General features: G+C 71.9%; 50 protein-coding genes and 2 tRNA genes (1 of these 52 cut by a window edge). 32 read left to right on the top strand and 20 right to left on the bottom strand.

Features of this window, described 5'->3' with window-relative positions; all coding sequences use genetic code 11:
- The 8 genes from MKK53_RS09970 to holA form a co-directional block, all read left to right on the top strand.
- Positions 1-670 carry the 3' portion of a response regulator transcription factor gene (locus tag MKK53_RS09970; RefSeq protein ID WP_243928557.1) on the top strand. Its footprint begins 17 nt before the window's first position, so only the last 670 of its 687 coding nucleotides appear in the window; its start codon lies beyond the left edge, outside the window; it ends in the stop codon at positions 668-670.
- Positions 671-735: 65 nt separating this feature from the next.
- The gene (locus MKK53_RS09965) at positions 736-1,182 is read left to right on the top strand and encodes a cyclic nucleotide-binding domain-containing protein (RefSeq protein WP_243928540.1); all 447 of its coding nucleotides are present in this window, start codon (positions 736-738) and stop codon (positions 1,180-1,182) included.
- Between the two features lie 82 nt (positions 1,183-1,264).
- The gene (dapD, locus tag MKK53_RS09960) at positions 1,265-2,131 is read left to right on the top strand and encodes a 2,3,4,5-tetrahydropyridine-2,6-dicarboxylate N-succinyltransferase (protein ID WP_243928539.1); all 867 of its coding nucleotides are present in this window, start codon (positions 1,265-1,267) and stop codon (positions 2,129-2,131) included.
- Positions 2,132-2,145: 14 nt separating this feature from the next.
- Positions 2,146-3,000 (top strand): alpha/beta fold hydrolase, encoded by an 855-nt coding sequence (locus MKK53_RS09955; protein WP_409564301.1) that lies wholly within the window; start codon positions 2,146-2,148, stop codon positions 2,998-3,000.
- A gap of 161 nt (positions 3,001-3,161) precedes the next feature.
- Entirely contained in the window at positions 3,162-4,025 is an 864-nt protein-coding gene (locus MKK53_RS09950) for an acid phosphatase (RefSeq protein ID WP_243928537.1), read from the top strand.
- Positions 4,026-4,155: 130 nt separating this feature from the next.
- Complete coding sequence (locus tag MKK53_RS09945; RefSeq protein WP_243928536.1) at positions 4,156-6,369, top strand: TonB-dependent siderophore receptor; 2,214 nt, start codon at positions 4,156-4,158, stop codon at positions 6,367-6,369.
- A gap of 126 nt (positions 6,370-6,495) precedes the next feature.
- Positions 6,496-7,041 carry an LPS assembly lipoprotein LptE gene (gene lptE, locus MKK53_RS09940; RefSeq protein ID WP_243928535.1) on the top strand — a complete coding sequence of 182 codons (546 nt, stop codon included), beginning with the start codon at positions 6,496-6,498 and terminating at the stop codon, positions 7,039-7,041.
- 7 nt (positions 7,042-7,048) lie between these two features.
- Positions 7,049-8,074, top strand: a complete 1,026-nt coding sequence (holA, locus tag MKK53_RS09935) for a DNA polymerase III subunit delta (RefSeq protein WP_243928534.1) — start codon at positions 7,049-7,051, stop codon at positions 8,072-8,074.
- A gap of 27 nt (positions 8,075-8,101) precedes the next feature.
- On the opposite strand, the gene MKK53_RS09930 is transcribed toward holA, so the two are convergent.
- From MKK53_RS09930 to mnmG, 4 genes are all read right to left on the bottom strand, one after another.
- Positions 8,102-8,998 carry a ParB/RepB/Spo0J family partition protein gene (locus tag MKK53_RS09930; protein WP_243928533.1) on the bottom strand — a complete coding sequence of 299 codons (897 nt, stop codon included), beginning with the start codon at positions 8,996-8,998 and terminating at the stop codon, positions 8,102-8,104.
- Positions 8,999-9,106: 108 nt separating this feature from the next.
- Positions 9,107-9,964, bottom strand: a complete 858-nt coding sequence (locus MKK53_RS09925) for a ParA family protein (RefSeq protein ID WP_243928532.1) — start codon at positions 9,962-9,964, stop codon at positions 9,107-9,109.
- Positions 9,961-10,596, bottom strand: a complete 636-nt coding sequence (gene rsmG, locus MKK53_RS09920) for a 16S rRNA (guanine(527)-N(7))-methyltransferase RsmG (RefSeq protein ID WP_243928531.1) — start codon at positions 10,594-10,596, stop codon at positions 9,961-9,963. Before rsmG ends, MKK53_RS09925 begins: the two co-directional genes overlap by 4 nt.
- Positions 10,593-12,479, bottom strand: a complete 1,887-nt coding sequence (mnmG, locus tag MKK53_RS09915; RefSeq protein ID WP_243928530.1) for a tRNA uridine-5-carboxymethylaminomethyl(34) synthesis enzyme MnmG — start codon at positions 12,477-12,479, stop codon at positions 10,593-10,595. The genes rsmG and mnmG overlap by 4 nt, the downstream gene beginning before the upstream one ends.
- A 448-nt stretch (positions 12,480-12,927) precedes the next feature.
- Here mnmG and MKK53_RS09910 point away from each other — a divergent pair, with 448 nt between their 5' ends.
- Both MKK53_RS09910 and MKK53_RS09905 read left to right on the top strand, forming a co-directional pair.
- Positions 12,928-13,077 carry a hypothetical protein gene (locus tag MKK53_RS09910; RefSeq protein WP_243928529.1) on the top strand — a complete coding sequence of 50 codons (150 nt, stop codon included), beginning with the start codon at positions 12,928-12,930 and terminating at the stop codon, positions 13,075-13,077.
- A 193-nt stretch (positions 13,078-13,270) separates the two neighbouring features.
- Positions 13,271-14,713, top strand: a complete 1,443-nt coding sequence (locus tag MKK53_RS09905) for an EAL domain-containing protein (RefSeq protein ID WP_243928528.1) — start codon at positions 13,271-13,273, stop codon at positions 14,711-14,713.
- 8 nt (positions 14,714-14,721) lie between these two features.
- Here the strand turns inward: MKK53_RS09905 and panC are convergent, their stop codons facing one another.
- The 4 genes from panC to bla form a co-directional block, all read right to left on the bottom strand.
- On the bottom strand, positions 14,722-15,570 hold the full coding sequence (gene panC / locus MKK53_RS09900; protein ID WP_243928527.1) for a pantoate--beta-alanine ligase: 849 nt from the start codon (positions 15,568-15,570) through the stop codon (positions 14,722-14,724).
- Positions 15,571-15,637: 67 nt separating this feature from the next.
- The gene (locus MKK53_RS09895) at positions 15,638-15,997 is read right to left on the bottom strand and encodes a hypothetical protein (RefSeq protein WP_243928556.1); all 360 of its coding nucleotides are present in this window, start codon (positions 15,995-15,997) and stop codon (positions 15,638-15,640) included.
- 390 nt (positions 15,998-16,387) lie between these two features.
- Positions 16,388-16,867 (bottom strand): aminoacyl-tRNA deacylase, encoded by a 480-nt coding sequence (locus tag MKK53_RS09890; protein WP_243928526.1) that lies wholly within the window; start codon positions 16,865-16,867, stop codon positions 16,388-16,390.
- A 173-nt stretch (positions 16,868-17,040) separates the two neighbouring features.
- Positions 17,041-17,919 carry a class A beta-lactamase gene (gene bla, locus MKK53_RS09885; protein WP_243928525.1) on the bottom strand — a complete coding sequence of 293 codons (879 nt, stop codon included), beginning with the start codon at positions 17,917-17,919 and terminating at the stop codon, positions 17,041-17,043.
- 89 nt (positions 17,920-18,008) lie between these two features.
- Between bla and mnmE the strand changes: the two genes are divergently transcribed.
- A complete protein-coding gene (gene mnmE / locus MKK53_RS09880; RefSeq protein ID WP_409564300.1) occupies positions 18,009-19,340 on the top strand; it encodes a tRNA uridine-5-carboxymethylaminomethyl(34) synthesis GTPase MnmE in 1,332 nt (443 codons plus the stop codon).
- A 317-nt stretch (positions 19,341-19,657) separates the two neighbouring features.
- Here mnmE and MKK53_RS09875 read toward each other — a convergent pair whose 3' ends face one another.
- Both MKK53_RS09875 and MKK53_RS09870 read right to left on the bottom strand, forming a co-directional pair.
- A complete protein-coding gene (locus MKK53_RS09875) occupies positions 19,658-20,155 on the bottom strand; it encodes a cupin domain-containing protein (protein WP_243928524.1) in 498 nt (165 codons plus the stop codon).
- A 147-nt stretch (positions 20,156-20,302) separates the two neighbouring features.
- On the bottom strand, positions 20,303-21,925 hold the full coding sequence (locus MKK53_RS09870; protein ID WP_243928523.1) for an ABC-F family ATP-binding cassette domain-containing protein: 1,623 nt from the start codon (positions 21,923-21,925) through the stop codon (positions 20,303-20,305).
- Between the two features lie 157 nt (positions 21,926-22,082).
- Between MKK53_RS09870 and MKK53_RS09865 the strand changes: the two genes are divergently transcribed.
- Entirely contained in the window at positions 22,083-22,343 is a 261-nt protein-coding gene (locus MKK53_RS09865; RefSeq protein ID WP_243928522.1) for a hypothetical protein, read from the top strand.
- Positions 22,344-22,449: 106 nt separating this feature from the next.
- On the opposite strand, the gene MKK53_RS09860 is transcribed toward MKK53_RS09865, so the two are convergent.
- Both MKK53_RS09860 and MKK53_RS09855 read right to left on the bottom strand, forming a co-directional pair.
- Entirely contained in the window at positions 22,450-23,367 is a 918-nt protein-coding gene (locus MKK53_RS09860) for a neutral zinc metallopeptidase (protein ID WP_243928521.1), read from the bottom strand.
- A gap of 80 nt (positions 23,368-23,447) precedes the next feature.
- The gene (locus tag MKK53_RS09855; protein WP_243928520.1) at positions 23,448-24,323 is read right to left on the bottom strand and encodes a uracil-DNA glycosylase family protein; all 876 of its coding nucleotides are present in this window, start codon (positions 24,321-24,323) and stop codon (positions 23,448-23,450) included.
- 242 nt (positions 24,324-24,565) lie between these two features.
- Here MKK53_RS09855 and MKK53_RS09850 point away from each other — a divergent pair, with 242 nt between their 5' ends.
- The 4 genes from MKK53_RS09850 (at position 24,566) to MKK53_RS09835 (ending at position 30,739) form a co-directional block, all read left to right on the top strand.
- Positions 24,566-26,239, top strand: coding sequence for an electron transfer flavoprotein-ubiquinone oxidoreductase (locus MKK53_RS09850; protein ID WP_243928519.1), 1,674 nt, complete (start codon positions 24,566-24,568; stop codon positions 26,237-26,239).
- A 177-nt stretch (positions 26,240-26,416) separates the two neighbouring features.
- Positions 26,417-26,689, top strand: coding sequence for a flagellar protein (locus MKK53_RS09845; protein WP_243928518.1), 273 nt, complete (start codon positions 26,417-26,419; stop codon positions 26,687-26,689).
- Positions 26,690-26,849: 160 nt separating this feature from the next.
- Complete coding sequence (locus tag MKK53_RS09840; protein ID WP_243928517.1) at positions 26,850-28,727, top strand: tetratricopeptide repeat protein; 1,878 nt, start codon at positions 26,850-26,852, stop codon at positions 28,725-28,727.
- Positions 28,728-29,065: 338 nt separating this feature from the next.
- Positions 29,066-30,739: a formate--tetrahydrofolate ligase gene (locus tag MKK53_RS09835; RefSeq protein ID WP_243928516.1), complete on the top strand. Its 1,674-nt coding sequence runs from the start codon at positions 29,066-29,068 to the stop codon at positions 30,737-30,739.
- A gap of 82 nt (positions 30,740-30,821) precedes the next feature.
- On the opposite strand, the gene MKK53_RS09830 is transcribed toward MKK53_RS09835, so the two are convergent.
- Positions 30,822-32,189 carry an 8-oxoguanine deaminase gene (locus tag MKK53_RS09830; protein ID WP_243928515.1) on the bottom strand — a complete coding sequence of 456 codons (1,368 nt, stop codon included), beginning with the start codon at positions 32,187-32,189 and terminating at the stop codon, positions 30,822-30,824.
- Between the two features lie 207 nt (positions 32,190-32,396).
- On the opposite strand from MKK53_RS09830, the gene MKK53_RS09825 reads away from it, so the two are divergent.
- Positions 32,397-32,897, top strand: a complete 501-nt coding sequence (locus tag MKK53_RS09825) for a MarR family winged helix-turn-helix transcriptional regulator (protein WP_243928554.1) — start codon at positions 32,397-32,399, stop codon at positions 32,895-32,897.
- Positions 32,897-33,616, top strand: a complete 720-nt coding sequence (locus MKK53_RS09820) for a response regulator (RefSeq protein ID WP_243928514.1) — start codon at positions 32,897-32,899, stop codon at positions 33,614-33,616. Before MKK53_RS09825 ends, MKK53_RS09820 begins: the two co-directional genes overlap by 1 nt.
- Positions 33,617-34,095: 479 nt before the next feature.
- Here MKK53_RS09820 and MKK53_RS09815 read toward each other — a convergent pair whose 3' ends face one another.
- Entirely contained in the window at positions 34,096-34,842 is a 747-nt protein-coding gene (locus MKK53_RS09815; RefSeq protein ID WP_243928513.1) for a YggS family pyridoxal phosphate-dependent enzyme, read from the bottom strand.
- A 133-nt stretch (positions 34,843-34,975) separates the two neighbouring features.
- On the opposite strand from MKK53_RS09815, the gene leuS reads away from it, so the two are divergent.
- The 4 genes from leuS (at position 34,976) to MKK53_RS09795 (ending at position 39,992) form a co-directional block, all read left to right on the top strand.
- The gene (leuS, locus tag MKK53_RS09810; RefSeq protein WP_243928512.1) at positions 34,976-37,555 is read left to right on the top strand and encodes a leucine--tRNA ligase; all 2,580 of its coding nucleotides are present in this window, start codon (positions 34,976-34,978) and stop codon (positions 37,553-37,555) included.
- A 169-nt stretch (positions 37,556-37,724) separates the two neighbouring features.
- Positions 37,725-38,345, top strand: a complete 621-nt coding sequence (locus tag MKK53_RS09805) for a hypothetical protein (RefSeq protein WP_243928511.1) — start codon at positions 37,725-37,727, stop codon at positions 38,343-38,345.
- 103 nt (positions 38,346-38,448) lie between these two features.
- Positions 38,449-39,450, top strand: coding sequence for an asparaginase (locus MKK53_RS09800; protein ID WP_243928510.1), 1,002 nt, complete (start codon positions 38,449-38,451; stop codon positions 39,448-39,450).
- 14 nt (positions 39,451-39,464) lie between these two features.
- Positions 39,465-39,992 carry an isochorismatase family protein gene (locus MKK53_RS09795; RefSeq protein ID WP_243928553.1) on the top strand — a complete coding sequence of 176 codons (528 nt, stop codon included), beginning with the start codon at positions 39,465-39,467 and terminating at the stop codon, positions 39,990-39,992.
- Between the two features lie 9 nt (positions 39,993-40,001).
- On the opposite strand, the gene MKK53_RS09790 is transcribed toward MKK53_RS09795, so the two are convergent.
- Both MKK53_RS09790 and MKK53_RS09785 read right to left on the bottom strand, forming a co-directional pair.
- Positions 40,002-40,589, bottom strand: a complete 588-nt coding sequence (locus MKK53_RS09790) for a sigma-70 family RNA polymerase sigma factor (RefSeq protein ID WP_243928509.1) — start codon at positions 40,587-40,589, stop codon at positions 40,002-40,004.
- On the bottom strand, positions 40,586-40,831 hold the full coding sequence (locus MKK53_RS09785; protein ID WP_243928508.1) for a NepR family anti-sigma factor: 246 nt from the start codon (positions 40,829-40,831) through the stop codon (positions 40,586-40,588). Before MKK53_RS09785 ends, MKK53_RS09790 begins: the two co-directional genes overlap by 4 nt.
- Before the next feature lie 516 nt (positions 40,832-41,347).
- On the opposite strand from MKK53_RS09785, the gene MKK53_RS09780 reads away from it, so the two are divergent.
- From MKK53_RS09780 to MKK53_RS09760, 5 genes are all read left to right on the top strand, one after another.
- Complete coding sequence (locus tag MKK53_RS09780; protein ID WP_243928507.1) at positions 41,348-42,751, top strand: ethanolamine ammonia-lyase subunit EutB; 1,404 nt, start codon at positions 41,348-41,350, stop codon at positions 42,749-42,751.
- On the top strand, positions 42,748-43,503 hold the full coding sequence (eutC, locus tag MKK53_RS09775) for an ethanolamine ammonia-lyase subunit EutC (protein ID WP_243928506.1): 756 nt from the start codon (positions 42,748-42,750) through the stop codon (positions 43,501-43,503). Before MKK53_RS09780 ends, eutC begins: the two co-directional genes overlap by 4 nt.
- Positions 43,504-43,874: 371 nt before the next feature.
- Entirely contained in the window at positions 43,875-44,108 is a 234-nt protein-coding gene (locus MKK53_RS09770) for a hypothetical protein (protein WP_243928505.1), read from the top strand.
- Between the two features lie 84 nt (positions 44,109-44,192).
- Positions 44,193-44,387, top strand: a complete 195-nt coding sequence (locus MKK53_RS09765; protein ID WP_243928504.1) for a hypothetical protein — start codon at positions 44,193-44,195, stop codon at positions 44,385-44,387.
- Between the two features lie 44 nt (positions 44,388-44,431).
- Positions 44,432-45,244, top strand: coding sequence for a universal stress protein (locus MKK53_RS09760; protein WP_243928503.1), 813 nt, complete (start codon positions 44,432-44,434; stop codon positions 45,242-45,244).
- A 72-nt stretch (positions 45,245-45,316) separates the two neighbouring features.
- On the opposite strand, the gene MKK53_RS09755 is transcribed toward MKK53_RS09760, so the two are convergent.
- Together MKK53_RS09755 and MKK53_RS09750 are read right to left on the bottom strand one after the other, a co-directional pair.
- Positions 45,317-46,057 carry a Crp/Fnr family transcriptional regulator gene (locus tag MKK53_RS09755; protein WP_243928502.1) on the bottom strand — a complete coding sequence of 247 codons (741 nt, stop codon included), beginning with the start codon at positions 46,055-46,057 and terminating at the stop codon, positions 45,317-45,319.
- A gap of 461 nt (positions 46,058-46,518) precedes the next feature.
- Positions 46,519-47,334, bottom strand: a complete 816-nt coding sequence (locus MKK53_RS09750) for a universal stress protein (protein WP_243928501.1) — start codon at positions 47,332-47,334, stop codon at positions 46,519-46,521.
- A 336-nt stretch (positions 47,335-47,670) separates the two neighbouring features.
- Between MKK53_RS09750 and MKK53_RS09745 the strand changes: the two genes are divergently transcribed.
- Positions 47,671-49,113: a mannose-1-phosphate guanylyltransferase/mannose-6-phosphate isomerase gene (locus MKK53_RS09745; protein ID WP_243928500.1), complete on the top strand. Its 1,443-nt coding sequence runs from the start codon at positions 47,671-47,673 to the stop codon at positions 49,111-49,113.
- A 296-nt stretch (positions 49,114-49,409) separates the two neighbouring features.
- On the opposite strand, the gene MKK53_RS09740 is transcribed toward MKK53_RS09745, so the two are convergent.
- Positions 49,410-49,484 (bottom strand) — tRNA-Thr (locus MKK53_RS09740).
- Positions 49,485-50,087: 603 nt separating this feature from the next.
- On the opposite strand from MKK53_RS09740, the gene MKK53_RS09735 reads away from it, so the two are divergent.
- Positions 50,088-50,771, top strand: a complete 684-nt coding sequence (locus tag MKK53_RS09735; RefSeq protein ID WP_243928499.1) for a class I SAM-dependent methyltransferase — start codon at positions 50,088-50,090, stop codon at positions 50,769-50,771.
- Positions 50,768-52,111 carry a hypothetical protein gene (locus tag MKK53_RS09730; RefSeq protein WP_243928498.1) on the top strand — a complete coding sequence of 448 codons (1,344 nt, stop codon included), beginning with the start codon at positions 50,768-50,770 and terminating at the stop codon, positions 52,109-52,111. Before MKK53_RS09735 ends, MKK53_RS09730 begins: the two co-directional genes overlap by 4 nt.
- Positions 52,112-52,297: 186 nt before the next feature.
- Here MKK53_RS09730 and MKK53_RS09725 read toward each other — a convergent pair whose 3' ends face one another.
- Entirely contained in the window at positions 52,298-54,421 is a 2,124-nt protein-coding gene (locus MKK53_RS09725) for an FUSC family protein (RefSeq protein ID WP_243928497.1), read from the bottom strand.
- A 199-nt stretch (positions 54,422-54,620) separates the two neighbouring features.
- On the opposite strand from MKK53_RS09725, the gene MKK53_RS09720 reads away from it, so the two are divergent.
- Both MKK53_RS09720 and MKK53_RS09715 read left to right on the top strand, forming a co-directional pair.
- Positions 54,621-54,697, top strand: a tRNA-Arg gene (locus tag MKK53_RS09720).
- 175 nt (positions 54,698-54,872) lie between these two features.
- Positions 54,873-55,247, top strand: a complete 375-nt coding sequence (locus MKK53_RS09715; RefSeq protein ID WP_243928496.1) for a response regulator — start codon at positions 54,873-54,875, stop codon at positions 55,245-55,247.
- Positions 55,248-55,396: the final 149 nt, after the last annotated feature.

The following is a 55,396-nucleotide window of genomic DNA, read 5'->3' as shown; positions in this document are numbered from 1 at the left end:
CCTCCTCATCTGTGACGACGATGAGATCCTGCGCGACACGCTGATCGAGCAGCTCGCCCTGTCCGAGGAGTTCAGGGTCGTCGGGGAAGCCTGCGCCGCGGATGCGATGCGCCGGGTCGTGGACGATCGGATCGACCTCGCCGTGATGGATGTCGGCCTGCCCGACCTGGACGGGCGCGAGGCCGTGCGCCGGATGCGGCAGGGGGGCTTCCGCAGCCCGGTCATCATGCTGACCGCGCAGGATTCGGAGGCCGACCACGTCGAGGGGCTGGAGGCGGGGGCGAACGACTACGTCACCAAGCCGTTCAAGTTCGGCATCCTGCTGGCGCGCATCCGCGCCCACCTGCGCAGCCACGAGGCGTCCGAGGACGCGGTGTTCCAGATCGGCCCCTACACGTTCCGGCCGAGCGCCAAGCTGCTGGTGGGCGAGCGCGGCTCGAAGCTGAAGCTCACGGAGAAGGAGACCGCGATCCTGCGTTTCCTCTACCGGGCGGGCCGGGCGGTGGTGAACCGGGACACCCTGCTCGCGGAGGTGTGGGGCTACAACGCCCACGTGACCACCCACACCCTGGAGACGCACATCTACCGGCTGCGGCAGAAGATCGAGCCCAATCCGGCGGTGGCGGCGATCCTCGTGACCGAGGGTGGCGGTTACAAGTTGCTTCCCTGATTTATTAGGCTTTTTCGTATAGGCCATCCTGCCGGGGTTGCCGGAGACGGAGCGGCAGGGGCAGCGTGGGTCTCGACGACGACATCGCGATCCTCGCGGCGGCGCCCGTCTTCGGTTTTCTCGACCGGGACGCCTTGCGCCTGCTCTCCTTCGCCGCCGAGCGCCGGGAGCTGCGCGACGGGGACCGCCTGTTCGGCCGCGGCGAGCCGGCCGACGGGGGCTTCGTCGTGATGTCCGGCACCGTCCGCCTGGAGCCGTCCTCCGGCGCGCCGGTCCGGGCCGGGCGCTCGGCGCTGATCGGCCACCTCGCCCTGTTCGTCCGGGGCGAGCGCCCCTGCGACGCCTTCGCGGAGGGGGGCTGCGAGCTGGTGCGCATCACGCCGACCCTGATGCGTCGGGTCCTCGAGGAGTTTCCCGCCGCGGCCCAGGCGATCCACGACGCCATGGCCCTCGACCTCGTGACCTTCACGGACGATCTCGACCGCGTCCGCGCCCTCCTCGGGGAGGCGTGAGCGGCGCGCCGCGCCCCCGGTGACAGCCCCGGCGGGCGGCTGTAAGCACGGGGCTTCCCCGTCCCGGAACCCGCTGCCGCCCATGTCCCACGCCGCGTCCCACGCCGACCTCGCCCGGACCATCGAGACCGCCTGGGAGGAGCGCGCCACCATCTCGGCCGCCACGACGGGCGCCGTGCGGGAGGCCGTGGACGAGGCCCTGGGCCTGCTCGATTCGGGCAAGGCCCGCGTCGCCGAGAAGGTGTCCGGCGCGAACGGCCACGCGTGGCAGGTCAACCAGTGGCTGAAGAAGGCGGTGCTGCTCTCCTTCCGCCTCAACGACATGACCACGATCTCCGGCGGCCCCGGCGCCGCGCCGTGGTGGGACAAGGTGCCCTCCAAGTTCGAGGGCTGGGACGCCGCCCGCTTCCAGGAAGCCGGCTTCCGCGCCGTGCCCGGCAGCTTCGTGCGCCGGGGCTCCTACATCGCCCCCAACGCCATCCTCATGCCGAGCTTCGTGAACCTCGGCGCCCATGTCGGCGAGGGCACGATGGTCGATACCTGGGTGACGGTGGGCTCCTGCGCGCAGATCGGCCGGAACGTCCACCTCTCGGGCGGCGTCGGCATCGGCGGCGTGCTGGAGCCGCTGCAGGCCAACCCGGTCATCATCGAGGACGATTGCTTCATCGGCGCCCGCTCCGAGGTGGTCGAGGGCGTGATCGTCGGCCAGGGGGCGGTGCTCTCCATGGGCGTCTACCTCGGCGCCTCCACCAAGATCGTGGACCGGGCCACCGGCGAGGTGACCTACGGCTACGTGCCCCCCTACTCCGTCGTGGTGTCCGGCTCCCTGCCCGGCAAGGCCCTGCCGGACGGCTCCCCCGGCCCGAGCCTGTACTGCGCCGTCATCGTCAAGCGCGTCGATGCCGGGACCCGCGCCAAGACGGCGATCAACGACCTGCTGCGCACGTGAGCCAAGGGGCGGCGGTGGCGGCGCGCACCATCGGCCTGACGCTGGCCGGGCACCGGATAGAGGTGCCCTGCGACGTGTCCGGCCAGGGGCCCGACGCTCTTATTTTGCCGGCTCTCTCGACCATCTCGTCCCGGGGCGAGGTCGCTGAGCTGGCAAATGAGTTGGTCCGCGACCATCGCTGCCTCGTGCCGGATTGGCCCGGCTTCGGCGCCAGGACCCGGGAGCGCATCCCCCTCAACCCCTCGACGTTCCACGCCTTTCTCGACGGGCTCCTCGCCGCGGCGCCCGGCCCCTATGCCGTGGGGATCGCGGCGGGACATGCGGCGGGCTACCTCGTGGCGGCGGCCCGCCGGCACCCCGGCGCCTTCGGCCGCCTCGTGCTGGTGGCGCCCACATGGCGCGGTCCTTTGCCGACTGCGATGCCCCAACGGGCGGCCTGGTTCCCGCGCATCCGACGGGCGGTGGAGGCCCCGCTGATCGGCGAGGCCCTCTACCGGATCAACATCAGCCCCCCGGTCATCGGGCGGATGATGAGGGCGCATGTCTACGGCGACCGGGAGCGGGTGACGCCCGACCTCGTGCGGGCGAAGCATGCCATCACCCGCCAGCGCAACGGTCGCTTCGGCACGGCGGCCTTCGTGACCGGCGGCCTCGACCCCGTCCCGAGCCGGGAGGCGTTCCTCGGCCTGTTCGGCGAAGGGCTGCCGCCCGTGCTGATGCTGCGCCCGGAGGGCGCCCCCCGGCGCTCCGGCGCCGAGATGGACGCCCTGGCGGCGAGCGGCCTCGTGACGAGCCTGCGGGTCCCCGGGGCGCTGAGCCCCCACGAGGAGCACCCCGCCGCCGTGGCCGCGGCGATCCGGGCCGGCTGACACGCCCCTGCCGTCCCTCCACGGGGGTGTGACCGGCCGCGGATGACACCGCACGCCCTGGACTCGCGCGCGGGCGACGGGCAGGGATTTTTCCAAGCCCACGATCCGTCTGCCCCATGGGTGAGGTTCACCCGAGGCCGATCGCCAAGCGAGGAACACCGATGCGCCGCCCCCCGGTCACGACGGCCCTGTCGCTCGCCGCCCTCCTGCTGGCCTGCGCGCCCGCGCCGGCCGCCGACCCAGACGCGCCCCCCGCCTCCGCCCCCTCCCTGTCGGCGGACCCGGTCAAGCCCGGCAAGCCGGCGGTGAAGGCCTACCTGGCCGACGAGGCGTTGCCCGATCCCCTGCGGATCCTGCCGCCGCCGCCGGCCCACCATTCCCCCCTCGACGCGGCCGACCACGCCGCCTTCGCCAGCACCCGCGCCCTGAAGGGCACGCCGCGCTGGAACCTCGCGGCCGACGACGTGGCGGAGGGGGCCGCGGCGGTGCTGGAGAACTTCGCCTGCGTCCTCGGCGTGCGGATCGACCAGGGGCGGGTGCCGGCCACGCTGAACCTGCTGGAGCGCGCCCGCATGGACCTCGTCCACATGACGCGGATCCCCAAGGTGCATTACCGCCGCCTGCGGCCCTTCGTGGGCAACGAGGCGCCGATCTGCGTGCAGCGGACCCAGGCCCTGGCCGACAGCTTCAGCTACCCCTCGGGCCACGCGACGCAGGGCTGGGCCTATGCCCTGATCATGGCCGCCCTGGTGCCGGAAAAATCCACCGCCATCCTCGCCCGGGGCCGGGCCTACGGGGAGAGCCGGGTCGTGTGTGGCGTGCACTGGCTGAGCGACGTCTCCGCCGGGCGGACCAACGGCTCGTCCACCTTCGCGGCGCTGATGGGCGATGCGGTGTTCCGGGCGGACCTCGACAAGGCGCGGGGCGAGATGAAGGCCGCGCTGGCGGCGGGTGGCACGCCCCCCGATCAGGGCGCCTGCACCCGCGAGGCGGAGGCGCTGCGGGAGCCGGCGCTCGACTTTTGAATTCGAACAGGTACAGATTTGAACCGTTTTAAGTGTGTGATTTACAACACTTTTTCGGCTTGATCGGGTAAGGCCGATCGGTTGATGTCGCAGGCGGGCGCTGCCGATGAGCGCCTGCCTGAGACCGCCCATGACCGACCGCCCCACCCTCCTCGCCCTGTTGCTTGCGGCCAGCGCCCTGTCCGCCCCCGCGTCCCTCCGGGAGGCGCGGGCGCAGGAGACCGCGCTGCAGCTCGACGAGATCTCGGTGGAAGCGGTGCGGGGGGACCGGTCCGGGCAGGGCACGGGGGCGAACGTCGCCGTCTCCCAGGACAGCGCCGCCACCAGCGGCGGGGGCGGCGGCCCCTCGGGCGTCACCGGCTACGTCGCCCGGGTGAGCCCGTCCGCGACGAAGACCAACACGCCGCTGATCGAGACCCCGCAATCGGTGACGGTGATCACCCGGGAGCAGCTCAACGACCGGAACGTGCAGACCGTCAACGAGGCCCTCGGCTATGCGGCCGGCACGGCGACGAACGTCTTCGGCTTCGATCCGCGCTACGATTCGTTCTACGTGCGCGGCTTCGACCTGACCTACAACGGTATCTTCCGGGACGGGATCCGGCAGGTCGGCAACAACCTGACCCTGCCCCGGGTCGAGCCCTACGGGCTGGAGGCGGCGACGATCCTGCGCGGGCCCTCCTCCGGGCTCTACGGCCTCGGCTCGCCGGGGGGCATCCTCGACCTCACCACGAAACGGCCGGTCTTCACGCGCTTCGGCGAGATGCAGCTTCAGGTCGGGAACTACGACCGCTACCAGGGCAACGTCGACATCGGCGGGCCGGTGGAGGGCACGGACGGCACCCTCGCCTATCGCCTGACCGGCCTGCGGCGGGAGGCGAACACCTTCCTGCCCGGCAGCGCGGACGACCGGACCTACATCGCCCCGGCCTTCACGTGGCGGCCCGACGCCGACACGACCTTCACCTTCCTCAGCGAGTACCAGGACTCGAAGCTTCCGGGGAACGCGTCGTTCTACAACGCCCCGGGTTTCGTCTCGACCCGGCTCTATTCCGGCGATCCGGCCTTCAACGACTTCAAGCTCCGGCAGGGCCGCGTCGGCTACGCCTTCGAACACCACATCTCGGAGGACCTGATCGTCCGCCAGAACTTCCGCTTCTACGACACCCAGAACTCCTACCAATACGCGCAGATCGATTCGCTCAGCGCGGACGGGACCACCGCGTCCCGGACGGCGGGATACCTGCGGGAACGGCTGAGCCAGATCAGCCTCGACAACCAGGTCGAGGCACATGGGCGGACCGGGCCGGTCCAGCACACGCTGCTCGGCGGCCTGGACTATGTCCATTACGACTTCACCACCCGCTCCGGCTTCGCCGCGGCGCCCGACCTCGACCTCACCGCGCTGAACTATGGCCGGCAATTCATCGCGGCGCCGGCGCTGGGGCCGCGCAGCACCCAGAGCCAGGACCAGCTCGGGCTGTACCTTCAGGATCAGGCCAAGCTCGCCCGGTTCATCCTCACCCTGTCGGGGCGGTACGACTGGACCTTCCAGGAGACGTTCAACGGCGGCACCGACACGGCGAGCCGCCAGGACGACCGGGCCTTCACCGGCCGGGTCGGGCTGAGCTACCTCCTCGCCCCGGGGCTCGTCCCTTACGCCAGCTACGCCACCAACTTCACCCCGCAGGTCGGCGTGGACGCGCAGGGCCGCGCCTTCAAACCCTCGACCGGCGACCAGATCGAGGCGGGCGTGAAGTACCTGATTCCCGGAACGAACATCCAGACGACGGTCTCGGGCTTCGACATCGTCCAGAGCAGCATCCTGCGGCCGGATCCGAACGATCTCACCAAGTCGATCGCGACGGGCTCGGTCAGGTCCCGGGGCTTCGAGATGGAGGCGATCGCCAACCTCGCGCCCGGCACGAACCTGACCCTGGCCTACACCCACCTCAACCTGGAATACCTGAACCAGACCTCCGCCTCGGGGCAGGTGCTGGATGGAAACACGGTCTCCGGCATCCCCGGCGATACCTTCGCGGGCTTCGTCGGCTACCTCTTCCCGGCGGGCTCGCCCCTGCGGGGCCTCACCCTCGGCGGCGGGCTCCGCTTCATGACCCATAGCTTCGGCAACGACGAGAACACCTTCCGCAACCCGACGGTGACGCTGTTCGACGCCCTGGTCGCCTACGACTTCGCGGCGATCGACCCGAAGTTCCAGGGCCTGCGGGCGCAGATCAACGGTTACAACATCTTCGACCGGGATTACGCCACCTGCCAAGCAGGCTACTGCTACCGGGGCGCCCCCGCCACGGTGATCGGCAGCCTAATCTACCGGTGGTGAGTTATCCCCGGAAACGTCCCCACCACGCTCCCGCCGCAGAGGAATCGTAAGGGCGTGTGCCGAGAGTCGTGGCGCAGGGCCCCCGGTCCGCGCTAAGACCGGAGCGAAGCGGGACGGGACGGCACGATGAGGCTTGGCGTAGGACCGGTGGCTTTGCGGGCGGGGCGGCTCGCCCTGGTGGCGGGTTTGAGCCTGAGCCTGTCGGCCTGCTTCCGTCCCCTCTACGGGCCGACCGCCTCGGGCGAGTCGATCCAGGCCCTGCTCTCCTCCGTGCAGGTGGACGAGATCGTGATGGCCCAGGGCCAGGAACGCCTCGGCCATTACCTGCGCAGCGAGCTGATCTTCGACCTGGACGGCTCCGGCCAGCCGGCGAAGAAGCAGTACCGCCTGAAGCTGTCCGGCTCCGAGACCGTGCAGACGCCGATCGTCTCCTCCACCACGGGCCGCGCCGAGGCCGGCACCATCGTCGGCAGCATGCGCTACAGCCTGGAGGATCTCGGCGGCAGCAAGGTGATCGCGGAGGGCGTCGCCACCTCGACGGCCACCTACGACCGCTCGATCCAGCGCTTCGCCAGCCAGCGGGCCGCCCGCGACGCGGAGATCCGCCTCGCCGACACCCTGGCCGACCAGATCAAGACCCGCATCGCCTCGGTGCTGGCGGCCAAGCCGTGAGTGGCCCGTGACGGCCGTCCGGCCGGGGGACATCGAGGACCTGATCCGCCGGGGGCCGGACCCGCGCATCCCGGTGATCCTCGTCTACGGCCCCGATACCGGCCTCGTCACCGAGCGCGCCAAGGCCCTGGCCGAGGGCTTCCTGCCGGACGCGTCCGACCCCTTCGCCCTTGTGAAGATCGACGGCGACGTGGTCGCCTCCGACCCCGGCCGCCTCTGCGACGAGGCCGGCACGGTGGGCCTGTTCGGCGGCAAGCGGGCGATCTGGGTGCGGCCGGGGAGCCGCAACGTGGCCCCCGCCGTCGAGGCGGTGCTCGGCATCCCCGTCACCGACACGCGGATCGTCGTGGAGGCGGGCGACCTCACCAAGGGCAACCCCCTGCGCGCCCTGTGCGAGAAGTCGCAGCGGGCGCTGGCCGTCCCCTGCTACCCGGATGACGAGCGGGCCCTCGGCGACCTGATCGACCGGACCCTGCGCGGGCTCGACCTGCGGATCGACCGGGACGCCCGGGAGGTGCTGGTCCGCAGCCTCGGCGGCGACCGGCGGGCGAGCCTGATGGAGATCGAGAAGCTCGCCCTCTATGCCGCGGGCAAGGGCAGCATCGCCCTGGACGACGTGGAGGCGGTGGTGAGCGATGTCGCCGCCAGCGTCCTCAACACGTTGATCGACGCCGCCTTCGATGGGCGGGCGGAGACCGTGGAGCGGGATTCGCGCCGTTTCCGGCAGGAGGGGCTCGATCCCGGGCAGGTGCTCGGCTCTGCGCTCCGGCACGCCACCGCCCTCCTCGCCCTGCGCCTCGACAACCCCGACAAGACCCCCGCGGCGATGGCCGCGGCGTGGCGCGGCCTGCACTTCAAGCGCAAGGCCAGCATCGAGCGCCAGCTCTCCCTGTGGGGGCCGGGGCGCCTGCGGCAGGCGGTGGAGATCCTCCAGCAGGGGGTGTTGGCCTGCCGCCGGGCGGAACCCACCCTCGCCGAAGCCCTGGCTTCGGCCGCCCTCCTCCGCATCGCGGAAGCCGGCCGCCGCCGCTGACGCGCCCTCCGCCGCCCGGCGCGGCGCTCAGTCCTCCGCCGGCACCTTCAGCCGGTCGAGCAGGCCCTGCAGCTCGTCGCGGCTGGCATAGCGCAGGCGGATCTCCCCCGATTCCTCGTCCTTCGGGCGATAGGCGACGCTCACCCCCAGCGCCCGGTGCAAGCGCAGCTCCAGAGCGCGCACGGGGGCCGGGCGCTCGGCGGCGAGGCGCGGCCGGCCGGGGCGCGGGGTCTCCGACGGCTCGGCCTCGGCGGCGGCCAGGGCCTCGACCTCGCGCACCGACAGGCCCTCGGCCACGATGCGCCGGGCCACGCCCTCGGGATCGCGCAGGGACAGGAGGGCGCGGGCATGGCCGGCAGTGATCTCGCTCGCGCTCAGCCGGTCCTGCACCGCCTGCGGCAGGTTCAGGAGGCGCAGGGTGTTGGCGAGGTGGCTGCGGCTCTTGCCCAGGATCTCCGCCAGCTCGCGCTGGGTGTAGGAGAAGTCGCGCATCAGCCGCTCGTAGCCGGACGCCTCCTCCACCGGGTTGAGGTCGGCGCGCTGGACGTTCTCGAGGATCGCGAACTCGAGGGAGGCCCGGTCGTCGATCTCGACGACGACCACCGGCACCTCGTCCAGCCCGGCCCGCTGGGCGGCCCGCCAGCGCCGCTCGCCGGCCACGATCTCGAAGGCGCCCGGCACGTCGGGCAGCGGCCGCGCCACGATGGGCTGGATGAGCCCCCGCGCCTTGATCGACCCGGCGAGCTCCGACAGCTCCTCCTCGCCGAAATGCCGGCGGGGGTTGCGGGGGTTCGGCCGCAGGAACTCCACGGCGACCTTGCGCTGGCCCTCGTGCTTGGGCGGCGGCTGCGCCGGATCCCCGAAATCGCCGATCAGGGCCGCGAGTCCGCGCCCCAGCCGGGGCCTTGCGACCTCCTCCGCCATCGTCTCACCTGTCTTCGTTCACTGGAACACCCGGCGCCTGCGGCCGGGCGGATCGTCGTTACGCTCGTTCGGCCCGGCCCCGGCGCGCCATAACGCGGGGCGGGGGCGCTAGGCCGCCGCCGGCACGCGGCCTTCCCGCTGGATCACCTCCGAGGCGAGGCGCAGGTAGGCTTGGCTGCCCGCGCATTTCAGATCGTACAGCAAGGCCGGCTTGCCGTGCGAGGGCGCCTCGGACACGCGGACGTTCCGGGGGATCATGGTCTCGTAGACCTTGTCGCCCATGAAGCTGCGCACGTCCGCCACCACCTGCGCCGAGAGGTTGTTGCGCGGGTCGAACATCGTCAGCACGATGCCCTGGATGCTGAGGCGCGGGTTCAGGGCCCCGCGCACCTGCTCCACGGTGCGCAGGAGCTGGCTCAACCCTTCGAGGGCGAAGAACTCGCATTGCAGGGGCACCAGCACCGCGTCGGCGGCGGCCAGGGCGTTGATGGTCAACAGATTGAGGGAGGGCGGGCAGTCGATCAGCACGTAGCTGATGCGCTTCAGGCTTTCGGACTGCGCCATGCTCCGCAGGGCGTTGCGCAGGCGGTGCGCCCTGTCCTGCGAGGCGGCCATCTCCATCTCCAGGCCCAGCAGGTCCATGGTCGAGGGGGCGATGGATAGGCGCGGCACCGCGGTGGGGATCACGGTCTGGGCGAGGCTCGCCTCCCCCGCCATCAGCTCGTAGGTCGAGACCCGGCGCCGGGCCTTCTCGATGCCCAGACCGGTGGAGGCGTTGCCCTGGGGATCGAGGTCGATCACCAGCACCTCCTCGCCGATGGCGGCGAGCGCGGTGCCGAGGTTGATCGCCGTCGTGGTCTTGCCGACGCCGCCCTTCTGGTTCGCCAGGGCGAGGATCCGCAGCGGCTTGGCCGGATGGCCGGTGGCAGGGCGCTCGGAGGCGTCGACGGTCGTCGCGTCGCTCATCGGGGGCTCGGTTCGGTTAGGGCTGTGACCCGCACGATCCGGGCGTCGGGGTCAGTTCGACTCGGCACGAGATCGTAGGAGACTGTCCACCGCGCGGCGGCCTGGGTCAATTCCGCCTGGACATCCCGGCCCTTCGGAAACAGGCCGATGGTGCCGGATTTCAACAGAGGCGCCGACCAGTCGAGGAGCTGGTCGAGGGCCGCCAGCGCCCGGGCGCAGACGATGTCGGTGCCCGCGGCGTCCCCGATCACCGCTTCGATGCGGGCGTTGCGGACGGTGGCCGGCGCGCCGGTGATCCGCGCCGCCTCGGTGAGGAACGCGCATTTGCGCGTGTTGCTCTCCACCAGCGTCACGCGGATCCCCCGCTCCTTTCCGGCGATGGCGAGGATCATGCCGGGGATGCCCGCGCCGGAGCCGAGGTCGATCCAGGTCCGGGCGTCGGGGGCGAGGGCGAGGAGCTGCAGGGCGTCCGCCACATGCCGGCTCCACACCTCGGAGAGGGTCGATGGGCCGACGAGGTTCTTCACCTGCTGCCAGCGGGTGAGCTGGGCGACATAGGCGTCCAGGGCCTGCGTTGTTTCACGTGAAACATCGTAGGCGGCCAGGACGTCCCCCCGGGCGGCGGCGCTCATGCCGATTGCCGGGGGCGGCGGTCGCCGCGCTTGGCGTGGGCCGCCAGCAGGGTGAGCGCCGCGGGCGTCACGCCCTCGATCCGCGCCGCCTGCCCCAAGGTGCCCGGCCGCACGGTCTCGAGCTTCAGGCGCATCTCGTTGGAGAGCCCGCTGATGCCGGCATAGTCCAGCCCCTCCGGCAGGCGAACCGCCTCGTCCCGCCGGAAGGCGGCGATGTCGGCATTCTGGCGATCCAGGTAGACGGCGTAGGTCGCGTCCGTCTGCAAGCGGTCCGCGATGCGCGGCGGCACCTCCGTGAGGTCCGGCCACACGGCGGCGAGGTGGTCCCAGCCGATCTCCGGATAGGACAGGAGCTGGAAGGCGCTGCGGCGGATGCCGTCCCGGTTGAGGGCGATGCCGTGGGTCGCGGCCTGGCTCGGCGAGAGGCTGAGGGCATCGAGCCGGGCGCGGGCGGCATCGAGGGTCGCCTGCGAGGCCGCGAAATGGCCCGCCCGGTGCGCGCCGACCACGCCCAAGGCGATGCCGCGGGGGGTCAGCCGCTCGTCGGCATTGTCGACGCGCAGGCTCAGCCGATACTCGGAGCGCGAGGTGAACATCCGGTAGGGCTCGCTCACCCCATGGGTGATGAGGTCATCGATCATCACGCCGAGATAGGATTCCGCCCGGTCGAAGACCGAGGGGGGCAGGTCGCCCGCGAACCGGGCCGCGTTGAGGCCGGCGACGAGGCCCTGCCCCGCCGCCTCCTCGTAGCCGGTGGTGCCGTTGATCTGCCCGGCGAGGAACAGGCCGGGCTGGCGCTTCACCTGCAGGGCCGCGTCGAGTTCGCGGGGATCGACGTAGTCGTACTCGATGGCGTAGCCCGGCCGCAGGATCTCCGCCCGCTCCAGCCCCGGGATGGCGCGGACGATGGCGCGCTGCACCTCCTCCGGCAGGGCGGTGGAGATGCCGTTCGGGTAGACGACAGGATCGTCGAGCCCCTCGGGTTCGAGGAAGATCTGGTGGCCCTCCCGGTCGCCAAAGCGGACCACCTTGTCCTCGATGGAGGGGCAGTAGCGCGGGCCGCGGCTGGCGATGCCGCCGGAATACATCGGCGAGCGGTGGAGGTTCTCGCGGATCAGGTCGTGGACGGCCTGGGTCGTCCGGGTGATGCCGCAGGCGATCTGCGGCGTGGTGATCCGCTCGGTCAGCGTCGAGAACGGCACGGGGTCGTCGTCGGCCGCCTGCATCTCCAGCCGGTCCCAGGCGATGCTGTCGCGGGCGAGGCGCGGCGGCGTGCCGGTCTTCAGCCGGCCGAGGCGCAGGCCGAGCCGGTCGAGGCTGTGCGCCAGTCCGACGGACGGGGCCTCACCGACCCGGCCCGCCGGGATCTGGCTCTCGCCGATATGGATCAGCCCCCGCAGGAAGGTGCCCGTCGTCAGGACGACCGCCCGGGCGGTGAGGGTCGTCCCGTCACCCTGGACGATCCCGGCGAGGCGCCCATCGGCATCGCGGAGGAGGTCTTCGCAGGCTCCGGCGACGACGCTGAGGCCGGCGGTGGCGGCGACGGCCTGCTGGATCGCGGCGGCATAGAGGGCCCGGTCGGCCTGGGTGCGGGGGCCGCGCACGGCGGGGCCCTTGCGCCGGTTCAGCAGGCGGAACTGGATGCCGGCGGCATCCGCGGCGCGGCCCATCAGCCCGTCCAAGGCATCGACCTCGCGGACCAGATGGCCCTTGCCGAGGCCGCCGATGGCCGGGTTGCAGGACATGGCGCCGATCGTCGCCGGATCGTGGGTGACGAGGGCGGTGGCCGCCCCGCAGCGGGCGGCGGCGGCGGCGGCTTCGACACCGGCATGGCCGCCTCCGACGACGATGACGTCGAAGCGGGTGGGGCTGGAAGGGGGCATATCCGTGCTTACGCGGCCGAGCCTGCCCGGGTCAACGGAACGGTGCGGATCCGGGGAGGGCGGCGGTGGGGAACGGGTCGATCCCGCCGTCCCGCGGGGGGATGCCGCCCCCGCCTGAGGCGGCAAGCGTCCCGGCGGTCGAACCCTGGCGGCATGTCCCCGTGCGTTGGGGTGATTCGCGGGCGGATGCAGCGGCGGCGTGCCGCGATTCTGATTTGTCTGCGTGAGAACTGATCAGGACGGCGCTAAAAACTATGCACAATTGCATATGGCGAGAGAAAGACGCGCCGCGATTGCATCCGTTTGTGATGATCGGCGCAAACATCTTGCCGAGGTCTGACTTCGGCAGTAACCATTGTGGCGAACTCATGGTTCGGTGAGCGATCCAGTGCGGCCTGCGGGTCGGCGAGACCGGCGGCCATCCTGCTTTGCGGAGGGAGGGGCTTCGATGTCGACCTTGGCAATCGGTTTGGGTGCAACGTGCTGTGCGGCGGGCGCGGCCGCGCATCTCTGGGATGAGACCCACCGGAAGGAAGGGTTCTTCGGCCTGGCCGCCTTCACGTTCCTGATGGCGGGGATGTATCTCACCCGCGCCTGAGCGGGAGCAATGTTCGGGTGTTTCACGTGAAACATCGGGGCGCGGCCTCGGCGTCTTCGCCCGGACACAGGCGCTGAAATAATCACGTCCGCCTCCGCGGCGGGCTTGCCCCCGGCCGAGGGCTCGGCAACAACTTTGGCGTGCAGGTTTCCGGCGGCATAGGCGGCCATCCGGAGGTCGACTCTCGGAACGGATGATGGCGACGATGGCCCGGGTCTTCGGCCGGAATGCAGGGCTGTGGGCGACCGGACTCCTCGGCCTCGTGACGATCGGGCCGGTCGCCGTGTTCTCCCCCACCGCCGCCGCGATCTCCGCCGCGGCCCTGGGGTGCCTCGGGACGGGAACCGCCCTGGCCCGCCTCACCGGGCTCACGGCCCGCTGCGAGAAGCTCTCGCAGGAGGTCGATGTCCTCTCGCAACGGCTCCTGAAGGCCGAGGGGAAGTCCGCCGCGCGGCCCGCCGCCGACCCGCCACCCGCCGACACCCTGCGCGCCGAGGTCCACGAACTCACCGTCGAGATCGGCCTGCTCAGCGGGATCGTGCGCGACCTCAGCGCCGTCATCCGCAGCCAGGACGACGAGATAGCGGCCCTCAAGATCCGCGAGGCACCCGTGCGGGCGCCCGTCGCCGAACCGGCCCCGGTGGTGGCTCCGGTGCCCCCGCCCCCGCCGGCACCCGCGCCCGTCGAACGGGCCTGGACGCCCCCGGTCCTGCCCCCCGCGTCGCGCCCGGCCCCGGACCTCACCGAGCCCACGCCGCTGCCCGTGCCCCGGCCGATCCCGCCGCGCCCGATGGAGCCGCCCCGGGGGCCCGACGACGCGGCCATCCTCGCCGCGTTCGAGCGCGAGCAGATCGAGGTGTTCCTGCAGCCCGTCGTCACCCTGCCGCAGCGGAAGGTCGTCGCCTACGAGGCGATGGGCCGCCTGCGGATCGACGACCAATCCCTGGAGGCGGCGCTCTACCTCCCCGCCCTCGAACGGCACGGGCGCACCACGGAGCTGGACCGGCGCATGCTCGCGCGCACGGGCACCATCGTCCGCCATCTCGGCCGCCGCGGCAGCGATGCCCGGGTGACCTACGGCCTGTCCCCGCGCTCCTTATTCGAGCCGGGCTTCCTCAAGGAGATCGCCCGGATGGCGGGGGACGAGCAGGCCCTGTCCGGCCTCGACGTCGCCCTGCCCCAGGCGAGCTGGCGCGGGCTCGACAGCGGGCAACTCGGGCTGCTCGCGGCCCTGCGCGGTCGGATCGGCTTCTGCCTCGACCGGCCGACCGACCTCCGCTTCGATGCCCGCGAGCTGGCGGAGTACGGAATCGGTCAGGTGAAGGTGCCGGCCGCCCTGCTGCTGCGGCCGGCGGCGGCCCGGGGCGCCCTCAGCGACATCGCGGTGGAGGATCTCGCCCCCGCCCTCGCCCGCGCCCGGATCCGCCTGGTCGTCGCGGAGGTGGCCTCCGAGGCGGACGTGCCGGACCTCATCGACCTGAACGTGCCCTTCGCCCAGGGGGCGGCGTTCGCGCCGGCCCGGCCGGTCCGGGGGGAGATCCTGGCCGCCATGCCGCCGGAGCCCCCGCCCCCGCCGCAGGACGACCCCGGCACCGAGCGGCGCTCGTTCCGCTCCCTCCTGCGCCGGGCAGGCTGACGGGGCCGTCAGACCGGAACGTTGTCGATGAGCCGGGTCCGCCCGAGATAGGCCGCCGCCAGCACCCGGGCGGGGCCTGTCACGCGGGCGACCGGCGCGAGGCTGTGCGCATCGCAGACGCTGACGTACTGCACGGTGAAGCCCGCCGCCTCCAGCGCCGCCACCCCCTCGGCCACCGGCCCGGCCACGGGTGCCCCGTCGCGGGCCTTGCCGGCGATGTCGAAGAGCACGGCGTGGAGGCGCGGGGCGCTCCGGCGCTCGTCGGGGGTCAGGTAGCGGTTGCGCGAGGAGAGGGCGAGGCCGTCCGCCTCCCGGATGGTGGGCACGCCCCGGATCTCGGGCGCCATGTCGAGATCGGCGACGACCCGGCGGATCACCTGCAATTGCTGGAAATCCTTCTCGCCGAACAGGGCGATGTCGGGCCGGACCTGATTGAGGAGCTTGGTGACGACGGTGGCGACGCCGGCGAAATGGCCGGGGCGCAGGGGGCCGCAGAGACCGTCCGTGAGGCCTTCGACCGCGATCCGCGTGGCGAAGCCGGCCGGGTACATGGTCGCGGCATCGGGCGTCCAGGCGGCGTCGGCCCCGGCGGCGGCGAGGGCCGCGAGGTCGGTGCCCAGGTCGCGGGGATAGCGCGCGAAATCCTCGGCGGGTCCGAACTGGGTCGGATTCACGAAGATGCTGACGACGGCCCGGCGGGCGGCCCGCTTGGCCTCCGCCACGAGGGTGAGGTGGCCCTCGTGCAGGGCGCCCATGGTCGGCACCAGGGCCACCGTCTCGCCCGCCGCCCGCCAGCCGGCGACGGCGGCGCGCAGGGTGGGGAGGTCGGAGATTTGCTGGGGTGTGGTGGCGGTCACGGCCGGGCCCTCGATGATGCGGCGCCCGATCTAGACCATTTTTCGCCCGAGGGGAGGCGGCCTCACCTCACGGGCAATAGGGCAGCACCGAGCGGCCGTAGGGATCGTCGATGCCCGGCGGCGGGGTGAAGCCGTAATAGCTCGGGCGGCCGAGGCCGTAGGGGGAGCCGACATAGCTCGGATCATCGGGGGCGTTGGTCGGGGTGGGCACGCGCCGGGGCACGCAGGCGAGCCGCACCCGCACCCGGGGCTGCACCAGCGGTGCGGCGCCCGATGCCTCCATGCCATCGCCCCGGGGGAAGTAGCGGGGCAGCGGCGGCAGGGCCGGATCGCGCGACCGGTCGGCGAAGTCGGGCCGGGTGAAGTCGGAGCGGGAAAGGTCGGCGGCGGCGACCGGCCCGGCGAGCGTCGTCATCGCCAGCGCCATCCGCAAGCACACCCGCACCACCCGTCTCCCCCGACGCCCCGTCCCCCGACACTGGGCGGGCATGGTAAACGATGGGTTAGCGGGTGCGCCGCCCCGCAAGGGCGTCCGTCGCGGAACCCGCCCGGACCGCCGATCCGACCCTCCCCCTCTTGCGAGGCCGCCGCTCCGCACCGGCACCCCAGTATCCGGCCAGACAGACGACAGCTCCCCCCGTCCTTGCGCGCGCCGCGAAGCCATCCAGGGATCCGCCACGGGGCGGACAGGTCCCGCTGCCCTGGATTGCTTCGCTGTCGCTCGCAATGACGGTGAAGGAGCAAGGGGACGCCCGGACTTCCCGGCCCGCGGTGAGGTTGAGGGGGACGCGGTTCTCGGACGACGCGGGGCGGGCGATCAGGTCAGGGACACCACCGTGGCCCCGAGAGCCGCCACGAGGTCGGCTTCGGTCAGGCGGATCTGCAGGCCGCGGCCGCCGCCGTTGATGTGGATTTCGGCCGCCGGGTCGGTGAGGGCGCCCGCATCGAGGGCGGTGGGGAAGGGGCGCTTCTGGCCGAGCGGGCTGATGCCGCCGACATGGTAGCCCGTCAGCCGCTCGGCATCGGCGGGCTTCAGCATCGCCGCGGATTTGCCCCCGAAGGCGGCGGCGACCCGCTTCATCGCCGCCTCCCTGTCCGAGGCGACGAGCAGGCAGACGGTGCGCCCATCGACGGCGGCCATCAGGGTCTTCAGCACCCGGGACGGGGGCACGCCGAGCGCCTCGGCCGCCTGGAGGCCGATGCGCGGCGCCTCCGGGTCATAGGTGTAGGCATGGAGGCTGTAGCGGAGGCCCAGCCGGTCGAGAGCCTGCGTCGCGCGGGTCGTCTTGGTCGCCATCGCGCAGATTCTACCAGCCTTCTTTGAAACCCGCCTTCGTCATTGCGAGCGGAGCGAAGCCATCCGGGGACGCGCCACGTTCGGCAACGGCCCGCTGCCCCGGATTGCTTCGCTCCGCCCGCAATGACGGGGAGGGGGCGTGAGCGGCGGGACCAACTCGCTCGATCGCGGCCCTACCCCTCGACATGCCGGGCGATCAGGCGGCCGATCTCGGCGTGGGCGGCCTCGCAGGCGGCGGGTGGGGCGGTCGCGCCCGTCAGGTAGGAGGCGGCGAAGAGCGGCGGGCGGCCCGGCGGCCGGAGGATCGCCACGACGTTGAAGGTGCCGTTGTCGCCGCTGCCGGTCTTGTCGCCGACCCTCCAGGACGGGGGCACGCCGGCCCGCAGGCGCTTGAACCCGGTTCGGGCGCCGACCATCCACGCCTCCAGCCGCACCCGGGAGGCCGGCTTCAGGACGGGGCCGAGGAGGATCCGCTCCAGGGTGGCCGCCATCGCCGCGGGGGAGGTGGTGTCCCGCGGGTCGCCGGGGATCGCGGTGTTCAAGGTCGGCTCGTCCCGGTCGAGGCGTGTCACCGCATCCCCGGTGCCCCGCACCCATCGGGTGAGTTCCGCCGGGCCGCCGAGCACCCCGAGTTGCAGGTTCGCGGCGGTGTTGTCGCTCCATTCCAGGGCGGCGGCGCAGGCCTCCCCGAGGGTCATCGGCGCTTGGCCGCCCCCCGCCTCCACCACCTTGCGGGAGACCGGCGCGTAGCTCAGCAGGTCGGCCTCGCGGACGGTCAGCACCCGGTCGAGGGACTCGGCGCCGGCATCGACCCGGGCGAGGAGCGCCGCGGCGGCCAGCACCTTGAAGGTGCTGCACAGGGGAAACCGCTCGTCGGCCCGCCACGCCAGCGGTGCGATCCCCTCCCCCGCGACGCTGAGGCCAAGGCGCCCGCCGGTCCCGGCCTCAATGGCCCGCAGGCGGGCCTCCACCCCCTCCGCGGCCCGCACCGGAGGGCACGCGGTGGCGGCAAGGAGACCGGCGCAGACCGCGCGGCGGGTGGCGAGCGGCATGGGAATCCTCTCTTCCGACAGGAAAGGGCGCGGGGTCGCGCGGATTTGCGGCTGTTCTGGGGCAGGGCGCGTGATAGGGAGCCCGCCGGATGGACAGGCGCGCGACGGGAACCGGGATGGGCGACGCCCCCGCAGACACGCTCTTCGCCCCGGCGAGCGGGTTCGGCCGGGCCGCGGTGGCGGTGATCCGCCTCAGCGGGCCGGCGGCGGGCGCCGTCCTGGCGGCGCTTGGCGGTCCCCTCCCCGCCCCCCGCCGGCTCTCCCTGCGGACCCTGCGCGACCCGGCGGACGGCACGGAGCTGGACCGGGCGCTCGTCGCCCACTTCCCCGGGCCGGCGACCTACAGCGGCGAGGACATGGCCGAGCTGCACCTGCATGGCGGGCTCGCCGTGCGGGCGCGGGTGCTCGCCGCCCTCGGGCGGATTCCCGGATGCCGGGCGGCGGGTCCGGGGGAGTTCACCCGCCGGGCGGTGCTCAACGGGCGGATGGACCTCGCGGAGGCCGAGGGCGTCGCCGACCTGATCGACGCCGAAACCGAGGGCCAGCGGCGGCAGGCCCTCCGGCAGCTCGACGGGGCGCTCAGCCGGCAGGTGGCCGCGTGGCGGGACGAGGCGATCGATTGCCTCGCCGGGGCGGAGGCGGCGCTGGATTTCGCCGACGAGGGCGATGTGGACGAGGCGGGCCTTGAGGCGGCCCTCCTCGGCCGGGCGCAAACCCTGCGGGACGCCCTCGCCGCCGCCCTCGCCGATGGGCGCCGGGGCGAGCGCCTGCGCGAGGGGTTCTGGGTGGTGCTGGCGGGGGCGCCCAATGCCGGCAAGTCGACCCTGCTCAACGCCCTCGCCCGGCGGGAGGCGGCCATCGTGTCCGAGATCCCCGGCACGACCCGCGACGCCATCGAGGTGCGGCTCGACCTCGATGGCCTGCCGGTGGTGCTGGTGGATACGGCGGGCCTGCGGGAAACCGAGGATGCGGTGGAGGCCGAGGGCATCCGCCGGAGCCGGGCGCGGATCGCCCAGGCCGACCTCGTCCTCGCCCTGGTGCCGCCGGGCGGCACGGCGCCGGACCTCGGCGGCGCCCCCGCCCTTCCGGTCTGGACCAAGGCGGACCTTCTCGCGCACCCTCCCCCCGGCCTCGCGGTCTCGGCGCGCACGGGCCTCGGCCTGCCGGCACTCCTCGATGCCCTCCGGGAGCGCGCGGAGGCCGGGCTCGGCCAGGGCGACGCCCTGATCACCCGGGCCCGCCACCGGGACGCCCTGGAGCGCTGCCTCGGCCATCTCGACCGGCTCTCCGGCGGCGGGCCGCCGGAGCTGATGGCGGAGGACCTGAGGCTGGCCGTGCGGGCGCTCGGCGAAGTCGGCGGCCATGTCGGCGTCGAGGATGTGCTGGACCGGCTGTTTGCCGGCTTCTGCATCGGGAAGTGAGACAGCGGGCCGATCCGATCCGCTGGCCCCCTCGCCCCGCTTGCCGGGAGAGGCCCGGCCACACTCCGCCGTGTCGGCGGGACGCACAGGCGAAGCCGGAGCGGCGGTGACGGGGCGCACCGGAGGGGCCCCGTTCGGCACGCCCTCGCCTTCGGCTGCCGCCTCGTTTCGCCGACCACGAGGTCGGCAAAACCCTCTCCCCTCAGGCGGGGCGAGGGGAGAGCGGCAGCGACCGCGCGGCAGGACGATCCCTCGTGTCCGGCCCGGCACCCAGGAGGGGTGGGATCGGCCTCAGGCGCCCTGCGCGAGGCCCGCGCTCAGTGCGCCGCCCGGCTCGGGTCGTCGGCGGGGTCGATGTAGTTCAGGCCGAAGGGGCCGGAGCCGTTGACCTGAAGCTCCACCGGCTGGGCGGTGGTCCAGAGGGAATGCGGCATGTCCTTCGGCAGGAAGACGAAGCCGCCCGTCCGCAGCTCCTGGCCCGCCGCCTTGTCGATCGTCGGCCCGTGCTCGTGGTAGATCGCGCCCGAGAGGATCGTCAGCGTCTCCGCCTGCGAATGGGTGTGCGGCGCGATCACGGTGTTGGCCGGGAACTTGATCCGCAGGACGAACGGGCCGGGCTTGGCCGGATCGCCGGAGACCATGCTGATCTGCGTGCCCTTGGGCAGGTTCGGCGGACCCGGCTGGTAGGTGGCGCTCGCGGCATCCGGCAGGGTGACCGCGCCGTGTGCCCCGTGATCCTCCTGCGCGACGCTCGCGCCGGAGGCGGCGAGCAGCAGCGCGCAGCCGGTGGCGATGGTCAGGGCACCTCGTCTCATGGGTCATCCTCCTCGGGCTCTCGCGGCCTTGAAACAAGGTAGCGCGCAACCGAGTGGCGGCCAAGGTCGGACGGCCGCGCCCGCTAGAGCATTTTCCGCCGAAATGGATGCCGGTTCGGCGCAGGAAAATGCGGGAAAGACAAAGGTCTAGCTGCGCAGGCCCGGCGCCTCCCGGCCGGTGCTGGCGACGTATTCCGTGTAGCCGCCGCCATACTGGTGCGCCCCGTCCGGGGTGATCTCCAGCACGCGGTTCGAGAGGGCGGCGAGGAAGTGCCGGTCGTGCGAGACGAACAGCATCGTCCCCTCGAAGGAGGACAGGGCGTCGACCAGCATCTCCTTGGTGCCGATGTCGAGGTGGTTGGTGGGCTCGTCGAGGACGAGGAAGTTCGGCGGGTCGTAGAGCATCAGGGCCAGCACCAGCCGGGCCTTCTCGCCGCCGGAGAGCACCCGGCAGCGCTTCTCGATGTCGTCGCCGGAGAACCCGAAGCAGCCGGCCAGCGTCCGCAGGGAGCCCTGCCCCGCCTGCGGGAACGCCTCCTCCAGGGTCTGGAACACCGTGCGCTCGCCCTCCAGGACGTCCATGGCGTGCTGGGCGAAGTAGCCGAGCTTCACGCTGCCGCCGACGGTGACGGAGCCGGCATCGGGGGTCGTGGTGCCGGTGACGAGCTTGAGCAGCGTCGACTTGCCGGCGCCGTTGACGCCCATGACGCACCAGCGCTCCTTCCGGCGGATCGAGAAGTCGAGCCCCTCGTAGATGGCGCGGCTGCCGTAGCGCTTCTGCACGCCCTTCAGCATCACCACGTCGTCCCCCGAGCGCGGCGGCGCCTGGAACTCGAACGCCACCGATTGGCGCCGCCGGGGCGGCTCGACGCGCTCGATCTTGTCGAGCTTCTTCACCCGGCTCTGCACCTGCGCGGCGTGGGAGGCGCGGGCCTTGAAGCGCTCGATGAACTGGATCTCCTTGGCGAGCATCGCCTGCTGGCGCTCGTACTGCGCCTGCCGCTGCGCCTCGTTCTGGAGGCGCTGCTGCGCGTAGAAGGCGTAGTCGCCCGAATAGGTGGTGAGGCTGCCGCCGTCGATCTCGATGATCTTGCCGACGATGCGGTTCATGAACTCCCGGTCGTGGGAGGTCATCAGCAGGGCGCCGTCATAGCCCTTCAGGAAGGTCTCGAGCCAGATCAGGCTCTCGATGTCGAGGTGGTTCGACGGCTCGTCGAGGAGCATCGCGTCGGGGCGCATCAGCAGGATGCGGGCGAGCGCCACGCGCATCTTCCACCCGCCGGAGAGGGCGCCGACGTCGCCCTCCATCATCTCCTGGCTGAAGCCGAGGCCGTCGAGGGTCTCCCGCGCCCTCCCCTCCAGGGCGTAGCCGTCGAGCTCCTCGAACCGCCCCTGGACCTCGCCGTAGCGCTCGATCAGCGCGTCCATCTCGTCGGCCCGGTCGGGGTCGGCCAGGGCCGCGCCGAGCTCGGCCAGCTCGCTGGCGATCGCGCTGACGGGCCCCGCCCCGTCCATCACCTCGGCGACGACGCTGCGCCCGGCCATCTCGCCGACATCCTGGCTGAAATAGCCGATCGTCACCCCGCGCTCGGACTGGACCTGCCCCTCGTCGGGCTGCTCCTCGCCGGTGATCATGCGGAACAGGGTGGTCTTGCCGGCCCCGTTCGGGCCGACGAGGCCGACCTTCTCCCCCCGCTGGAGGGCGGCGCTGGCCTCGATGAAGACGAGCTGCTTCCCGTTCTGCTTGGTGATGCGGTCGAGGCGTATCATGGGTCCGGCGGGGGGATGGCGTGACAGGGGCGTGCGCCGCGATTACGGCATGGAGCGCCTTCCCGCAAAGGCGGAGGTCGTGCATGGCAGGCATCGTTGCCGCAACGGGGACCCGGAGGGGGCCCCCGGCGTTGCCATTCGCAACAAGGGAACGACGATGCTGTTCGGCTGGTGGAAGATGGGCATGGACCTGTCCATGCTCGCGATGGAATCCCAGGGGGTCGTGGTCCAGCGCCTCACGATGATGGCGATGGGCGGTCCCGCGGCCCAGGCCGAGGCGCAGCTGATGGTGACCGAGAAGATCCTCGCGGCCGGCGAGGCGGCCATGATGCTGGCCACGGGCGCCTCGAACGGCAAGGTGGTGAGCAGCTACCGGCGGAAGGTCCGCGCCAACGCCCTGCGCCTCAGCCGGCGGTAGGGGATCCGCTCCGGATCACTCCGCCCGTCATGGCGAGGGCGCGCCCGTCTCCCGCGCCCCGGCGGAACCACCCTCCCCCGCACAGGGGGGAGGGCGTTTCGCGTCCTCAGTTGTTCGCCGTGCGGAACGTGTCGCAGGACTTGGTCTGGCCGCTCTTGTAGCCCGCCGTGAACCAGCGCTGGCGCTGGGCCGAGCTTCCGTGGGTGAAGGAGTCCGGCACCACGTAGCCGCGGGAGCGCTGCTGGAGGGCGTCGTCGCCGATCTGGGCGGCGGCGTTCAGGGCCTCGTCGATGTCGCCCTGCTCCAGCTCGGCGTATTTGTCGTTCGAGTTCTTCGCCCAGACGCCGGCGAGGCAATCGGCCATCAGCTCGATGCGGACCGAGATGGCGTTCGCCTCGGTCTTGTCCGAGGCCTGCTGCTGCCGGGCCTGCACCTTGCCGAGGATGCCGAGCACGTCCTGCACGTGGTGGCCGACCTCGTGGGCGATGACGTAGGCGTAGGCGAAATCGCCCTTCACCCCGAACTTCGTGGCCATCTCCTTGAAGAAGCCGGTGTCCAGATAGACCTTCTTGTCCAGCGGGCAGTAGAACGGCCCCATCGCCGCCTGGGCCGAGCCGCAGCCGGAGCGGGTGCCGCCGGTGTAGAGCACGAGCGTCGTCGGCGTGTACTGCTTGCCGGTCTGCTGCGGGAGGATGGTGCTCCACACGTCCTCGGTGTTGCCGAGGATCTTGGAGGCGAAGCGCCCGCTCTCGTCGGTGGGCGCTTGGCGCCGCTTGGCCTGGGTCTGCGGGTCGGCCTGCTCCTGGCGCTGGCTGCCGCCGCCGCCGATCTGCTGGGCGCCGCCGATCAGGACCGCCGGGTTGATGCCGGTGAAGTAGCTGATGATCAGCAGGACGACGATGGTGCCGATGCCGAGGCCGCCGGCCCCGCCGCCGGGAAAGCCCATCCCGCCGCCGCCGCCGCCGCCGCCTTCACCGCGCCGGTCCTCGACATTGTCGGAGCTGCGTAGATCTTCCCAGCGCATGATCGTGCCATCCGTGCCGCACCGGCCGCATCCGGCCAGGCTCTAATGGCGGGGAGGGAGGCAGGGTTCCCACCGAACCGTCAAGCCTTGCCGTCGAGGGCCCCGCGCAGGGCCCGGAAATCCCGCCACGCCAGCCGCTTCTGCAGGGGCTGGCGCAGGAGGAAGGCCGGGTGCAGCGTGGCGAGCAGGCGCGCCTCCCGCCCCGGCAGGGCGTAGGAGAAGAACCGGCCGCGGGTCTTGAGGATGCCGTCCTTGGTGCCGGTGAGGGTCTGGGTCGCCGGGGCGCCGAGGCAGACGATCAGCTCCGGGTCGACCAGCTCGATCTGCCGCTCCACGAAGGGCTTGCACATCGCCACCTCCTGCGGGGTCGGGTTGCGGTTGCCCGGCGGACGCCACGGCACCACGTTGGCGATGTAGGCGGAGCTCCGGTCGAGGCCGATGGCCGCCATCATCTTGTCGAGGAGCTGGCCCGAGCGGCCCATGAACGGCTTGCCGATCCGGTCCTCGTCGGCGCCGGGCGCCTCGCCCAGGAACATCACCCGCGCCTGGGGATTGCCGTCGCCGAACACGAGGTTCTTGGCGGTGAAGCGCAGGGGGCAGGAGTCGAACCCGGCGAGGATCGCCTCCAGCTCCTCCAGGCTCGCCGCGTCGCGGGCCCTGGCCCTGGCATCGCCCGCGGCCTCCTCCGGCTCCGCGGCGGCGGACCGGCCATAGGTGGCCCGCGGGGGCGCCCTGGGCGCGTCCTGCGGGGGAGGGGAGGGGGGCGCCGGGGAGGGGGGAACTGCGGCGAGGGCGGCCCGGCGGGGCGCCGGCCGGGGGCGGGGGGCGGGCTCCGGCGCGTCCGCCTCGCCGAAGCGGTCGTGCGGCTGCTCGTCGAGCGCGAGATCGACCCCGGCTTCCGTGTGGAAGTCGAGATAGGCGATGAGGTCGGCCTGCGCGTCGGCGGGGTTCGGCATCACGGGGACATGGGGCTCCGGCGGCCTGTGGACAACGCCCGTTCGCGCCGCCGCGTCAAGGGGATGCGCGATGGCGGCGAGAGGCGCTGCCCCCGCATGTCCCAGGACGGCCAAGGCGCAGGCCCCGCCCGCGCCGGATGCCGCCGCGGGGACCGCGCGTCTTCATACCGGCTTGCGTTTCTAGCTTGGAATCGGTTCAGACGACAGACAAAGCTGAGACAAGAAGATCAGGAGTGGTGAGGATGGCGCTGCCCGAACGGGAGAGCATGGATTTCGACGTGGTGGTGGTGGGCGCCGGGCCGGCGGGCCTGTCCGCCGCGATCCGCCTGAAGCAGCGCGCCGCCGAGATCGGCGAGGAGATCAGCGTCGTCGTGGTGGAGAAGGGCTCCGAGGTCGGCGCCCACATCCTGTCCGGGGCGGTTGTGGACCCGATCGGCCTCGATGCCCTGCTGCCCGAATGGCGCACGGATCCCGAGCGGCCGCTCAAGACCGCCGTCGAGCGCGACGAGTTCATGATGCTCACGAAGAACAGCGGCATCACCCTGCCGAACCTGTTCTTCCCCAAGCTGATGTCGAACCACGGCAACTTCGTCGGTTCGCTCTCGAACGTCTGCAAGTACCTCGGCGTCCAGGCCGAGGCGCTGGGCGTCGAGATCTATCCGGGCTTCCCGGCCTCCGAGGTGCTGTTCGATGAGGCCGGCGCGGTGGTGGGCATCGCCACGGGCGACCTCGGCATCGGCAAGGCGGGCGAGCCGCGGGACGACTACACCCGCGGCATGGAGCTGCGCGGCAAGTACACGGTGTTCGGCGAGGGCGCCCGGGGCAACCTGACCAAGGGGCTGATCGCCCGCTACGGCCTCAACGCCAAGAGCGACCACTTCAAGTACGGGCTCGGGGTGAAGGAGCTGTGGCAGCTGGCCCCGAACAAGTTCGAGCCCGGCCTCGTCCGGCACACGATGGGCTGGCCCCTGCCGAACAAGGCCGGCGGCGGAAGCTGGCTCTACCACTTCGACGACCACCTCCTCTCGGTCGGTTTCGTGACGCACCTGAACTACGAGAACCCGACCCTGTCGCCGTTCGAGGAGTTCCAGCGCTTCAAGACCCACCCGATGATCGCCGAGACCTTCGAGGGGGCCAAGCGCATCGGCTATGGCGCCCGGGCGATCATGGAGGGCGGCTGGCAATCGGTGCCCAAGCTCGTCTTCCCCGGCGGCTGCCTCGTGGGCTGCTCGGCGGGCTTCGTGAACGTGCCGCGCATCAAGGGCTCGCACAACGCCGTGCTCTCCGGGATGCAGGCGGCCGACGCCATCGCCGACGCCCTCAAGGCCGGGCGCCAGGGTGACGAGCTCACCGCCTACGAGGCCGGCTGGCGGAACAGCCCCATCGGGGCGGACCTGAAGCCGGTGCGCAACGTGAAGCCCCTGTGGTCGCGCTACGGCACGCTCGTGGGCATCGGCCTCGGCGGGGTCGACATGTGGGCGACGAGCATCCTCGGCACCTCGCCCTTCGGCACGCTCTCCCACGGCAAGCCGGACCATGCCTGCCTCAAGCCCCTCGCGGAGGTGACGCCGATCACCTACCCGAAGCCCGACGGCAAGCTGACCTTCGACCGGCTCTCCTCGGTCTACCTGTCGAACACCAACCATGAGGAGGACCAGCCGCCCCACCTCAAGGTCCGGGACATGGAGCTGCAGAAGCGCTCCGAGCACGACGTGTTCGGCGGGCCCTCGGGCCGCTACTGCCCGGCGGGCGTCTACGAGTGGGTGGAGGACGCCGCCGCCTCGGACGGGGTGCGCTTCCAGATCAACGCGCAGAACTGCGTCCACTGCAAGACCTGCGATATCAAGGACCCGAACCAGAACATCGACTGGGTGACGCCGGAGGGGCCGGGCGGGCCGAACTACCCGAACATGTGAGCGGGCGAGGGGGCGGCGGGCCGCGCGCGGTTGCGTCGCCTCCTTTCCCGTCCAGCGCTCCGCTCGCCACGACGGCGGTGGGGATGGGAGCGGCGGGGATCCCAAAAAGCTCGAATGCGAGCGATTCCCTGAACCGGATCGTCACGGCCGGTCCCCATCCTCACCCCGGAGGTGAGGATGTCCGACGCCCTGACGATCGCGACCGGTGGCATGACCACGGCGGCCCGGCGGCTCGACGCCATCGCCGGGCAGGTCTCGACGCTCGGCACCGGCACCCTCGACACCGGCACCCTCGGCGGGGAGGGCACCGCCCTGCCGCCCGCCGCGACGGTCGACCTCTCCGCCTCCGTCCTCGGCCTGATCGAGGCCCGGACGGGCTTCGCCATGAACGCCGCCGTGGCGCGCACGGCCGACGCGATGGCCAAGCGGACCCTCGACATCCTGGCTTGAGACCCGACGACGGGCCACACCCCCCGTGCCATCCTTTCGCCTTGCGGCGGTGGCGGGATAGGTCCAGTCTCCCGGCGCTTTTCGCCCGGGCCCCTCGTGCCCCGCACACATTCAGGCGTTCGGCCCTCCCGGGCTCGGCGCCCAGGAGCCGGATCGGTTCATGACCATTCTACGCGCCCGTCGCACCGTCCCGGCGCTCGCCCTCCTGCTCGCCTCCGGACTGGCGCCCGGCGCCTTCGCCGCGCAGCCGAAGGACACGGCGTCCGTGCCGGCGGGGGATTACGAGCCTGCGGAATCCCTCGAGGGCAACTTCCTCTCCGCCTACATCGCCGGGGCGGCCCGCGACACCACCGCGGCGGCCACCTTCTACCGGGAGGCCGTGCGGGCCGACCCGCGCAACGCCGAGCTCGTGGAGCGGGCCTTCATCTCCCTGCTGGCCGACGGCGCCCTGCCGGACGCGTTCCGCACGGCGGAGAAGCTCGTCGCCCGCGACCCGACCAACGGGCTCGCGAACCTGTCGCTGGGCGTGCGCCAGATCAAGGCGAGCCAATGGGCCGCCGCCCGGCAGAACTTCTCCCGCAGCGGTCGCGGCGCCGCCACCGACCTGACCGCGACGCTCCTCACCGCTTGGTCCTATGCCGGTGCCGGCGACGGCAAGAAGGCCCTGGACACCGTCGCCAAGCTCCGGGGCGAGCGCTACTACAACACCTTCCGCGACTACCACGCCGGCCTGATCGCCGCCGTGACGGGGGACAACGCCGAGGCCGAGACGCGCCTGAAGGCGGCCTACGAGGGGGACCGCAACACCCTGCGGATCGTCGATGCCTATGCCCGCCAGGAGGCCAGCATGGGCCACACCGACGTGGCGATCCAGGCCTATACCGAGTTCGACCAGCTCTCGCCCCGCCACCCGCTGGTGCGTGACGCCCTCGACAAACTGAAGGCCGGCAAGCCCCTGGGCAAGCTCGTCACCACCGCCCAGGACGGCGCCGCCGAGGTGCTGTACGGGCTCGGCTCGGCCGGCTCGACCCAGGGCGACGAACTGCCCGCCGTGATCTACCTGCGGCTCGCCCTCTACCTCTCCCCGGACCACGCCCTCGCCCGTCTGACGCTCGCCGACACCCTCGACCGGATGAAGCAGCCCGAGCGCGCCAACGAGGCCTACGCCCAGATCCCGGCGGCCTCGCCCCTCAAGCTCAACTCCGACATCCAGATCGGCCTGAACCTGGAGCAGATGGGCAAGAGCGACGAGGCGGTCGCCCAGCTCGCCGCGGCGATGAAGGCCCATCCCGACGACATCGACGTCATCACCGCCCTCGGCAACGTCCAGCGGGCCCGCAAGCAGTACGACGACGCCGCCGCGAGCTACACCCGCGCCATCGATCTGATCGGCGACAGGCCCCTCTCGAACTACTGGACGACGTTCTACTTCCGCGGCGTCGCCTACGAGCGGGCCAAGCAATGGCCCAAGGCCGAGGCCGACCTGAAGAAGGCCCTCTCCCTGGTGCCGGACAGCCAGCCCGCCGCCAAGGCGCAGGTGCTCAACTACCTCGGCTATTCCTGGGTCGATCAGAACCTGAACATCGACGAGGCGTTCAAGCTGCTCCAGCAGGCGGCCGATTCCGCCCCCCGGGACGGCATGATCGTGGACAGCCTCGGCTGGGCCTATTTCCGCCTCGGCCGCTGGGACGACGCGGTGCGCGAACTGGAGAAGGCCGTCGAGCTGAAGTCCGGCGACCCGACCATCAACGACCACCTCGGCGACGCCTACTGGCGCTCCGGCCGCCGGCTGGAGGGCAAGTTCCAGTGGCAGCACGCCAAGGACCTGAACCCCGAGCCCGACGACCTCGCCAAGATCAACGAGAAGCTGAAGGACGGCCTGCCCGACACGGCCAAGCCGACGACCACCGCGGAGAACCCGCCCGCCCCGGTGGCCGCCCCCCACAACCCCGAGAACCCGGAACTGCCCAAGGGCGCTCCGCAGCCCCACGACGCCCCCGGCTCCGCCGACAAGCCGAAGCCCAAGACGGGCGGCTGAAGACAGGCGTCTCTGAACGCTCCCGCCCGCCAGCCCCGTCATTGCGAGCGCAGCGAAGCAATCCAGGGTGGCGGGACCTCAACGAACCGTGGCGGATCCCTGGATTGCTCCGCGTTGCTCGCAATGACGGCGCGGGTGTCGGGGCCCGCCCGTGAGCGCGAACACCGCCCCGGCGGGACAAGTCCTTTTTGTCCCGCGCTTGAGAAAAATCGGCGCGCATTTTCCGGCGCTTTGCCGCACATTACCGGCCACGATCGCACCGAGCCGCCCCCTGAGCGGCCCGCCTCGCACGGCACCGTCCGGCGGGGCACCGTGCGGGTGACAGGGAGGGAAACGCCATGCCGTCCGATATCGAGATCGCCCGCGCGGCGACCCTCAGGCCGATCGCCCAGGTCGCCGAGAAGCTCGGCATCCCGGACGAGGCGCTGCACAATTACGGCAAGCACATCGCCAAGCTCGACCACGGCTTCATCGGCTCCCTCGAAGGGCGGCCGGAGGGCAAGCTGGTCCTCGTCACGGCGATTTCCCCGACCCCGGCCGGCGAGGGCAAGACCACCACCACGGTGGGCCTGGGCGATGCCCTGAACCGCATCGGCGAGAAGACGATGATCTGCCTGCGCGAGCCCTCGCTCGGCCCGTGCTTCGGCATGAAGGGCGGCGCGGCCGGCGGCGGCAAGGCGCAGGTCGTGCCGATGGAGCAGATCAACCTGCACTTCACCGGCGACTTCCACGCCATCACCTCGGCACACAGCCTCGCGGCGGCGCTGATCGACAACCACGTCTACTGGGCGAACGAGCTCAACATCGACGTGCGCCGCATCTTCTGGCGCCGGGTGGTCGACATGAACGACCGGGCCCTGCGCGCCATCACCCAGTCGCTGGGCGGCGTCGCCAACGGCTTCCCCCGCGAGGACGGGTTCGACATCACCGTCGCCTCCGAGGTGATGGCGGTGTTCTGCCTCGCCAAGGACCTCGCGGACCTGGAGGAGCGGCTGGGCCGCATCGTCATCGCCGAGACCCGCGACCGCAAGCTCGTGACGCTCAAGGACGTGAAGGCCACGGGCGCCATGACGGTGCTCCTGAAGGACGCCCTGCAGCCGAACCTCGTGCAGACGCTGGAGGGCAACCCGGCCCTCATCCACGGCGGGCCCTTCGCCAACATCGCCCACGGCTGCAACTCGGTCATCGCCACCCGCACCGGCCTGCGGCTGGCCGACTACACCGTGACCGAGGCGGGCTTCGGCGCCGACCTCGGGGCGGAGAAGTTCCTCGACATCAAGTGCCGGCAGGCCGGCATCAGCCCCTCGGCGGTGGTGATCGTGGCCACCGTCCGCGCCCTCAAGATGCACGGCGGCGTCAACAAGAAGGACCTCGGCTCCGAGAACGTCGCGGCCCTGGAGACGGGCTTCGCCAACCTCGCCCGCCACGTCACCAACGTGCGCAGCTTCGGCCTGCCGGTGGTGGTGGCGGTGAACCACTTCTACGCCGACACCGATGCCGAGCACACCCGGCTGAAGGCGCTGTGCCAGGAGAAGCTCGGCGTCGAGGCCATCACCTGCAAGCACTGGGCGGATGGCGGGGCAGGGGCCGAGGAGCTGGCCCGCGCCGTGGTGCGCCTCGCCGAGGGCGGCGCGCAGCCGATCACCTACGCCTACGAGACCGAGGCGAAGCTGTCGGACAAGATCCGCGCCATCGCCACCAAGCTCTACGGCGCGGGGGGCATCCAGATCGAGTCGAAGGCCGCGCAGAAGCTCGCCGCCTTCGAGAAGGACGGCTACGGCCACCTGCCGATCTGCATGGCCAAGACGCAGTACTCGTTCTCCACCGATCCCGCGCTGATGGGCGCCCCCGAGGGCCACGTGGTGGCGGTGCGCGATGTGCGCCTCTCGGCCGGCGCCGGCTTCATCGTGGCGATCTGCGGGGAGATCATGACCATGCCGGGCCTCCCCCGCGTCCCGGCGGCGGACACGATCCGCCTCGACGCGGACGGGCAGATCGACGGGCTCTTCTAAGAAGCAAAGCCCCGCGAGGGTCATCGGGGCCCGCCCCGATGACCCCACCGAAGGGCATGACGCCCTTCGGCCCCCTCCTCCTTCACCCCCGCCCGAACAGCTCCCGCGCCAGCCGCGAATGCGCCTCGCGCAGGGCCACGGGATCGACGCCGAGGGGCTGGCCGTCCATCACCCGCCAGCGGCCGGCCACCATCACCCGGTCGGCGCGGGAGGCCCCGCACAGCACCAGGGCGGCCAGGGGATCGTGGGCGCCGGAGAAGCGCAGCTCGTCCAGGGTGAACAGGGCGAGGTCGGCCTCCATCCCCGGGGCGATGCGGCCGATGTCGGTGCGGCCGAGGCAGCGGGCCGAGCCCTCGCTCGCCCAGCGCAGGGCGTCCCGGTGGGTGACGGCCGGCGCCCCATACGTGAGGCGGTTCAGCATCACCGCGTGGCGCACCGCCTCCATCAGGTTCGAGCTGTCGTTGGAGGCCGAGCCATCGACGCCGAGGCCGACGGGCGAGCCCGCCGCCTCCAGCTCGCAGGTGCGGCAGCGGCCCGAGGCCAGGGTCATGTTGGAGGTCGGGCAGTGGCACACCCCGACGCCGGCCCTGCCGAGGCGGGTGACCTCCGAATCGGTGAAGTGGATGCCGTGGGCGAGCCACACCCGGTCGGACAGCCAGCCGACCTCCTCCAGGTAGTCCACCGGGCGGTATCCGAACATCGCCTGGCAGTAATCGTCCTCGTCCAGGGTCTCGCCGAGGTGGGTGTGGAGCCGGCAGCCGTGGCGGGCGGCGAGCGCCGCGCTCTCGCGCATCAGACGCTTCGTCACCGCGAAGGGCGAGCAGGGGGCGAGGCCGATCTGGATCATCGCCCCGGGGGCGGGGTCGTGGAACAGGTTCAGCACCCGCTCGCTGTCGGCGAGCACGGTGTCGTCGTCCTGGGTGAGGGCGCGGGGCGGCAGGCCGCCCTCCTCGTCGCACAGGGTCATCGAGCCTCGGGTGATGCAGGCGCGGATGCCGAGCGCGCGGGCCTCCTCCACCTGGATGTCCACCGCCTGCTCCAGCCCCTTCGGGAAGAGGTAGTGGTGGTCCCCCGCCGTGGTGCAGCCGGAGAGCAGGAGTTCGGTGAAGGCCACCCGCGTCGCCAGCCGGAACGCCTCCGGGGTGATCGCCCCCCAGACCGTGTAGAGCGCCTTCAGCCAGGGGAAGAGCGGCTTGTCGATCGCCAGGGGGTGGGCGCGGGTGAGGGTCTGGAAGAAGTGGTGGTGGGTGTTCACGAGGCCGGGGATGATGACGTGGCGCGAGGCGTCCACGGTCTCGTCCACCGGGCGCGTGGGCCGGGCGCCGGCGGGCACGCATTCGGCGATGCGCGTGCCCTCGACCACGAGGCCGCCGCCGGAATCCTCGGCGAGGATCGCCAGGGGGTTGCGAATCCACAGGCGGCGGGCGCCCGCCGCGGCTGGGCTGTCCATGCGTCCTCCGGTCGGGTCGGTTCTGTCCCTCAGGGGTATCGGATGGGCCGCATTCCCCGCAAGCCTGTCCGGCCCGGCGGACCGCCAGGGTTGACGGGCTGCGCCTGCGCTGAGACACGTCGGGGGGACTGACCCATCGCCCGTTCGGGGAGCGGCCGCGCCGTGACACCGATTGCCCCGCGCGAGGAACCCTTCGTCTCGAAATCCGTGGTCGCCGCCACGCGGCCGGAGCCGGCCGGCGACGACCTGATCGAGCTCCTGTTCTTCGCCTATCGCGACTTCGTCGGCGACCCGGACCGGATCCTGGCCGATTACGGCTTCGGCCGGGCCCACCACCGGGTGCTGCATTTCGTCGATCGCTACCCCGGCCTGACGATCGCCGAGCTGCTCGACATCCTGCGGATCACCAAGCAGAGCCTGAACCGGGTGCTCAAGGACCTGATCGGGCAGGGCTACGTCGTCCAGCAGCCGGGCACCAGCGACCGGCGCCAGCGCCTCCTCTCCTGCACCGAATCGGGGGCGGCGCTCGCGGCCGACCTCACCCGCGTCCAGGCCCGGCGGCTGGCCCGGGCGCTGGCCAGCCCGGACGCGGGCGCCTCACCGGAGGATTTCCTGATGGCGATGATCGAGCCGGAGGACCGCCAGGCGATCCGCCGCCTGATGGCCCGCCGGACCGTGCGGCCCGCCCGGGGCGGGGAGGGCGCCTGATGTCGGGCTCCCCCCGGCCCGAGGTGGCCGACCTGCCCGACGAGGCCCCCCACATCCTCGTGGTCGATGACGACCGGCGCCTGCGCGAGCTCCTGGCCCGCTACCTCGCCGAGCAGGGGTTCCGGGTGACGGCGGCGGCGAGCGCGGCGGAGGCCCGGGCGCGGGCCCAGGCCCTCGTCTTCGACGCCATGGTGCTCGACGTGATGATGCCCGACGAGAACGGGTTCGATTACGCCCGCAGCGTCCGCGAGACCTCGAAGGTGCCGATCCTGATGCTCACCGCCCGCTCGAACCCGAACGACCGGGTGATGGGCCTCGAGATCGGCGCCGACGACTACCTGCCCAAGCCCTTCGACCCGCGGGAGCTGACGCTGCGGCTCAACAACATCATCAACCGCGGCCCCGTCCGCCCCCGGGATGCGGACGCCGCCCCCGTGGCCTTCGGGCCGTTCGTGTTCCGCCCCGACCGGGGGGAGTTGCGCCGGGACGGGGAGACGATCCGCATCACCGAGCGCGAGCGCGAGATCCTGGCGATCCTCGCCCACGCCGCCGGGGCGGGGGTGGAGCGCGAGCAGCTCGCGGGCGCGGGGGGCGCGGCGGCCGAGCGGGCGATCGACGTGCAGATGAACCGCCTGCGCCGGAAGATCGAGGTCGATCCCGCCAACCCGTCCTTCCTGCAGACGGTGCGGGGCGTCGGCTACCGCCTGGTCATCGACTGATCGGGGGCGTTGTCAGGGTCCCGGCGATGGGGCGGTCTCGTCCCGGCCGCGTCCTCATCCTGGGTGTCCCTCCTGCCGCGCGGTCGCCGCGGGCCCCCTCGCCCCGCCTGGGGGGAGAGGGTTTTGCCGACCTCGTCGTCGGCGAAACGAGGCGGCAGCCGAAGGTGAGGGGGCGTGCCGGACGAGACTCCTCCGGGAAGCCCCCTCACTGCCGCTCCGGCTTCGCCTGCGCGTCCCGGCGACACGACGGGGTGTCGCCGGGCCTCTCCCCTCCTCCTGACATGACGGCGGGACAATCAGTCCCGTCCCACCCACCCCCTCATCCTGAGGTGCCCGCGCCAGCGGGCCTCGAAGGAGGGGGCCAGCGCACACCGCGATCCCTGGAGCCCTCCTGCGAGGCCGCTCACGCCGCACCTCCGGATGAGGGGGTGGGGGGGATAAGACCGGCTTCCCGGCCAGACCCTCGGGCCCTCTAGTTGTCAGGAAGCGTCGCCCTTCGGCACCCGCCGCCCGAAGATGGCGGTGCCGACCCGGACATGGGTCGCGCCCACCTGGATCGCCGCCGGGTAGTCGGCGCTCATGCCCATCGACAGGATCGGCAGGTTGCGCTCGTGGGCCAGCTTCGCCAGCAGGGCGAAATGGGCCGAGGGCGGGTCCTCCGCGGGGGGGATGCACATCAGGCCATGGATCGCCAGCCCGTGCGTGTCGCGGCACGCGGTGAGCAGGGTGTCGAGCTGGCCCACGGGGATGCCGCCCTTCTGCGGCTCGTCGCCGGTGTTCACCTGGATCAGCAGCGTGGGCGTGCGCCCGGTGCGGGCGATCTCCTTGGCGATGGCCGCGGCCAGCGACGGGCGGTCGAGGGAGTGGATCACGTCGAACAGGGCCACCGCCTCCCGCGCCTTGTTGGACTGCAGGGGGCCGACGAGGTGCAGCTCCACATCCGGGTAGCGCTCCTTCAGCGCCGGCCACTTGGCGGCCGATTCCTGCACGTAGTTCTCGCCGAACAGGCGCTGGCCGGCCTCCAGCGCCGGCAGGATGCCCCCGGCGGGCACCGTCTTCGAGATGGCGATGAGGTGGACCTCCGCGGGGTCGCGCTCGCTGTCCCGGGCCGCGCGGGCGACGCCCGCGCGCACCTCCGCGAGCCCGGCGGCGACGTCGGCCTCGCCCACCGGGGGCAGGTGGCCGGTCTCGGCGCGGGGGGGCGGTCCGGGCAGGGGCGCGGCCATGCTCTGTCTCCTCGATCTGGCAGGTGCCGGGCAAGCACGGACGCGGCGGCCATGCAAGGCCCGTTGACCCGCGCCCGCGCGGATATGCTACTGCGCCGCAACGCGATCCCGCCCCCGCGACAGACCCGGCCCGATGACCGACGCACCGACACCGATCGAACGCTACAACGCCAAGGACGCCGAGCCGCGCTGGCAGGCGGCGTGGTCGCAGGCCAAGATCTTCGAGACGGACAACGCCGACCAGCGCCCGAAATACTACGTGCTGGAGATGTTCCCGTACCCGTCCGGACGCATCCACATGGGCCACGTCCGCAACTACGCGATGGGCGACGTGGTGGCCCGCTACAAGCGCGCCCGCGGCTTCAACGTGCTCCACCCGATGGGCTGGGACGCCTTCGGCCTGCCGGCCGAGAACGCCGCCATGGAGCGCAAGGTCAACCCGCGCACCTGGACCTACGAGAACATCGCCACCATGCGCGGGCAGCTCCAATCGATGGGCCTGTCCCTCGACTGGAGCCGGGAGATCGCGACCTGCGACCCCGCCTACTACAAGCACCAGCAGCGCATGTTCCTCGACTTCCTCGACAAGGGGTTGGTGACGCGCCGCACGGCCAAGGTGAACTGGGACCCGGTGGACCACACCGTGCTCGCCAACGAGCAGGTGATCGACGGGCGCGGCTGGCGCTCCGGCGCCCTGGTGGAGCAGCGCGAGCTGACCCAGTGGTTCTTCAAGATCACCGATTTCGCGGAGGATCTGCTCACCGCCCTCGACGGCCTCGACCGCTGGCCGGAGAAGGTCCGGCTGATGCAGAAGAACTGGATCGGCCGCTCGCAGGGGCTGGAGGTCCGCTTCACGCTGACCACGAGTGTTGCCGGCTATGGAGATGATCTCGCCGTCTACACCACCCGGCCGGACACGCTGTTCGGCGCCAAGTTCCTGGCCATCGCCGCCGACCACCCCATCGCCGCCTCCCTCGCCGCGGGCAACGCCCCGCTGCAGGACTTCATCGGCGAGTGCCAGCGCATCGGCACGGCGCAGGCGGCCATCGACACGGCGGAGAAGCTCGGCTTCGACACCGGCCTGACGGTGCGCCACCCCCTCGACCCGTCCTGGGAGTTGCCGGTCTACGTCGCGAACTTCGTGCTGATGGAATACGGCACCGGCGCGGTGTTCGGGTGCCCGGCCCACGACCAGCGCGACCTCGACTTCGCCAACAAGTACGGCCTCGGCAACACGCCGGTCGTCTGCCCCGTGGATCAGGACCCCGCCACCTTCGTCATCACCGACACCGCCTATGACGGCGACGGGCGGATGATCCACTCGCGCTTCCTCGACGGGATGGGCACGGACGAGGCGTTCGAGGCCGTGGCGGGCCGGCTCGAAGGGGAGGGGGTCGCCACCCGCAAGGTGCAGTTCCGCCTGCGCGACTGGGGCGTCTCGCGCCAGCGCTACTGGGGCTGCCCGATCCCGATCATCCACTGCGACAGCTGCGGCCCGGTGCCGGTGCCGGTCGGGGACCTGCCGGTGACGCTGCCGGAGGAGGTCTCCTTCGACCAGCCCGGCAACCCGCTGGAGCGGGACGCGGCGTGGCGGCAGGTGCCCTGCCCGCGATGCGGCGCGGCGGCCCGGCGCGAGACCGACACGATGGACACCTTCGTGGACTCGTCGTGGTACTTCGCTCGCTTCACCGCCCCGTGGCTGACGGACCAGCCCACCGACGCGGACACCGTGAACCGCTGGCTTCCGGTGGACCAGTATATCGGCGGCATCGAGCACGCGATCCTGCACCTGCTCTACGCCCGGTTCTTCACCCGGGCGATGCGGGAGACCGGCTGGTCCGGCGTGTCCGAGCCCTTCGCCGGCCTGTTCACGCAGGGCATGGTGGTCCACGAGACCTACAAGGACGCGGCCGGGGCCTGGGTGCCGCCCTCCGATGTGCGCCTCACCGCCGAGGGGGGCGAGCGCCAGGCGTTTCACGTGAAAACCCAGGGCCCCATCTCGATCGGCCCGATCGAGAAGATGTCGAAGTCGAAGAAGAACGTCGTCGATCCGGACGACATCATCGCGAGCTACGGCGCCGACACCGCCCGCTGGTTCATGCTCTCCGACTCGCCCCCCGAGCGCGACGTGATCTGGACGGAGGAGGGCGTGCAGGGCGCCGCCCGGTTCGTGCAGCGGGTGTGGCGCCTCGTCAACGCCGCCTCCGCCGCCACCGGGGACGGCGCCGCCGACCTCGCCCTGCGCAAGGCGGCACACCAGGCGCTGGCCCGGGTGGGCGAGGATGTGGAGCGCCTGCGCTTCAACCGCTGCGTCGCCCATGTCTACACCCTCGCCAACGCCCTGGACGAGGCCCTGCGCGGCCCCGTCTCGCAGGCGGCGGCCCGGGAGGCGGCGGGCATCCTGGTGCAGCTGATCGCGCCGATGATGCCCCACCTCGCCGAGGAGTGCTGGACGGCGCTCGGCCGGGACGGCCTCGTGGCCGCGGCGCCCTGGCCCGAGGCCGAGGCGGGCCTGCTGGTGGAGGACGAGATCACCCTGCCGGTGCAGATCAACGGCAAGAAGCGGGCGGACGTCACCGTCCCGCGGGAGGCCGACGCCAAGGCGGTCGAGGCGGCGACGCTCGCCCTCGAGGCCGTGCAGAAGGCGCTGGACGGCAAGGCCCCGCGGAAGGTGATCGTCGTGCCGGGGCGGATCGTGAACCTCGTGGTGTGATCCGCGGCGCGGGGATGCGCGGCCGGATCGGTCGCGCATCCCGTGCCCACATCCGCGGTGAAGGGGTGCATCCCCGGATCACGGCAACACCATCTTAAGAACGGTGTGGGTATTTTGCACACAGACCCGCTGCCGGGCGTACCGGCGATTCTGTGTCGAGACCACCGCCGTGACCAGCATATCGACCGCAACCCAGGTCTATACGCCCCCATCGACCTCCCGGGCCCATTCGGGCAAGAACCGGATGGCCGACGCCATCCAGCAGCAGGAGGCGAGCGGCGCGCTGAGCAGCACCGACGCCACCGCCCTGACCAGCGCCCTCGGCTCGATCGATTCGAGCCTGTCGGGCACCTCGACGGCGAGCACCTCCGGTTCGTCGAGCGGCACCACCCTCGATCCGTCCTCCATCAAGGACCGGATCGACAGCCTGATCTCGGACCAGCAGAGCAGCGGTGCCCTCACCAGCGATCAGGCGAGCGCCCTGAAGAACCTCTTCGCCAGCCACGGCAAGAGCGTCTCCAGCAGCGGTGATTCGGACGGCGACGGCGGCGGCCCCGACGGTCCCCCGCCCGGCCCGCCCCCCGGCGGCATCGGCTCCGGCGGGTCCTCTTCGGGGGATTCCTCCTCCGTGGGCGCGACCTCCGGCACCTCCGGCACCTCGGCCGGCGATCTGCTCAGCACCTTCATCCAGCAGCTCCAGGCCGCCCAGTCGAACGGCTCCAGCTACGCCGCGAGCGGACAGACGAGCAGCGCGCAATCCTCCGCCCTGCTGTTCGACTTCAAGAGCTGAACCGGCGTTCGACCGCGGCGGGTTGCCTGCCGCGGCCGGTCTGGTGCACTCGGTCTCCATCGGGCGCATCCGCATGCGCGGCGGACGGAGGCAGGGGGACGCGATGACCGGCAAACCGAAGGTGGCCTTCATCGGCACGGGTGGGACGATCTCGTCCCTCGGCCGGGATTCCCTCGATATCCTCGACTACACCGCCACCGACCGGCGGCTCGACGCCGGGGCCATCGTCGCGGCGGTGCCGGAGCTGGCGGGCGTGGCCGAGGTGGTGCCGGTGCCGTTCCGGGCGGTGCCGAGCCCGGCCATCGGCTTCGCCGAGTGGCGGGACCTCGTCCTGCTCTGCGAGCGCGCGGTGGCGGACCATTCCAACCTCGCGGGCATCGTCATCGGCCACGGCACGGCCACCCTCGAAGAGACCGCCTATGCCTTGAGCCTCACCCTCACCGTGGCGGTGCCGGTGGTGCTGGTGGGCTCGCAGCGGCCGATGAGCGCCCTGTCGAGCGATGCCAAGCTCAACCTCGTCGCGGCGGTGCAGACCGCGGCCGCGCCGGAATCCCGCGGGCGCGGCGTGCTCGTGGTGCTCAACGACGAGATCCAGGCGGCGCGGGAGGTCACCAAGACCTCCGTCACCCGGCTCCAGACCTTCCGCACCCCCGATTTCGGGGTGCTCGGCCACGTCGATGGCGGCAGCGTGCGCTACTACCGCCGGGCCGAGCGGGCGCACGCCCCCGGCACCCCCTTCGACATCCGCCGCCTCGCGGCCCTGCCCCGGGTCGACATCGCCTACGGCTACGCCGACGCGGACGGGACGGCCGTGCGGGCGTTCCGGGCGGCGGGGGCGCGGGGCCTCGTCTCGGCCGGGCTCGCGCCGGGGATGGTCCCGCCCGGGGAGGCGGACGCCCTGGCCGAGGCGGTGGAGGCCGGGCTGCCGGTGGTGATGTCCACCCGCGCGGGCAGCGGCATCGTGCCCCTCACGACGCGGCTGCGGGAGCGGGGCATCCTCAGCGCCGACAACCTGACGCCGCAGAAGGCCCGCATCCTGCTGGCGCTGTCGCTCACCGTCACGCAGGATCCGGCCGCCATCGCCGGCTACTTCGCCACCTACTGAAAGGACGGGCCATGCTGCCGCCGATCGACCCCGCCCGCTCCCTGCTCGTGCTGATCGATCTCCAGGCCCGGCTCGTCCCGGCCATCGCGGAGGCCGGGGCGGTGGTGGCCAATGCGGGGCGGCTGCGCGAGGCGGCGGCGCTCCTGGGCGTGCCGCTCCTGCTCACCGAGCAGAACCCGGCCGCACTCGGCCCCACCGTCCCGGAACTCGCGGGCGGCGAGACGGTCGCGAAGATGGAGTTCGACGTCACCCGCAGCGAGGGCTTCCTCGCCCGCCTCCCGGCGGAGGCGGAGGTGATCCTCGCCGGCTGCGAGGCGCATATCTGCGTGCTGCAGACGGCCCTCGGCCTGATGGCGGCGGGCCGGCGGGTGCGGATCGTGCGCGACGCGGTCGGCTCCCGGCGCACGGACAACCGCGAGGCGGCGCTCTCCCGCCTCGCGGCCCACGGGGCCGACATCGTCACCACCGAGATGGTGGTGTTCGAATGGCTCGGCAGCGCCGCCCACCCCCGCTTCCGGGACGTGGTGCGGCTCATCAAGTAGCGGCCGGGCTCAGCGCTCCACCAGGGCCGCCCGGGTCGCCCCGTCCGCGCCGATGTCGTCCGTGCCGTGCATGCCCAGGCTCTCGATCAGCCGCACCCGGGCGCGGCTCACCCGGCTCTTGATGGTGCCCACCGCCACGCCGCAGATCTCCGCCGCCTCCTCGTAGGTGAAGCTCTGGGCGCCCACGAGGATCAGCGCCTCGCGCTGGGCCTGGGGCAGCAGGTTCAGGGCATCCTGGAACTGCGCCATCTCCATCCGCACCTCCTGCTCGGGCAGGGAGGCGAGGCGGCCGGCATGGACGCCGTCGGCATCCTCCACCTCGCGCTTGCGCTTGCGCTGCTCGGAGTAGAACAGGTTGCGCAGGATGGTGAACAGCCACGCCGTGAGGTTGGTGCCCCGGCGGAAGCTCTCCGCCTTGGTCCAGGCGCGCACCAGCGTGTCCTGCACGAGGTCGTCGGAGCGGTCGAGGTCGTAGGTCAGCGAGAAGGCGAAGGCCCGCAGCGCCGGGATCGATCCCAGGAGGAGCTCGCGCATCTCCGAGTCGGCGCCCGGGGGCGTCCCCACCGGCGGGGCGGTCGGAGCGAGGGTCTGCATCATCGCGGAAGCTCCCGTTCGGCGCGCTCGGACCCCCCGCCCTGGTCGGCGAGGTCGTCCAGCAGGGCGCGCAGGTGGTGGGGGATCGGCAGAGCCAGAACCTGCGCGTAGTGCCGCTGAAGCTCCCGCCCGATCCGGCCGCGGGAGACGGCATCGACGGAGCCCCGCCGGGGCCGCGCGGCCTCCTCCGTCGGGCCTTCCCTGATCGTCGCCGGGCCGGCTCCGTCCTCGTGATCCTGCGCCATCGTCTCGTCCTGTCGGACGGGCGAGCCCGGATGACCGCCGTGCGGACCGACCGATGGGATCGTGCCCGTCCGGCGGCGTTCCGGCGCGTCGCCCTGATGACGTCGCTGGTATGAGGTGGGGATTTAATCGGTTGTGAACTCTGTATTCATCAACCATTAATCAAATAATACAGCTAAGATCGAAAGTGTTTCTGTATCGTTACAAGTTACAATTCAGAAATAATCATGAGCTTGGCAATGACTATTGCACGTGCGGGATGAACCCCGGCTGAGCGCGCGGGCCGCGGCGGGGGGCGGCCGGGGTGATCGTATCCCGCCCGTGCGCGCAAGCGGCGGAAGGGCCGCCGACCCGCCCGCCGGACCCCGAGGGGCCCGCCTCGGCGGACCGCGAAGGAGGGGGCGTCGGGGGCGGGCGGCCGGACGCGATTCCCCCGGCGGGCGGAGTCCATGGGGCCGCCCCTGGCGTTCGGCTTGCAGAGGGGCGAGGATCGCGCCCCTGTCCCGGGAGGTCCCGTCATGGCGTACACGACCGTCATCGAAGGCACGCGCTTCTCGTTTCCGGACCTGAAGAGCCTGATGGCCAAGGCGACGCCCGCCCGCTCGGGCGACCAGCTCGCGGGCATCGCGGCGGAGGGCCCGGTGGAGCGGCTGGCGGCGCAGATCGCGCTGGCCGACCTGCCCCTCAAGGCGTTCCTGGCGCAGGAACTGATCCCCTCCGAGGAGGACGAGGTCTCCGACCTCATCGCCCGGCGGCACGACCGGGCCGCCTTCGCGCCCGTCTCCTCCCTCACGGTCGGGGCGTTCCGGGAATGGCTGCTCTCGCCGGAGGCCGACGGGGCGGCGCTGGCCGCCCTCGCCCCCGGCCTGACGCCGGAGATGGTGGCGGCCGCGGCCAAGCTCTGCCGGCTGCAGGACCTGCTGGCCATCGCCGCCAAGCGCCCCGTGGTCACGCGCTTCCGCTCGACGATCGGCCTGCCCGGCCGCCTTTCCACCCGCAACCAGCCCAACCACCCCACCGATTCCTCGGAAGGGATCCTCGTCTCCGCCCTCGACGGGCTGCTGATGGGCTCGGGCGATGCGGTGATCGGCGTGAACCCGGCCACCGATTCCCTGCCCGACTACATCCGCATCGTCGAGCTTCTGGAGACCCTGCGCCTGCGCCTCGGGGTGCCGACCCAGCATTGCTGCCTCGGCCACGTCACCGTGGCGATCGAGGCGATGGGGCGGGGGGCGCCGGTGGACCTCGTGTTCCAGTCCGTGGCCGGCTCGCAGAAGGCCAATGCCGGGTTCGGCGTCGACCTCGCGGTGCTGCGGGAGGCCGCGGAGGCCGGGCGGGCGCTGGGCCGCTGCCCGGCGGACGGGCAGTTCATGTATTTCGAGACCGGCCAGGGCTCGGCCCTCTCGGCGGACGCCCACTGGGGCGTCGATCAGCAGACCATGGAGGCCCGCGCCTACGCCGTGGCCCGGGATTTCTCGCCGCTCCTCGTCAACACGGTGGTGGGCTTCATCGGGCCGGAATATCTCTACGACGGCAAGCAGATCATCCGGGCCGGGCTGGAGGACCATTTCTGCGGCAAGCTGCTCGGCCTGCCGATGGGGGTGGACGTCTGCTACACCAACCACGCCGACGCGGACGGCGAGGACATGGACGCCCTGCTCACCCTGCTCTGCGCGGCGGGGGTGAACTTCGTCATCACCGTGCCGGGGGCGGACGACGTGATGCTGAACTACCAGTCGCTCTCCCACCACGACGCCGTCTTCGCCCGCGAGACCCTGGGCCGCCCCCCGGCGCCGGAATTCGAGGCATGGCTGCGCGAGGTCGGCGTCACCGATGCGCGGGGGCGGCTGCGCGGCGCGGCGGGCGAGTTGCCGGGCGCCTTCGCCGCGGCCTCCCGCCTCCTGCCGGGGAGGGCGGCATGAGCAAGGCCCCCTCCACCCTGCGCGACCTGCGCGCCCTCACCCAGGCGCGGATCGCGCTGGGCGCCCACGGCGCCGGCCTGCCCACCGCGGCGTCCCTGGCCTTCGGCCTCGACCATGCCCGGGCCCGCGAGGCGGTCTGGACCCCCCTGGACCCGGGGGCGATCCGGGACGCCCTCCGCGCGCAGGGGCTCGAATCGGTCGAGGTCCGCTCCACCGTGGCCGACCGGGCCGAGTACCTGCGCCGGCCGGACAAAGGCCGCGCCCTCCACCCCGAATCCGCCGCCGCCCTCGACGGGGCGGGGCAGGGGTTCGACGTCGCCATCGTCATCGCGGACGGGCTCTCGGCCACGGCGGTCGCCCTCAACGCGGTGCCCGCCGCCGCGGCCCTGGCGGCCCGGGTGCGGCGGGCGGGGTGGAGCCTCGCCCCGGTGGTGGTCGCCACGCAGGGGCGGGTGGCCCTGGGCGACCCCATCGGCGCCCGCCTCCAGGCGCGGGCGGTCGTGGTGCTGATCGGCGAACGGCCGGGCCTCTCCGCCTCCGACAGCCTCGGCTGCTACGTCACCTTCGCCCCCGAGCCGGGCCTGCCGGATTCCCGGCGGAACTGCATCTCCAACATCCGCCAGGACGGGCTCTCCGTGGAGGCCGCCGCCGGGCAGGGGGAGGCCCTGCTGCGGGCGATGCTGGCCCAGGGCACCAGCGGCGTCGGCCTGCGCCGGGAGCCGCCGGCCCTGGCCGCCCCGCCGACATCATGACGGCCCCGGCGAGGCGCAGCGCGTCCATCCCGGCCTCTCCTCGATCTCCCGCAAAGTCTCCGCCGCGCCGGGCCGTTCTTCGGCGGCGATAGCGGCGACGACTTCGCCTTCACCTGCCCCCCGGCCGGCTCACCGCCTCGTTCGCGGGTGCAAATAGCTGACAGTATTTAAGCGTTCCAAGAATACGGCCATACATGGAACTGATCCAGATTTGATTTTCCAGCGTGAAATTAATTCGGAAATGTCACGTCTGAAAACTGTCACCTGATCGACGGAGAGTGGCGCGCGTTGCATATGGCCGGGCAGGCGAGGCCACGGGGAACGGCGATGGACGAGGCGACCGGTTCGGTGCGGGCCCGGGTGAGGCGGCGATGAGCGTGTTCCGGCGCCAGACCGTGGGCGACTGGCAGAAGACCGGCCACCGCGGCCTGCGCATCCCCCGCTGCCCGACCTGCCGGGCCACCACCTGGGCGAGCTGGGGCCAGCTCTGCGCCGGGGCGGAGGAGGACGTCGTGGCCGTGGCCCAGCGCCTGCGCTGCATCGCCTGCGGCGAGGCCCCGGCGGGCCTGCCCATCGTCGCCAGCACCAGCCCGGCGGTGCAGTAAGGCGCCGCGCGGCCGGATTTTGCGCTGGATCAAGGCGCCCGCGCCCCGACGCGTCACCATGGGGCCCTCGATGAGGAGGTGCCCATGGCCACGAACATCCTGCCCCTGCCCACCCCCACCGTCCGGATGCCCCGCGGCACCGCCATCACGGCGCGGGTCGAGGGGACGGCCGCAAACGGCGCCGGGCACCTGCACGGCCGCCTCGGCAGCCTCACGGCCCTCGCCCTGGCCTGCACGGCGGCGGTGATCGTCACGGTGCTCATGCGCGTGGCCCACTGAGGGCCGGTCCCCCGGCGCCCGCACGGCAAGCGATGGAGGTGGCGATGTCCTACGCGACGATTCTGGTCTGCGTCGATCTCTCCGGTGCCGCGCCGGCCCGGATCCGGCTGGCCGCGGGGCTGACGCCGCGGTTCGAGGCGATCCTCACGGGGGCCGCGGCCCGGAAGGTGCCCGCCCCCGTGCTGGTCAGCGACATCTCCGATGCCCAGCTTCAGGAGGAGCGCAACCGAGAGGTGGTCCGGGCCGAGCTGGAGTGCGCCCGCGACGTCTTCGTCCGCAACGCCGAGGGCGCCTTCGATACGGAATGGCGCGCCACCCATGCCACCCCCCTCACCCACCTCGTGGCAGAGGCGAGGGCGGCCGACCTCGTGGTCGTCGGGCAGGAGGGCGAGGGGGCGGAGGATCGCGGCACCCTCGGCGTGGCGTCGGGGCCCGTCCTGATGGAGGCCGGCCGCCCGGTGCTCGTCGTGCCGCTGGAGGTCGAGGCCCTGCGGGCCGCGCGCATCGTCGTCGCCTGGAAGGACACGGTGGAGACCCGCCGGGCCGTGTCCGGCGCGCTCCCCTTCATCCGCCGCGCGGATCAGGTCTTCGTCGCCGGGGTCGGCGAGGGGGCCCATGCCGAGGGCGCGGAGCAGGTGGCCGCCCACCTCGCCCGCCACGGCGCGGCGGTGACCACCCATCTGATCCAGGACCGGAAGGGCCCGGCCGAGGAGATCCTCGATTTCGCGCGCCGCCAGGATGCCGACCTGATCGTCATGGGGGCCTACGGCCATTCCCGCATGCGGGAATGGGCCTTCGGCGGCGTGACCCGAGACCTGCTCCGGCGCAGCCCGGTCTGCTGCCTGATGAGCCATTAAGGGGCCGATCAGGCGGTGCGGGCACGGGCGGACAGGACGGTGATGGCGGGGGGACGTCCCCCGTCCGGGCGTTCAGCCGGCGGCCAAGTGTTCCAGGCGGCCGGGGTCGAGCACGCGCACGCCGCCGGGCACGATGAGGATGGTGCGCTCGCGGTCGAGGCGCGTCAGCATTCGGCTCACCGTCTCGATGGTGAGGCCGAGATGATCGGCGATGTCCTGCCGGCCCATCGGCAGTTCCACCGTGGCCGAATCGTGGCCGATCCGGGCGTAGCGGCGACGCAGGCCCCCGAGGAAGCTCGCCACCTTCTCCTCGGCGGTGCGCCGGCCGAGGAGCATCATCTGGTCCTGGGCCAGGGTCAGCTCGTAGGCGGCGCGTTCGTGCAGCCGCAGGAGCAGGTGCGGCTTGTCCGCCACCAGCGCCCGGAAGGCGCCCCGCTCGAACCGGCAGAGGGTCACCGGGCCGAGGGCCGCGGCGGTCACGGTGAACCGCTCCGGCAGGGCGAGGCCGAGGAAGTCGCCGGCTAGGGCGAAGCCCATCACGTGGCGCCGGCCATCCGGCAGCAGGCGGGAGAGGACCAGCGCCCCCTCCGTGACGTTGTAGACGGCGGTGGCATCGTCCTCCTGGGCGAACAGGGTCTGCCGGGGGGCGAGGGTGATCTGCCGGCTCAGGGCCTCCAGCTCCTCGAGCTCGTCGATGGTGAGGGCGGCGCAGATGCTGAACAGCCGCGCCTTGCAATCCTGGCAGCTCTCCCCCTGCCAGCCGTGATGGCAGGGATGGGCCGCGTGGTCGTGGCTCAACTCTAAAGTGCTCATTTGCGCAGACGTCCCGTCCTGCGCGTATCAAGCCCCCGATTTCACAGGGGCCCTGCGCTGGCGCACAAGACTAATACAAATAATTGCCCAGGCCAATGGATTTGGTTCCATCACGGATTTGCGCGCAGGTCCGATTCTTGCCCAAGCCAAGTCTTTCCAGATCCGAAGTCTTTCCAGAGAGAATGAAATGAAAGACGCCATGCGTGCTTTCCGTGCTTCGCGCGTCCGTCTGTAATCTCGGCTCGCGTTGGGCCCGAATGCCGCAAATGGATCGTCGTGGCCTGTCGATCGGCCCGCGGCGCCTTCCGCCAGCCGCGTCGGTGGCCATCCCTCGATCCCGGCGTGATCGGGGAGGCACCGCCCCGCCTGCTCCGGCACCGCCCCCACACCCCCTCCCCACGGGGGGAGGGGACCCGCCCTGAGCCACGCGACGCCGGGATCCCGGCGTCGCCGACACCGCGCTAATGGCTCATCAGGCAACAGATCGGGCTGTGGCGCAGCAGGTCGCGGGTCACGCCGCCGAAGGTCCATTCGCGCAGGCGGGAATGGCCGTAGGCGCCGATCACGAGGAGATCGGCGGCGTGCTCGCAGGCCATGTCGATCAGCGCCTCGGCGGTCCCGGCGCCGTCCGCCGCGGTCCGCGCGGCCGTGGCGGGGATCCCCCTCGCCGCGAGGGTGCGGACGAGATCCTGCGCGCCGCCCGGCTCCCCCCCGTCCGACACCGAGCAGACGACGACCTGCGCGGCCCGCGCCAGGAAGGGCATCGCGTCGGCCACCGCCCGCCGGGCCTCGCGGGTGTTCTTCCAGCCGATCGCCACCCGGCTGGCCTCCAGGTGCTCCACCGGGGCGGGCACGAGCAGGACGGGCCGGCCGAGGGCCATCACCGCCCCGTCCGGCGCGATGGCGAAGCGGCCCGCGGGCGTGTCCCGCAGGGGCCGCCCGAGCACCACGAGATCCGCCGCCACCGCTTGGGCCAGGAGGAAGGAGAGGGGGTCTTCGATGTCGGAGCGCCATGCCATGCGGCTGCCGAGGGCGGCGGCCTGCGCGAACAGGGCGTGGGCCTGCCGCAGCCTGTCGAGGCAGAGTTCATCCAGCACCGGCAGCACGAAGGGCCCGCCCGCGCCGGGGTCGGCGGAGAAGGCCGCGTAGTCGGGCCGCTCGGCGGCGACGCCGATCAGCCCGGCGCCGAACCTGTCGGCCAGGTGCGCCGCCACCCGCACGCGTCGGCGGGATTCCTCTTCCGGATCGACCGCCACCATGATGCTCGCGTAGGTCATCGCCGCCTCCTGCGTCGCACGGGCCGGATGCGCGGAGATCGGGCGCCGGGCATGGCGATCCTGCGCCCGGGGCGGCGGGGCGCCTTGATCCACCGCAAACGGCCGGGGGGCTCGACCGCCGGGGGCCGATGCGGCATGAGGGGCGCCCCGCGGCGGACCCGGCGGCATGGCCCGCTTATTGCCGGCGGCGACCGAATACGGGTTCCGCGGTTAGGTTAAAAACCGAATCCATGCCGGGCGGTTGTCTGTTCTGGTAGAGAGTTTCCGAAACGACGGGTTCGCGAAGACAGTTCGTCGCAATCCCTTCGCAACCGGTGTGACAGCAGGAGCAGGCCGATGTCGGGTGACAATGCGCAACTCATCCATCCGGTCATCCTGTGCGGCGGGTCCGGCACGCGGCTGTGGCCGGCCTCGCGGGAGAGCTTCCCGAAGCAGTTCATCCCGCTCGCCGAGGCGCACCGCTCCTCCTTCCAGGCGACCGCCGCCCGGGTGACCGACGCCACCGTCTTCGCCCGCCCCGCGGTGATCACCGCCAACGATGCCCGGTTCATCGTCGCCGAGCAGCTCGCCCAGGCCGGGCTCGCCGCCGACATCCTCCTCGAGCCCGCCCGGCGCGACTCGGCGGCGGCCGTCACCGTGGCCGCGCTTCACGCCGCCGCCCGGCAGCCGGACGCGCTGGTGCTGATCCTGGCGGCCGACCACATCGTGGGCGACGACGCGGCCTTCCTCGCCGCCGTGCGCGCCTGCAGCCTGGGGGCGCAGGCGGGCCACATCATGACCCTCGGCCTCGTGCCCACCGCGCCGGCCACCGCCTACGGCTACATCCAGCCGGGCGAGCCCCTGCCCGGCGCGGCGGGGGAGGCCGGCGCCCGGGTGGTCCAGCGCTTCCTGGAGAAGCCCGATGCCACCCGCGCGGCGGGCCTCATCGCCGAGGGCGCCCTGTGGAACAGCGGCTACTTCCTGTTCCGGGCGGACGTGATGCTCGACGAGATGCGCACCCACGCCCCGGCCGTGCTCGCGGCGGCGGAGGCCTCCCTCCGGGCCGCCGTCCGCGACCTCGACTTCCTCCGCCTCGACACCGACGCCTTCCTCCAGGCGCCGCAGATCTCGGTGGACTACGCCGTGATGGAGCACACCGACCGGGCGGCGGTGCTGCCGGTCTCGTTCCCCTGGTCCGACATCGGCACCTGGGGCGCCCTGTGGGAGGTCTCGCCGCAGGACGAGGCCGGCAATGCGGTGCGCGGCCGCGTCGCTTTGCACGGCACCCGCAACAGCCTCGTCCACAGCGAGGGCGAGCTGCTGACGACGGTGGTCGGCCTGGACGACGTGGTGGTGGTGGCCACCTCCGACGCGGTCCTGGTTACCAGCCGGGAGCGCGGCGGCGAGGTGAAGACCCTGGTGGAGCAGCTGCGCGCCAAGGGCGAGCCCGAGGCCGACGCCCACCGCCTGATGTACCGGCCCTGGGGCAACTACCAGCGGATCGACATCGGCTCCCGCTTCCAGGTGAAGCGGATCACCGTCAAGCCGGGCGCCCGGCTGTCGCTCCAGAAGCACTACCACCGGGCGGAGCACTGGGTGGTGGTGCGCGGCACCGCCGAGGTGACGGTGGACGACACGGTGGCCCTGGTCCACGAGAACGAGGCGATCTACCTGCCGATCGGCTGCGTCCACCGCCTCACCAACCCCGGCAAGATCCCCCTGGAGCTGATCGAGGTCCAGGTCGGCTCCTATACGGGCGAGGACGACATCATCCGCATCGAGGACGTCTACGGCCGCTGAGCCCGGCACCGCCGCCGGATCGCCGTGCGGACCCGGCGCCCCGTGCCCTGCGCGGCGCGTCGGCTCCGGCATCAGGCGGCCTGTTCCTCGATGGCCGGTGAGAACGAGGGCCGACCCCGGAGAAGGCGATCACCAGCACCGTCGCCGGTCCGAGGGCGGCGTGCGGCCCGCCGCCGCCTCGCGAGGATTCACCAGCGGTTGTCGCGTCTGAACGAAGATCAATGGGTCCGCGCCGAGCGAATGCTCTCCGCGCTCACCGATTGAGGGCTCGCCCCGGGCGGCGGCGGTCCGAGGGGTGGTGCCGGCGGAGGGGATCGAACCCCCGACCTTCGGTTTACAAAACCGCTGCACTACCGCTGTGCTACGCCGGCGGACGCCCTGAAGCCGTTGAGGAAATTGGCTGTTTCGGTGCGTCGGAACCGTCTTTGACTACGTCTGAGGGCGCTTCGTCAAGGCACGGGCCCCGGCCCATTCCGTTGCCGGCCCGTTCGCATTCTCCCCCCGGTCGGAGGAGGTGCGGAGCCCTCTCCCCGTCTTGCGGGGCGCGGCGCGTGCGGCCGGACACTCAGACCGACGCCGCGGTCTGGCCGCCCTGCGCACGCCCCACGACCATGCCGGCGCTCTCACCGCTGGGCCACCTCGTGGAATCGATGCCTCCCCTTGCGTATGATCCACCGGACTTCACGGCTTATCCTAGGCGCGAGCTGCGGGCCGCACCCGGGATGGGAGAGGCAAAGGGGTCGAGGTGCCCGTCAGATCATACAACTGGAACGGTGCGGTCTTACCAGTAACCACAGACCTGTGGTTGAAATGCATCATCTCTCGATCGTGACGGGGGTGGGTGCACTTGATCACTTTTGCATGATCGGCAAATACGTAAGATGTAAAGCTGGCTAGGTAAGCAGTCCCATTTCTCGAAATGGCTTCTGAGGGCCGGGATGACACTTCGCTATTGAGAACACCGGGACGGACAAATGATTTCCGAAGGAGAGCCAGCCCGAAGGGATGTTTATTGGAACGAATTTTATAAGGCGAGCGGTCACTCGTTGAGTTCCGAGCCGTCCAGTTTTGCGAAGCTCGTTGCCGAGAACATCAATACGCCATCGCTGGTCTTCGAGTTCGGCTGCGGGAATGGTCGAGATAGTTTCTTCTTTTCCAAGCATGGGCATGATGTCGTGGCGATCGACGGATCGTCGGCGGCGATCAGCGATGTCGATGCGCGGATCATAGAAGACAACCTCGCCAATATTCGCACCATAAAAGCGAAGATCGACGAGCACGGTCTCGGTGATCGGCTGCGCGCGTGCGCCGAGCGGGACAACGGCGTGACGTCCCCGGAGCTCGTCGTGTATGCGCGGTTTTTCCTGCACGCGCTGACCGCGGCGGAGCAGGCCGAGTTCCTGGCCGTCGCCGTTCAGCTGCTGGGGCGTGGCGGCCTGTTGGCGGTCGAGTTCAGGACCTGTGATGATCAGCGCGGGCTGAAGGCTACGCCGCTCCATTACCGCAGGTATATAGACCCTGAAACCTTCGCTCAGGATGTCTCCCGGCTCGGCTTCCACGTCGTGTACCGCCAGCAAGGGAAGGGTCTCGCGCGGCAGGGCATCGACGATGCGCATGTGGCGCGGTTCATCCTGTCTGGCTCCCGGAGATCGGCGTGACGATCCAGTCTCTCGAACAGTTGTTCGCCCACGTCCATTCGCTCTGGCGGACGTGTTACCCGGACCTGTGCTTCACCACCGACGCCCGCGGCGGGCCATTGATCATCAGGGTGGGCGACCCGACGATCTCGAAGCTTCGCTTCAGTCTGGCGAAGTATGAATGCCTGCATCTTGGGGCGATCAACCTGATCGCCAGCCGTCCAGGCGCCCGCCGGTCGAATCGCGCGCTGGCCCTCGTCGATGGCGTGTTCGAGCTCAGTTCCGTTCTCCCCGGCGCGGAGCACCTGCAGGAGGACGATTGGTCCAACGGTTCCGGGAAGCCCTGGATCACCTTTCACACCTGTTCGGAACAGAACCCCTATGCGGTGCTGACGCTGACAACGGCGGCGGCCATCTCACGCCTGGAGATCCAGAACCGGGATGACGAGTACGCGGCGCGTGCGTGGGGGCTGAAGGTCGAAACGCTCGGCGTGGAGGGCGACTGGAACGTCGTCTACGATGCCACCGCGCGGGGGGACGCCTTCGTCTCGACGCTGCTGGCCGCCTACAGGCACGCTCCGGAGGAAATTCCACTCCAGGCTGAAATCGATCTGACGGCCCGGTTGCTGCGCCTCATGGTCTCCGGCGACCTCAGGGGGCTCGAGGCGGAATTGCACGAAGACCACGTGGTCTCCCACGAGAACAAGGTCTTCATCCAGAAGAATCTCGGCCGGCTGTTCCTGAATCCGATCGATCTGGATTGGACGAGGCACGGCATCTCCAAGACATTCAAGCACTGGTCGTTGCCCCAGAAGATCGAGCATCTCTCGGATGCGATGGAGATCGTGCGCGATCTGAGATCTCTGACGGCGAACGTATCGTTCGGCTACGGCGCGGTCTTATCCTTCGTGCGCGACAGGGATCTCATGCCGCACGACGACGATATCGACATCATCGTCGCGTTGCCGCGCGATCGGTTCGGGACTTTGCCGGACGCGGTGAGGCACGTGGAAGACCATCTCCGATCGCACGGATACTCCGTCTTCGGCGACCATCGCACGCATCGGCAGGTCGGGCGGCCCGGGAAGAAGGATTGCGACGTCTTCGTCGGCTTGGTCGAGGGTCAGTTCGTATCGTGGTTCCCGGGTGAACGCGGCGCCTTCAACCTGACGGACGTCTTCCCGGTGATGGAGGCGCGCCTCCTCGGGGTGACCTGCGCGTTTCCGCGGAATCCCTTCGTCTACCTCGATACGGTGTACGGACCCGCTTGGGCGACGCCCCTCCCCGGCTGGTCGCACGATTGGGATCCGGCCGAGTACCTGGACATCCTCGGCGACGGTCCGGACAGCGTCGGCGCCTAGACCTTTTTCTTTCCCGCATTTTCTTGCGCCGAACCGGCATCCACTTCGGCGGAAAATGCTCTGGCGCATCGATCCGGGCGGAGGCGTCGGCCCTGTCTGGACAAATCGATGCAACAACAAGTGACTGCTGCTGAGACGCCTGAACGAAGTGTCGGCGTCACTTCACGCGGGCGCCGGGGCGCGCGCTCACCCCGGCGCGAGGGGGGTGCGGCCGCCGCCTGGGCGCAGGGTGCCGGTCAGCAGGTCGACCTGGGCGGCGAGGCGGGAGAAGGAGGGGCCCTGCAGCGTGTCGGGCCGCGCGGGCAGCCCCGCCCCGTCGGCGGCCAGGGCCGCCAGCGTGTCCACGATCCAGTCCTTCCAGGCGGGCAGGGCCGGGGCGGTGGCGTCCGGGGCGTGCCGGAGCACGGACAGCCGGGCGCTGATTCGGCGCAGGGTGGCGTCGGCGACCATCGCCGCCTCGACCTCCGGGTGGTGTCCGGCCCGGGGCTGCTGCAGGGCCCGGGAGAGGGCCGCCTCCAGGTCGTTGAGGGCGAGGCCGGCGGTGCGGGCCGCGGTGCCGATGGCCGCCTCCCGGTCCTCGCCGGGCGGGGCCGAGAGGACGGCGCGGGCGAACTCGGCGTGGGCCGCGAGGGTGCGGCGCAATTCCCGTCGCACCTGATCGGGCTCCCAGATCGGCCAGAGGACGAGGCAGCTCGCCACGGCGATCAGCCCGCCGAGCAGGGTGAAGCCCGCGCGCTCGCCGACGATCTCCCACGAGCTGTGGCCCGGCTCCAGCACCTCCACGAGCAGCACGACGAGGGGCGTCAGGCAGGTCACGAAGAACCCGTAGGAGATCTGCCGGGCGGCGAAGCCGACGATGCTGAGGGCGAGGATCAGCCCCGCCTGCCACAGGGGCGTCGCGGCGTAGTAGGCCAGCACCGCCCCGACCACGCCGCCGAGCACCGTCCCGCCGATGCGCTCCAGAGCCCGCTGCCACGTCGCCGCATAGAACGGCTGCATGGTGAGCACGAGGGTGATGACGAGCCAGTGGGCGAAGGCGCCGCCGTAGCTCAGCGTGCCGGCCAGGGCCGGCGCGGCGACGACGCTCGCCCGCACGGCGTGGCGCAGGTTGGGGGAGGAGAAGGTGAGGTTCTGGACGAGGGGGGCGAGGTAGCGGGTCCGCCAGCCGAGCCGGCCGCCCTCGTCGAGGCCGCCGGGGCGGTAGCCCTCCGGCGTGGACAGCTTGGCGCCGATCCGGACCCGGCCGATGGTCCGCTCCGCGAGGTGCGCCAGGGTCGGCTCGGCGGCGAGGTCCTCGCCGGCCCGGGCCAGGGCCGGTTCGAGGCGGGCGAGGTCGAGGCTCGCCTCCTCGCGGATCGCCCGGGCGATCACCACGAGGAGCGGCCGCAGGCGCCGCAGGAACCGCTTGGTCGCGTCGCGCTGCTCCGGTGAGGGGCGGCTGTCCAGGAGCTCCGTCACGGCGATCAGGTTCGAGAAGATCTGCTCGGCGCTCTCCAGGCGCAGCAGCGCCTGGGCGGTGCGCTCGGAGACCCGCTCCCGGCTGCGGGCGAGGTCGAGGATCATCGCCCGCGCGGTCTCGATCGCGAGGCGCACCCCCCGGCGGTGGGCGCGGGCATGGCCGTCGAAGGCCGCGGCCTCGGCCTCCGGCTGGGCCGCCAGCCGTTCGAGGTCGCCCACGAGGCGGGCGAGGCCGCGCCAGACGTCGGCCACCGCCCGGTGCGCCGGCCGGTACGGATGGAGGCGCCAGATGACGAGGGCGAGGAACGTGGCCCACAGGCCCCCGGCGGCGAACATCAGGGCGGTGAGCCCGGCCTCGGCAGGCGCCAGGGCCCGGTCGAGGGCGATGCAGACCACCACGACGAGGACGTTGCCCGCCGCCTGCGCCTGGATGCTCCACACGCGGATGTAGGTGCAGGCGAAGATCACCGCGCAGGCCACGGGCACGACGAGGGGCAGCCCCATCGGCCGCAGCAGGCCGAGGCCGGCCCAGAGCAGCCCGCCGACGAGGGAGAAGGCGGTGAGCACCCGCAGGCGGATCCGCATCGGCCCGCCGGTGTCGCAGAAGCAGGCGAGGTTGGCCGCGAAGGCCATCGTCAGGAGCGGCGGCCAGTGGACCAGGGCATCGAGCAGGAACACCACGCCGAAGGCGAAGCCCGCCCGCACCCCCTCCGCGATCTGGATGCTGCGCAGGTCGAGGCCGATCGGCAGGCGGGCGAGGTCCGCCCCGGGTTGCCCCAGGCTGCCGCGCCCGTCGCGCCTGCGCCTCCGGGGCCGGCTGGGCGAGGGGGCCTGCGGGGAGGGGGCGGACACGCGGGCGGGTTCCTCGGTCTGGATCGCGGACGGGGTCTCGTCCCGGCATGCGCGGCGGGCCTGCGCGACGACGGGGCGTGCGGCCTCGGCCGCCCCCCGGGCGTGATCTGTCCAGAATCGGCCCCCGCGGCAACCCCCGTGGGGGCGGGATGCCTTGACCGGCGGCCTCCCCCGTGGCTTTTCGGGGCGGCCGGCACCCGACTCCGTAGCTCAGCTGGATAGAGCAGCCGCCTTCTAAGCGGCAGGTCGTTGGTTCGAGCCCAACCGGGGTCGCCAGGCATCTCCCTGACGGGGCCTGTGGCGGCGTCGGCCGTTCCGACACGCCGAGCGGCGGTCCAAGCCCGGCAGATCGCCCTCCGCCGGGCCGGGGGCAGGCTTCGGGCGCCGCGCGACAGTTTCGCCATCGCCGTCTCCGCCGGAAACCGATGCCGGCCTTGCCGGTTGGGACGCAATGCCGAGCAAGCGCGATCCCCAATCATCGCTGGTCCTGGTGGTCGAGGACGATGACCTCGTGCGGATGATCGCCGTCGATATGCTGGAGGATGCCGGATTCGCGGTGGTCTCGGCACGCCAGGCCGACGAGGCGTGGTTCATCCTGCACGAGCGGGCGGATATCGGCGTGCTGTTCACGGATGTCGACATGCCCGGGTCGATGTGCGGGGTGACCCTGGCGGAGCGCGTCCACCGGGCCTGGCCCGACATCCGGCTGGTCCTGACCTCGGGCCGCAACCGCTTCGCCAACCGGGACATGCCGGACCACGGCCTGTTCGTCCCCAAGCCCTACAGCGTCGGCGAGGTCGTGGACGCCATCCATCACGCGGATTGATGCCGGATGCCGCCCGGCGGCCGGGTCAGTCCCGGGTGATTTCCAGCAGGGGCGCGTCGGCGGTGAAGACCACGCCCCGGGGGCGGTAGTCGATCTCGGCGGTCCCGCCGATCTCCCGGGCCAGGGCGCGCTCGATCATCCGCGAGCCG

Origin of the sequence: Methylobacterium sp. J-076, from assembly GCF_022829405.1 — a bacterium.
Lineage (GTDB): Bacteria > Pseudomonadota > Alphaproteobacteria > Rhizobiales > Beijerinckiaceae > Methylobacterium.
The sequence above is the reverse complement of the archived record's forward strand: the minus strand, read 5'-3'. Positions and strand labels throughout refer to the sequence as shown.

Bases quoted from the DNA above. Each gene is read 5' to 3' on its own strand.
- MKK53_RS09925 (WP_243928532.1), bottom strand. From the start codon at position 9,964: ATGAGCGACGCGACGACCGTCGACGCCTCCGAGCGCCCTGCCACCGGC.
- MKK53_RS09815 (WP_243928513.1), bottom strand. From the start codon at position 34,842: ATGGCCGCGCCCCTGCCCGGACCGCCCCCCCGCGCCGAGACCGGCCAC.
- MKK53_RS09860 (WP_243928521.1), bottom strand. From the start codon at position 23,367: ATGCGCTGGGAAGATCTACGCAGCTCCGACAATGTCGAGGACCGGCGC.
- MKK53_RS09895 (WP_243928556.1), bottom strand. From the start codon at position 15,997: ATGGCGCTGGCGATGACGACGCTCGCCGGGCCGGTCGCCGCCGCCGAC.
- leuS (WP_243928512.1), top strand. From the start codon at position 34,976: ATGACCGACGCACCGACACCGATCGAACGCTACAACGCCAAGGACGCC.
- MKK53_RS09735 (WP_243928499.1), top strand. From the start codon at position 50,088: ATGATTTCCGAAGGAGAGCCAGCCCGAAGGGATGTTTATTGGAACGAA.
- MKK53_RS09870 (WP_243928523.1), bottom strand. From the start codon at position 21,925: ATGATACGCCTCGACCGCATCACCAAGCAGAACGGGAAGCAGCTCGTC.
- MKK53_RS09945 (WP_243928536.1), top strand. From the start codon at position 4,156: ATGACCGACCGCCCCACCCTCCTCGCCCTGTTGCTTGCGGCCAGCGCC.
- mnmG (WP_243928530.1), bottom strand. From the start codon at position 12,479: ATGCCCCCTTCCAGCCCCACCCGCTTCGACGTCATCGTCGTCGGAGGC.
- MKK53_RS09715 (WP_243928496.1), top strand. From the start codon at position 54,873: ATGCCGAGCAAGCGCGATCCCCAATCATCGCTGGTCCTGGTGGTCGAG.
- MKK53_RS09820 (WP_243928514.1), top strand. From the start codon at position 32,897: ATGTCGGGCTCCCCCCGGCCCGAGGTGGCCGACCTGCCCGACGAGGCC.
- MKK53_RS09835 (WP_243928516.1), top strand. From the start codon at position 29,066: ATGCCGTCCGATATCGAGATCGCCCGCGCGGCGACCCTCAGGCCGATC.
- MKK53_RS09840 (WP_243928517.1), top strand. From the start codon at position 26,850: ATGACCATTCTACGCGCCCGTCGCACCGTCCCGGCGCTCGCCCTCCTG.
- MKK53_RS09760 (WP_243928503.1), top strand. From the start codon at position 44,432: ATGTCCTACGCGACGATTCTGGTCTGCGTCGATCTCTCCGGTGCCGCG.
- MKK53_RS09850 (WP_243928519.1), top strand. From the start codon at position 24,566: ATGGCGCTGCCCGAACGGGAGAGCATGGATTTCGACGTGGTGGTGGTG.
- rsmG (WP_243928531.1), bottom strand. From the start codon at position 10,596: ATGAGCGCCGCCGCCCGGGGGGACGTCCTGGCCGCCTACGATGTTTCA.
- MKK53_RS09855 (WP_243928520.1), bottom strand. From the start codon at position 24,323: ATGCCGAACCCCGCCGACGCGCAGGCCGACCTCATCGCCTATCTCGAC.
- MKK53_RS09930 (WP_243928533.1), bottom strand. From the start codon at position 8,998: ATGGCGGAGGAGGTCGCAAGGCCCCGGCTGGGGCGCGGACTCGCGGCC.
- eutC (WP_243928506.1), top strand. From the start codon at position 42,748: ATGAGCAAGGCCCCCTCCACCCTGCGCGACCTGCGCGCCCTCACCCAG.
- MKK53_RS09845 (WP_243928518.1), top strand. From the start codon at position 26,417: ATGTCCGACGCCCTGACGATCGCGACCGGTGGCATGACCACGGCGGCC.
- mnmE (WP_409564300.1), top strand. From the start codon at position 18,009: ATGGACAGGCGCGCGACGGGAACCGGGATGGGCGACGCCCCCGCAGAC.
- MKK53_RS09905 (WP_243928528.1), top strand. From the start codon at position 13,271: ATGATGGCGACGATGGCCCGGGTCTTCGGCCGGAATGCAGGGCTGTGG.
- MKK53_RS09875 (WP_243928524.1), bottom strand. From the start codon at position 20,155: ATGAGACGAGGTGCCCTGACCATCGCCACCGGCTGCGCGCTGCTGCTC.
- MKK53_RS09785 (WP_243928508.1), bottom strand. From the start codon at position 40,831: ATGGCGCAGGATCACGAGGACGGAGCCGGCCCGGCGACGATCAGGGAA.
- MKK53_RS09755 (WP_243928502.1), bottom strand. From the start codon at position 46,057: ATGAGCACTTTAGAGTTGAGCCACGACCACGCGGCCCATCCCTGCCAT.
- bla (WP_243928525.1), bottom strand. From the start codon at position 17,919: ATGCCGCTCGCCACCCGCCGCGCGGTCTGCGCCGGTCTCCTTGCCGCC.
- MKK53_RS09780 (WP_243928507.1), top strand. From the start codon at position 41,348: ATGGCGTACACGACCGTCATCGAAGGCACGCGCTTCTCGTTTCCGGAC.
- MKK53_RS09800 (WP_243928510.1), top strand. From the start codon at position 38,449: ATGACCGGCAAACCGAAGGTGGCCTTCATCGGCACGGGTGGGACGATC.
- MKK53_RS09790 (WP_243928509.1), bottom strand. From the start codon at position 40,589: ATGATGCAGACCCTCGCTCCGACCGCCCCGCCGGTGGGGACGCCCCCG.
- MKK53_RS09765 (WP_243928504.1), top strand. From the start codon at position 44,193: ATGGCCACGAACATCCTGCCCCTGCCCACCCCCACCGTCCGGATGCCC.
- MKK53_RS09910 (WP_243928529.1), top strand. From the start codon at position 12,928: ATGTCGACCTTGGCAATCGGTTTGGGTGCAACGTGCTGTGCGGCGGGC.
- MKK53_RS09890 (WP_243928526.1), bottom strand. From the start codon at position 16,867: ATGGCGACCAAGACGACCCGCGCGACGCAGGCTCTCGACCGGCTGGGC.
- MKK53_RS09745 (WP_243928500.1), top strand. From the start codon at position 47,671: ATGTCGGGTGACAATGCGCAACTCATCCATCCGGTCATCCTGTGCGGC.
- MKK53_RS09865 (WP_243928522.1), top strand. From the start codon at position 22,083: ATGCTGTTCGGCTGGTGGAAGATGGGCATGGACCTGTCCATGCTCGCG.
- MKK53_RS09950 (WP_243928537.1), top strand. From the start codon at position 3,162: ATGCGCCGCCCCCCGGTCACGACGGCCCTGTCGCTCGCCGCCCTCCTG.
- MKK53_RS09770 (WP_243928505.1), top strand. From the start codon at position 43,875: ATGAGCGTGTTCCGGCGCCAGACCGTGGGCGACTGGCAGAAGACCGGC.
- dapD (WP_243928539.1), top strand. From the start codon at position 1,265: ATGTCCCACGCCGCGTCCCACGCCGACCTCGCCCGGACCATCGAGACC.
- lptE (WP_243928535.1), top strand. From the start codon at position 6,496: ATGAGGCTTGGCGTAGGACCGGTGGCTTTGCGGGCGGGGCGGCTCGCC.
- MKK53_RS09830 (WP_243928515.1), bottom strand. From the start codon at position 32,189: ATGGACAGCCCAGCCGCGGCGGGCGCCCGCCGCCTGTGGATTCGCAAC.
- MKK53_RS09750 (WP_243928501.1), bottom strand. From the start codon at position 47,334: ATGACCTACGCGAGCATCATGGTGGCGGTCGATCCGGAAGAGGAATCC.